This window comes from Paenibacillus sp. SEL3, from assembly GCF_054602585.1.
Window position 1 is genome coordinate 2,550,172 of sequence record NZ_CM137725.1, and the last position, 57,671, is coordinate 2,607,842.

The window sequence follows — 57,671 nt, forward strand, 5'->3', positions numbered from 1 at the left end:
AGCCACTGCGCTGAATTTTGACTTTCGCCTGACTGCCTTTAGGTCCACGGATTTTGGAAACGGCCTTGTTCAGATCCAATCCGTCCAGTGTTTCACCATTAACAGACAAAATAATATCCTTAGAGCGTAGCCCTGCCTTTTCAGCCGGCGAGCCTTTAATTGGCGTGACTACAACTACTTTTCCGTTTTCAGCCGCTACTTCAGCTCCGATCCCGGTAAAAGAGCCTTCTATAGATTGCTCGAACTGTTGTGCAGTTTCTTTACCCATATAAGAGGAATACGGGTCGCCGAGCGACTCCATCATACCATTGATGGCGCCATCCACCAGCTTGGTACGATCCACATCCTGATAATATTGTCCCTGAATCAGGTCAATCGCCGTCTCGATTTTGCGGATATCACTTCTGGAGGTAGAACTGCTACCTGTCACACTCGCCAGCAGTCCTTCGCCCAGAGCGCTGTTCCCTACTGTAGTCGTTCCAGTATAGGCAAAAGTGAGCAGACTGCCGCCAAGCAGCCCGATCACCATCAAGAGTATCGCTGTACTTTTTTTCAACATCTAATCGTCCACCGCCTTCTCGTTATCTTGTATCCTATTGCCTTACAACGCATATCCATCCACGAAGTATACGTCTAGCTTGTACGGAATATGTTAATTGTATCCTACTCCGTGTCTCAATGCACATGTTCTTCATCGGATATTAACCATTACAGCAAAGCCCTATCTACAACCGTAATGGCTATAAATAGGGCTTACCTTATTTACTATAAATAGTTCATCGGATTTACAGGTTTGTTATTTTCACGCACCTCAAAATGACAGTGAGGTCCCGTGGAATTGCCCGTCGAACCAACTTCTGCAATTTTTTGACCACGTTTCACAGTCTGCCCCGTATGAACCACCGTACCGCCATTGCGAATGTGTCCGTATAGGGTCCATAGTCCGTCTCCATGGTCAATTACAACTGTGTTTCCATAACCACTCCACCACTCGGCAACAATGACAACACCGTCTTCAGCTGCATGAATATCAGTTCCCTGCGGAGCCGCCATATCAATACCTGTGTGGCCTTTAAGCTTGCCAGTAATCGGATGTACCCGCATGCCAAAAGTAGATGAGAGTCTGTAATGAGATACAGGTAAAGCCAACGTACCTGATCCACCCGTATACGTACTGGCTGCCGCATGGCTGGAATTCGAGGCAGCGCCTGAGGAAGAAGATGCATATCGTTTGGCTTCAGCCGCACGTGCAGCCGCTCTGGCGCGTGCTGCTTTGGCAGCCTGCTCCGCTCTGAGCTTGTTCTTCTCCTGCACCAGACCCACACGTTTGTTCGCGAGGGCTACCAGCATGTCATTTTGCTCTTCGCTGATTTCATCTGACTCCGCAATATCATGATCATAATTGGAAATCAGTCTTTGCTTCTCTTTCTCCTTCGAATTCAGTTCTGCTTTGGCGCCCTGCTTGAGCGCATACAGCTTCTTGGCATTTTTATATTCCGTATCCAGCTGCTTCTTCTTACTTACGACCAGAGCCTTGTCCTTTTTATGCTCGTCCAACAGGATTTGATCCTGCTCCACGATCGTTTTCAGGGAATCTACCCGGCTAAGAAAGTCACTAAAACTGGACGAAGACATCAGCACGTCCATATATGAGACGGTTCCATCCGTATACATCAAACGCACACGAGTTTCCAGCATTTTTTCCCGTGACTGGATACGATCAATGGCCTCAGCTAAATCTTTTTTAGTCGCACGCAGATTATCTTCCGTTTGATCAATCTGAACCGCAACACGAGTCAGCTGATCACTGACACTGTTAATCTGAGCAAGCACAATTTTTAGGTTTTGCACGGTTTTATTTTTGTAATGTTGGGCATACTGTTTATCTTGAGCAGCCTTTTCCTGTTGTTGCTTGGCAGATTGGGCCTGCTTTTCCAATTTGTTCAGCTGCGAATTGATCTCACTCATGCTTTTGGCATATCCGTCAGAAGGCTGGATTAGCAATGCGGCTACCAAGGTAGCGGCCAACACAGATCCTGTTTTTTTCAACTTGCACTCCCCATCCTTTATCGCAAAATAACACCGGGCTTCCCCGTTCTATTAAATCGACCACGACGTCCATCCAGCGCTTCTTATACTTTTAAGAACTTGCGCATGGACAGGGTACTGCCAACAATTCCGACCAGCATCCCCAAAATAATCAGCAATGCACTCAACTGAATCCAAATGCCTTCAAGTGGCATAAGCTTCAACATATTCAGAGCTATATCGCCCTGAACGGCGGTCAGCAAACGCTGATATCCAGTAAATAAAATACCCACGGTAATCAGGGAACCAATGAGACCAATAAGCGCTCCTTCAATAAAAAACGGCCATCGTATAAAAAAGTTGGTCGCACCGACCAGCTTCATAATGCCAATCTCTCTTCGTCGTGCCAATATGGTCACGCGAATCGTATTCGAGATGAGGAACATGGACATGATCGCCAGTCCAGCGACGAATATAAAGCCTACATTACGAATGAGCTTCGTAATCGTAAAGAGCGTCTCTACGGTGCCTTTTCCATAACGAACCTTTAAAATCGGTTTCTCTGGATGCAACGTATTCAGCTTCTCAATCTTTTCGGCCACAAATGGAACCGTTGTTGGTTCAATAACCTCTACCACAATTTTGTCCGGCAGTGGATTGCTGTCCTTGTCAAAACCCTCCAGCAGCTCCTTGCCGCTGTCACCCAAATCTTTGCGCAGCTCTTCCAAACCCTGAGCTTTAGTCACAAAGGTCGTTTTGCTGATTTCTGGCATCGCCGCGATTTCCTTTTGCAGTGTTTCACGCATGTTTTGCTCTACATTCAGCTCCAGAAATACGTTAACCTCCACCTGACTATCTGCCTGATCAGCCAGGGAATTGACGTTGAGCACCAGCATGATAAATACGCCCAATATGAGCAGTGACACAATAATCGAGGTGACGGATGCCACGGACATCCAGCCATTGCGGAATATGTTTTTGAAACCTTCCCGCACATGACGTAAGAAGGTGTTAAAAGTCATATCCGTACTCCCCTCTTACCTGATCCCTTACGATGTTGCCATTTTCAATGGCAATCACGCGTTTACGCATAGAGTTCACGATGTCCTTATTGTGGGTCGCCATCACAATGGTCGTGCCTCGAAAATTAATTTCGTCCAGCAACTGCATGATCTCCCACGATGTTTCCGGGTCCAGATTTCCCGTAGGTTCATCGGCAATGATCACGGAAGGATTGTTTACGATGGCCCGTGCAATCGCTACACGCTGTTGCTCCCCACCGGAAAGCTGGGCAGGCTCACGATTCATTTTTGTTTTCAAGCCAACCAGTTCAAGCACTTCGGGTACCCGTTTGCGAATCAGCTTCTTGGGAGCTTCAATAACTTCCATAGCAAAAGCCACATTCTCATAAGCCGTCAAACGCGGCAAAAGCCGGAAATCCTGAAAAATGACTCCGATGTTACGACGAACGTAGGGAATTTTACGCTGCTTGAGCTTCCCGATATTAAAACCATTGACTGAAATTTGCCCCTTGGTAGGTACTTCTTCTCTATAAATAAGCTTCATAAAAGTCGATTTCCCCGCTCCAGACGGGCCGACTACGTATACAAATTCATTGCGGTCAATTCTGACCGATACTCCTTGAAGTGCGTGGGTTCCGTTAGTATAGGTCTTCCACACATCCTGCATTTCAATCACTCGATCACTTCCCGTTGCTTAATCATATTACGCATAACCTAATATCCATTCGACATATTCCATGCATTTCCTTTAAAAACTTCTCTATTTCATCATACCGTTTATCATTGTAACAAATTTGTTACCTAAATAGTACCGAAAGTTTTCTGCTTTTGGCACATATATATGAATATTATGGCACACGAGTACGCTATCAAGCTTATCAGACAGGAGACATCTGCATTATGAAAAAAATTCATTTATCTGTCATTTGGATATGGTCTGGTGTTCTGGCGCTAGCCATGTTGTGGGGAGGACTTCATCTGTACGCCGACAGACAAACACTGCCGGAGGGAGTGAGGGTCGGAGGAATTAACGTAGGAAGCATGGATCACACAGCCGCTCTTCGGCTGGTGGATAAAAAATTGGATGCATTGAAGCAACGTCCACTACTTCTGACGGACAGTGACAGCAGTGCACAGGATATAAAAATTACACTCGGGGAAGCAGGAATTCATTATAAAGCGGAGGCATTTCGGAATGCCGTGACGGCACTCAGCTCGGAGCATCTATGGACTCGTGTGCAGACGCGTTTTAGCTTCGAAAAGGAATGGTCTATCACATCTTTCCCACAGGAGGAGATATTAAGGGCCCAATTCGGAGCCGATTGGGAGGAGCAACGGTATGGCATACCTATCAATGCTGTGCGACAGATTGACGGGAATGATCAGATTCGTTATATTCCGGGGCGCTCTGCCCGACGCCTAGATTGGCCCAGATTGGACGCCGCACTAGATAAGGCGCTGCCCAAGGATTTTACCGCTTCGGAAGAGCCCGTACGAGTGGAATTACCTTTCCGTCAGCTGGAGCCGAAAATTTCAGTAGACAGTCTGCGTAACGAAGGGATTGAGCGCAAAATCGTCCAGTTCTCCACCAGTCTCGGCAGCAGCTCGGAAGGACGCGTGTACAATGTTAACTCAGCGGCAAGCACCATTGATGGTTTAATTCTCAAGCCGGGTGACATTTTTGACTATGGCCAATTGATTGCCAAGGCTGAGCGCACTCATGGCTTTCGTGAAGCTCCAGTGATCGTGAACGGTCAGTTGGAGTCCGGTATAGGCGGCGGGATTTGTCAGGTATCCAGCACGGTGTATAATGCAGCGCTGCGAGTCGGTTTGGACATTGTTGAGCGCCGCAACCATTCCTTGCCGGTCAGCTATCTGCCCAAAGGTCAGGATGCGACTTTCGCTACGGGGTCCATTAATTTCCGTTTTAAAAACAATACAGGCAAGCATTTGTTACTTCGTGCGGCTGTCCAAAACCGAACACTTATTGTTAAATTTTTTGGTACATTTCCGTCCAATGTTTCGTATGAACTGGAATCCCATACGGTTCGCGTACTTCCCATACCGGAGAAGAGGCTGCGTAATGACTCACTTTCCCCTGGCTTCTATCAAGTACTTCGGCAGGGCAAAGAAGGGTATGTGGTAGAAACATTTCGGGTAAAAAAGGTAGACGGAAAAGCCGTAGATCGCACCCGAATCAGCCGCGATACGTATCGAGCGCAGCAACGCATTATAGCTAGTTATGGCGGTGGCACATCGTCTGAGCCACAAACACGTGAACCCGAGAAGTCTATTGTCGAGGATGGTATAAGCGAATAAACGAAAAATCCCCCTTCCATTGTCGGCTGGACTTGTTCCAGACAGAATGAAAGGGGGATTTTAGCTATAAATTACTCGCTGCGTTTACCCAAAACAGAAATTTCTACAGGGTCACTTTCGTTACCGTCTGCATCTTTAGCTTTGATTACCAGTCTAACCGTTGCTTTTTGAGTAAGCACACTGATACTAAATGTGCCATCATCTTTGGCTACTGCACTACCGATAGGCAGTTCGTTGGAATAGGCGGTTACTGTGGAACCTGCTTTAGCTGTCCCCGTAATTGTACTTTCTCCGTCATACACATCGTTGACTTTCAGTACTCCCGTAGTTGCAACTGTGTCTGTAGTGCTATCTGTAGTCGTATCCGTAGTTGTGTCTGCATCTGTGTTGGTATCTATTGTTGTAGAGTTGTTCGTAGTCGTGCTATCTGTGCTGGTATTTGTGCTGCTATCTTCTGTTTCGCTGCCAGAAGTAGTCGACGTGTTACCATAAGTGGAATCTGTCACGTTGCTGTATGTGGAATCCGTTACCGTTCCACCAGGAGTCGTCGTCAGATTATCAACAGGGCTCAGGTTGTAGCCGGAAGCAGCGTCCAGAATAGCAATTGCCTCTGCACGAGTCAGCGACTTCAGTGGCTGAAATTTACCATCCGGATAACCGTTGATGATTTTTTGCTCCGCAGCTGCCGCTACACTTTTCTTTGCCCAAGATCCAATTTTGTCGGAGTCAATAAATTTAGTAACATCTGCTGCGTTACCCGCAGTGAGTCCAATAGCTTTGCCTACGATAGCCGCAGCCTCTTGACGTGTTACCTTACCATTTGGTTTGAGCTTGTTACCTGCATAGCCGCTTATGTAACCTGCATTCACGGCACTTGTCAGCTCGTTGTATGCCCAGTGAGAAGCTGGTACATCTGTGAACGTTCTGCCTCCATTACCGTTTACTTTTACACTGTCCGCATACGTTACGTCTGTCACAGCTGGAGTATCCTGCGTGAACGTACCCAAGCTGCGGTTCAGAAGAACAATAAATTCTGCACGTGTGATTGCCGCATCCGGTTTTACCGCGCCGTCCAATTGTCCTGTGGCTGACCAGCGTTGCACCTGATCTCCTGCCCAATGTCCATTTGTAGTTTGAGGAGCAGCTGCCGCTGCGCTGAATGCGCTAAGAATAAGACCTGTACTCAATACACCTGTAACTGTATTTCTTAACTTTTTTCCCATGCTATAAATTCCTCCTCTGATTGGATTCATCATTCTTTTTTAAACACTTTACCAGAAATCAAACCCAAATAACCCCCAAATTAAAAAAATCGTCCCATATAACCATACCCCCTCCTAATGTAGGATAAATAAGAAACGGGACTTAATACCTAGTCGCTCACTTGGATATGTATATTTAGACAGGCTAAGGTATACTGAATGAATACTCAGTCATATGCTGAACACCGCAATGAGGTCACAAACCCCTAGGAAAAGAGGTCTTCTTATGGCTCTTATTCAATGTCAGTTTTATTCGGAAGTTCTTGGTCTGAGCACATCCATGAATGTTATTCTTCCTCAGGCAACCCGTTCACAAATTGGACTAGAGGGCAAGCAAGGAACCGGGCCACATCCGACGCTGTATTTGCTGCATGGCCTATCGGACGATGATTCAACCTGGTTGCGTCGAACCTCCATTGAACGCTATGTGGCCTCATTGGGCCTGGCTGTCGTTATGCCCCAAGTACATCGGAGTTTCTATACGAATATGGAGCAAGGAGCGGCTTATTGGAGCTTTATCAGTGAAGAATTGCCGGCTTTGGCACGTTCATTCTTTCCTCTATCCGACAAGCGTAAGGATAATTTTGTAGCCGGACTTTCTATGGGTGGATATGGTGCTTTCAAACTGGCACTCCAGCATCCAGAGCGGTTTGCAGCCGCTGCCAGTCTTTCGGGAGTCATGGATTTACACGCATCACGCACCGATCCTATGCAAAATGCGATGAGTCCAGCGGAATGGCTTAACATTTTTGGGCCAGATGAAATACGCGGAACAGATCACGACTTGCTAGAGTTGCTACAACGTCATGCTGCCTTGGGGACCTCACTCCCCCGACTCTACCAATGCTGCGGCACAGAGGATTTCCTCTATAAGGGAAATCAGGCTTTTCGTGAAACATGTAGTACCGTCGGGGTTCCGCTGACCTACGAAGAAGGTCCTGGAGCGCATGAATGGGGATACTGGGACGCGAAAATTCAGGATGTTCTGGCATGGCTACCGCTCAAAGAGCACTAAACAGGTTAAAAAAATCCCCGTAGCTTCTCTCATCGCACCATGGCGAAGGGATAGGCTCGGGGATTTATTATATGCACATTAGGGATTTGTTGTGGTCTCCGTTGATGGAGATTCTTTAGTTAGTGACTTAGGCAGTACTTTATACAGGCGCCACTCGCCATTAAACTCACGTTCAAGCTGAACCCATGGGGCACCATGTTCATATAAGTTCGGATATACCATATTGATCTTACTCAGTGGCATGCCTGACATGATCTTAGGTACAAGGATATAATCCACATGGTGATCCTGCGGATAACTTAATGCCTTATTGAACGAATAATCGCTGGTGATCAGGAAGCGTTTAGGATGTTGGCTGTAAACAATCATGGTGTAGGCTGAAGCCGAATCGGTCATAATGGTAGACTTCGGCAGATGCTCATCCAACCAAACGGCAATCCTACGATCTGACTCCTGTCTCACATAGTTCACATTACCTGTCCGTGTGAGAAAGCTGTTCTCATCCGGTGCAATATCCGGGCGAGTCAACGCATAGGAAAGTAATCCAGCGGTAAGCAGCAGACTGACGGATACCAGGCCAAAGGCTGCCCTCCGCCATCGTCCCTGAAGCTGGCTCAACTCATAAGGCAACCAGGCTATGGTAATTGGGAATACATACATAAAATAACGAAACCATCCATACGAAGATTGCTTCATCATAAGTAAAAACTGCAATCCCGGCACTGATAGGAACAGCAGCAAAATAATCAGGGTTCCCCATCGGAACAAGCGTCCACTCAACAGACGAATGAACAGAATAGCCAACAACGGTACCGAATACCAAAGTGTTTTGGAAGCAATAAATTTCAAGGCTACCAGCGGATTGGAGAAAATCTCTACAAACTTATCATCATTCAGCAGCTCTGCCGATTGGGCCGTGTTCGAATACTCCGAATTCAGGAAGTAAAAAGCATTCCCCATAATGAGATAGTTAAAGAAAATCCATAACAGCCCGGAAAAGACCACGGGGAGCAGAAGCAGTAACCACGTTGCCTCGACCTTGTGCAGTTTTTCTCGCAAGGCCAGCTCGCGTCTGCCCATGTTTCGATGGAGAAACAAAACCGCCAAGACCACGCCACCTGCCATTGCCACGCCCAGAGGAACCGCTTCATAACGAGTCCAGAACGCCATGGCAAGCGCTAATCCAGAAACAATCAGACTTGCCGTCATGCGATCCTTGAGCCACAATGCAAACTCAATCACCGTCATCATAATGAAATATATGTATAGCGAATCACTCAGCCCATTGGCACCAAACAGTAAAATAAACGGATTCAGTGCATACAACAAAGCCAGCAGCAAGCTCATACTAGAGCTAAGCCCTGTTCTGACACCCGCCCGATATAGCAACATAGCGGTCAAAGCAGAAAAGGTAGCACTCAAAATAATAGCAGCCAATCCATAGGTGGCTAATGCCGGAAAGATTGGATACAGCAGTAGAATCACCATTTCCAGAAGACTGGGTAGTGGATTCCAGATAAATCCGATGGCGCCCAGATGCGGGTCGCGGCTGTACAGCACGTAAAATGCGTTAGCTACGCGACTGAGCGCGTCTGTGTGCATATATCCCAGAACATAGCTGAAATAGATGCCCGCAGAAAGTTCCAATGCAAGTATAAATACAAACAGACCTATAGCCATCCATCTGCTTGCAGACCATTTGCGAAAGGACATTCCTCTCGTTCCCCCTCAAACTTCTTGCGGTGATACAGCTGTAGCCCACTCACACCCTACAGCTGTATTCTTCCCTCCGCTACGATGCACTAAAATATAATAATTATTTCGATTCTTCATGCTCTATTTTGTACAGTCGCCACTGCCCGTCAAAGTCATGTACCAACGAGGCCCACGGCGCTCCCTTTTCGAATAAATCAGGATAGCTCCGGTTTACCTGATCCAGCGGTACCCCATCCACCAAGCGCGTGACCAAGACATAATCCACCTTGGAAGCAGGCAGATCTATTAAAGATTCCCCAAAATCATAATCACTCGTAATCATAAACTTCTTCGGAATTTTGCTGCTCAAAATGATCGGATAGGCGGCATAAGAATCTGTCAAAATAAGAGATGAACCATAATACTCATCCAGCCACGGCGCTATTTTCCGCTCAATAATTTGACGTTCGTAGCTTTCATTACCACTATGCGTCAAATAGCTGTGTTCATCTGCTGCAATCGCGGGGTTCGTCAGTGCGTAGGATAACAAGCCTGCTGTTACCAACATCCCTGCCGTTACCAGTGAGATTCCGATCCCCCGCATTTTCCCCTTCAACAGACTAAGCTCATACGGCAGCCAAGCAACCGTAATCGGGAATACATACATAAAATATCGGAACCAGCCAAACGAAGAATGCTTAAACATCAGTAAAAGCTGAAGCCCGGGTACCGATAAAAAGATTGCTAATAGCGTAAGCGTGCTCCAACTCCACAGACGTTTGTCCAATAGGCGTATAAGCAAAATGGAAATTAACGGAGCCGCATACCATAAGGTTCGTTGCCCGACAAACTTTAGCATCAGCACAGGGTGAGCAAACATTTCTACAAAGCGCTGATCCTCTAACAAAGCCGCTGATTGTGTGGAATTGGAATATTGCGAGCGTAAAAAGTAAAGCGGGTCGCCCATGATAATCCAGTTAAAAAAGAGCCACAGCAAACCGGAAAAGACAAGCGGCAGCAACAATAGAAGCCATGTCGCTTCTACCTTGTACAGGCGCTCTTTTAAAGACAATTGCGTTCTAACGCTCTCTCTGTTTGTACGCCACCGATGCAGAAAAAAGATCGTCAGCAATACACCCAAAGCCATCGCAACGCCAAGCGGAACCGCTTCATAGCGCACCCAAAAAGCGAGTGCAAGTGCAAAACCGGATACGATCAAATTCGCCGCCTTGCGATCCTTCAACCACATACAAAATCGACTCACTGTCAACAGGATGAAAAAGATATATGGCGAGTCACTTAAGCCGTTGAAGCCAAACAGAAACATAAATGGATTCAGTGAAAATAATAGCGCAATCAGCAAGCTGGTTGCACCGTGAAGCCCCAACTGTTTGCCCGTCGCATACAATAATGCCGCGCTCGCCCCTGCAAACAGGCTGCTCACAATCACTGCCGCCAGCCCGTGGGAAGCGAGTACTGGAAATAAAGGATAAAACAACAGCACGATCAGTTCCATCAAACTGGGCAGCGGATTCCATACAAACCCGATAGCACCCAAGTGTGGATCACGACTGTATAGCACATAAAATGCATTAGCCACTCGACTGAGCGCATCGGTATGCATATAGCCAAGATGCCATGCAAAATACACACCCACCGCCAGTTCAAGAGCAGCAATAAAAGCAAACAATGACAGCAATTTTCCGTGTTTTCTTAAAATCATGAAACCTCTTTCTGACGCTGTTGCGGAACGGAGAAGATCCAGTAGCGGTTCCAGAAATAATTATGAACAGGCACGATGATGGTAGTTAGTACTTCACCGATCAGATACGACCAACCGATCCAGTGAATGGTCACGTACATCAGGGCGGCATTTAAGAGTAAGCCACAGGTACAGACCAATAAATATTTAAGAAACTGGGTGCGGCTTCCCTCACCGGTAGGCTCGAACGTCCAGTTTCGGTTCAGCACATAGGAAACGAGCAGCGTAACCACGAATCCTATTGTAGTAGCCATTACTGCAGGTACCGTAAACAGCTCCACCAGCAGCACAAGTACACCAACATGGATACCTGTACCCAGCAGTCCTACAATACCGTATTTAATGATTGGATACTTTAGATATGAACGTCTGATCATGTTGATTAAACTCCCTGTCCACCCACAATCGGTCAGCATTCGCCCGTTTATCTGCTATCAGATAGCGAGGTCTAGCTTTGACTTCGTGATATATGGCGGCAATATATTCTCCTACTACTCCGATCGACAGCATGAGTACACTGCCGATAATCAAGAGCAGCAAAATGACAGTGGTAAAACCGGTCACAGCGTCACCCATTAATTTACGCATTAACGTCTGAATCCCCAATACGACTGAAATCAGCATAAAAATGAGGCCCATCAGACTTACAACCCGCAATGGTACTGTCGAAAACGATACGATCGCTTCTGCTGCCAGTCGAGTCAGCCCTAACGGACTCCAGCGGCTTGGACCCTCTTCGCGTGGAGCCACTCGGAATGAAATCTGGGTTTTACGGAAACCGAGCCAGGCCGTCATTCCGCGAAAAAACGGCATCCGCTCTGGCATCGCCATCCAGGCATCCACCACTCGTCGATCCAGTAGCTTATAATCGGAGGCATCCTTGAGATTAAAGCCCGTCAAGCGGTTCAAGGTCGCGTAGAACAAAGAAGCTCCAAGCTTTTTGCCCACCGACTCTTCTCCCCGGAATTCTTTCACACATTCGACCAAATCATAACCTTCATTTTGCCATAAACGCACCATTTCTCCAATCATCTCAGGAGGGTGCTGCAAATCACCGTCCATGACAATGATTGCATCGCCAGAGGCATTTTCCAGACCTGCGCACAACGCCAGTTCCTTACCGAAGTTCCGACTCAACCGGAGCGCGAGCAAAGAGGGCATTCGATGGGATAATTCAGACAATTTAAGCCACGTATCGTCCTTGGAACCATCATCTACAATGATGAGTTCATAGCGTGAGGTGACAACAGACAGTACCCCATCAATCACCTTAAGTGAACGCTCAAGATGCGAGCTTTCATTGTACATGGGAATGACGACGGATAAAAAAGGTGTTTTTGTCTCCATTCTTGCTCCTTCTTTCTTCATATTCAGGAGGACTGTGCCGGGGTATCATCCAAGTCGTGCATATCGGTCAGACCATGTGTCGTCTTTTCCCAATAGAACGGCTTGGTAATGAGCTGCCAAGCTGCTTTCACCGCAGCTATACTCATTAGTACCCAATATAACGGCGAGAGTAGCCCATATTTGACCATCGCGTATGAAAATGTTCGTTCACCGCGCTCTTCCAGTTCCCCGATGACCCAATACATTCCGGCCACGTTACTGAATACGAACAGAAAGTTACCGATATAAAATTCCGCGCTGGCCAGGTAATACACATATCCCGGGAACAGCTTGGGAATAAAGGACAATTCCCAGCCAAACCATAAAATAAGCAAGCCCCAAAAAATCGGATTCAGCAACGGCAACATTGGAGTTGCCAAAATCATCACCTGAAAGCCGAAAAAACCTTTCCAGCCCACTTCGCGCACCAGCTTCACCGGATTGCGCATATGAACCAGCCACGTCTGCATATACCCCTTGATCCAGCGTGACCGCTGACGAATCCAGTTGCCCACGCGGCTGTTAGCTTCCTCCCATGTACGGGAATCGACAATAGCAGTTTTGTAGCCGCCTTTATACAGACGTATGCCCAGATCGGCATCCTCGGTTACATTATAGGGGTCCCACGCATTAATATCTTTCAATACAGATACCCGAAAATGATTGGATGTGCCACCTAAAGGAATTGGGGTATCTAACTGCATAATACCCGGCAGCAGTAGCTCGAACCACATACTGTATTCTTGAGTGAACCAGCGGGTCAGCAAATTTTGTGTACTATTAAAGTAGTTGAGCTTCGCCTGAATACACGCATAATGCTCAGGGAGTGAATCGAACGCTGCAATGACCTTTTTAAGCTGATCAGCGTCGGGACGATCCTCAGCATCGTAAATCACGACAAACTCGCCACGTGCCCGAATAAGTCCATAATTACATGCCTTCGGCTTGGTTTTCGGCAAACCGTCTGGAACGACCAGTGTCGTGTAATAGGCCGGCAGCTTCATTTCCCGAAGTAGCTCGATCGTCTCAATGTCATCCTCTTCAATCAGCAGCCGCACGTCCAGCTTGGACTTGGGATAATCCAGCTGCTCCAAATTTCGCAACAACATCGGAAGCACGCCCGCTTCCTTATACATAGGTACAAGAATGGTATAGATCGGCAGTTTCTTTTCATCCATGGCGTCAACCTCTTCCTTCGTAAAACGAAGCTGCGCCCCACGCCGGGAACCAAGATAAATAATGCCAAATTTAAATAGCGTCATCGCAAAATAAAACAGCTGAATCATCATATTGATGATCAACACCGTTTTCCAACTGTTCCAGAAGAGACCGAGCAGTGTAATCATACCCATGGCTGCGAACACCCAAAGTTGTCCCTTTGTAAAAGTCGTCCGCGCCGAATTGTGCGGTTCTTTTTCCAACAGCCCGGTCGTGCTCTCCTGCATCATTTCTTCACCGTAGATTTTACCCCAGAGCTGCTCCATCTCTTCCTTCGTAGCAAGCACCTGCTCTACCGGCATACCCAGAATTTCCTCCAGCTTCAAGCGTCGCTCTTCTGGCAGCGGATCGCTGACCGCCACAATATATCGGTTCATATATTGATGGATAACGACCACGCCATAAGCCATTGCCACTTGCTCGGGTAGTTTGTACGCCGCATCCAGCGCGAGTTCCTCACCAATACGCCCGATCCGGTTCTGTGTAGCAATCGCGCGGTACAAATCCGCAGGTTCCAGCATTTGCAATGACAGCAAGATGTCGCCCAGCAGCCCGCCGCTCTTCGCCTGGAACTCCAGTGCGCGTTCCAGTTGTTCCGGCAATATATAACCGGAACGAACCAGCATATCGCCTAGGCGCTCCTTGGACTCGTCGCCGCCAACCTGTTCCTGTAGCTGCTCGGCTGTAATGAAGCCCATTTCTACAAGAATATCGCCCAGCCTACCACCGTAGCGCTTCTGGTTGCGGATGGCATCTGTCAGCTGATCGCGGGTGATCATCCCGTTCTCCACCAGTTGATCCCCCAGACGGGCCTTGCCGTTTCGGCCGCTCCGCGTTCCTGTTGCGGCCTCTTCGCCTTCCGTACCAGGGATACTGGAAGCAGTGACCATAGCAGCTCCTGCTGCTGTCTGTTCCTGGCCAGATGCATATTGGACTTGAGCCTCCTGCGCCTGTCCATCCTGTATCCCTTCATCCAGCAATTGTTCCACAGCTGCTGCTGTATCATTGGCGTTCCGTATAGCCTCGATACGAAGTTCTGTATCCTGAAGTCGCCGTTCCAACTCTTCGATATGAAAATCAAGCTTGTACAGCACCGGAGCCTGCTCTGCCCGCTGAGCCTCTAGCTGTTGTTGCAGTTGTTCGATTCGCTGACGCTCTTCTTTTATTCTTCTCTTGGTTTGGCGAATTGAAACTCCTCCAACCTGCCACCTAAGCTTGTCACCCATGAATTCCCGCCCTTTCAATCCAGCGCCGCTCTTCCGCAAGCGCATCTGCAAGCAGCTGCTTTAACTCCGCATCCCGCTGCTTTTTCCGTTCCAGCGCCGCGTGAAAAAGTTCCCGCTCCTCGCGCAGTAACTCCTCCGCTTGTATCCGTTCCTCATGCAATGAAGATATCAGTTGATCGGCTTCAGAAGCGCGATAACCGATCCAAGCGCTCTTTAACTGACGCGCCGTCCTTTTAGTTCTCATAATACCTCCCTGAATCATCCCGACTCTGCCTTTTGCTACGTCACTACTTTAAAGCATATACATGCCGTTCTCCCAAAACCAGGACATACCTCTATTCTCATTCAAGCCCTTCATTTACACATTTATGAAATTCACTTGACCAAAAGAGCCCCTAGTAACTTGACATTTATTTATTGAATATAGTTCTTGTCCTATTGAATTGGTAATTCAATGAAAAACTTAGTGCTATTCTACCATAATCACCGTAGACGTAGTATACAAAAATGTAAATTCTAGAAACTTTCACACTAGTGTAGTAATAGGTATTTGGAACTATGAATTAATGCCCCAAAAAGCACAAAAGACACCGCGAACGGTGCCTTAGAATCTTTGATTGCTAATTCCTTAAAATTTGATTTTACACAGTATACCGCTACTGTGCAAGAGAATAATATCTTTCTTTACTGATTAATTTTTCGGCTTGTGCCCTTCAAACCATGTTGATGTATTCGCCAGGAGCTGTTCACTGCGCCCAATGGCTGCCTGTACCTGACCGGTAGCGGTTCCACCATATACATTCCGTGCATTCACTACCGCTTCCGGTTGAAGTACCTCATAGATACGCTCATCAAACAGATCCGAAAACTGCTGAAATTCGTCCAGTGTGAGATCAAGCAAATATTTTCCATGCTGGATGCAATACAGTACGGTTTTGCCAATGACCTCATGCGCCTGACGGAACGGAAGCCCTTTGCCGACCAAGAAGTCCGCAATATCCGTTGCATTGGAGAAGTCCTGGTTGACCGCTTGACGCATGCGATCCTTGTTCACCTTCATCGTGGCGATCATCGGTGCGAACAGTTGCAAGGCTCCTTCCAGCGTGGCAACGGTATCGAACATCCCTTCCTTGTCTTCCTGCATGTCCTTGTTGTATGCCAGCGGCAAGGATTTCAATACAGTCAACAAGCCCACGAGGTTTCCATAGACACGTCCGGTTTTACCACGTACCAACTCCGGTACGTCCGGATTTTTCTTCTGCGGCATAATGCTGCTGCCTGTACAAAAAGCATCATCCAGCTCGACAAAACCAAACTCCGTGCTGCTCCATAGCACCAATTCTTCGCTCAGACGAGACAAATGCGTCATAATCAGCGAGGCGCCAGCCAGGAACTCTACGATAAAATCCCGATCGCTGACGGCATCGAGGCTATTTTCATATACGCCATCAAATCCCAGTTGCTCGGCTACAAAATGACGGTCGATCGGAAAAGTGGTCCCGGCCAAAGCACCCGCGCCAAGCGGCAACACGTTAATCCGCTTGTAGCTGTCTTTGAGTCGGTCAATATCACGCTCCAGCATAGACACATACGCCAGCAGATGATGTGCAAATAAAATAGGCTGCGCACGCTGCAAGTGTGTGTATCCAGGTACAATCGTGTCCAGATTATCCTTTGCTTGGCCGATTAATGCAGCTTGTACATCATGCAGCATACCCACCAGCGATACCACACGTCCACGCAAATACAAGTGCATATCCGTTGCTACCTGATCGTTACGGCTACGCCCAGTGTGTAGTTTACCCCCCACTGGACCAATAGCCTCGATTAGATTTTTTTCGATATTCATGTGAATATCCTCATCCGAAACGGAAAATTCAATTTCCCCACGGCGGATACGCTCCAGAACGGTGTGCAGTCCTTCCTTGATCGTGTCTGCATCCTCCTGCGGAATAATTCCACATTTTCCTAGCATGGCCACATGAGCCAAACTGCCTTGAATATCTTCTTCCGCCAACGCCTGATCAAACCCGATAGAAGCCGTATATTCCTCTACCAGCTTGTTCGTTTGCTTCGTAAACCGTCCGCCCCATAGCTTACTCATTGTATGATCCCCTCTCTGCAATACAAGCCGCCCTCGTCGTTTGGACAAGAACGGCCCGCATCCCGTACATTTTTTAGGTTACATCATTATTTATGATTTTGTGTTACACCCGCGTTAACCTTCAAACGCAGAGCATTCAAGCGGATAAAGCCTGTTGCATCGCCTTGATCGTAGGCTTGTGTCGGATCGGCTTCCATGGTCGCAATGTCCGGATTGTACAAGCTAACCGAACTTTTAACGCCTGCGCCGATAATGTTGCCTTTGTACAGCTTCACGCGCACGGTACCACTAACATTTTTCTGACTCTCATGAACCAGAGCCTGCAAAGCGACACGTTCCGGTGCGAACCAAAAACCGTTGTAAACCAAGGTAGCATAACGGGTAATCAGACTATCACGCAGATTCATAACCTCGCGATCCATCGTGATGGATTCCATTTTGCGGTGAGCTGTGAACAGGATCGTACCGCCCGGCGTCTCATAGACTCCCCGACTTTTCATACCAACAAAACGGTTTTCCACCATATCCACGCGTCCGATACCATGCTTGCCGCCGAGCTCATTCAGTTTTTCCATCACTTGCAATGGACTAAGCTGTTCTCCGTTCAAAGCGATGCAGTTACCTGCTTCAAATTCCAACTCCAAATATTCTGCTTCATCAGGAGCGTCCTCAGGCGCGTTACTGAGCAAGAACATTTCTTTATTTTCAGGAGCACTTGGATCAAACCAAGGGTCCTCCAGCACGCCGCTTTCATAGCTGATATGCAGCAGATTACGGTCCATGGAGTATGGCTTGGCTGCAGAAGCAGTTACCGGAATGTCGTGTTTTTCCGCATAGGCAATCATTTCTGCACGGCCCGGGAACTGATTGCGGAACTCTTCCAGCCGCCAAGGTGCAATCACCTTGATATCCGGCGTCAACGCCGCCGCGTTCAGCTCGAAGCGTACCTGATCGTTACCTTTGCCTGTTGCCCCGTGAGCAATGGCTGTTGCTCCCTCGGCAATCGCAATATCGACCATCCGCTTAGCGATCAATGGACGTGCAATACTCGTTCCGAGCAAATATTGTCCTTCATATAAAGCACCCGCCTGAAACATCGGATAGATAAAATCCTTGGCGAATTCATCACGCAGATCATCAATGTACACTTTGGAAGCCCCTGTAGCGAGTGCTTTTTCCTCCAAACCGTCCAATTCTTCTTTTTGACCAATATCTGCGGTGAAAGCGATGATTTCAGCATCATAAGTTTCTTTGAGCCATTTCAGAATAACCGACGTATCCAGACCGCCGGAATATGCGAGTACGATTTTTTCTTTTGCCATTGTTAAAGTCCTCCCCGAATGCTTCTAGCCTTTATCTTCTTTACCTATCAATACCTATCAATCTTATGCCATTAAAGCAACTAACAGCGCTTTTTGCGCATGCAGACGATTCTCCGCTTCATCAAAGATGACCGAATTCGGACCATCGATTACGCCTGCGCTTACTTCTTCCCCACGATGCGCAGGGAGACAATGCAGGAATAAATAATCCGGCTTTGCCAGCTTAACCAGCTCCTCATTCACCTGAAAGTCGGCAAAAGCAAGCCCCCGCTCCTTCTGCTCTTCCTCAAACCCCATGCTCGCCCACACATCTGTGTAGATCGCATCCGCATCTTGTACTGCTTCCTGCGGACTTTGGGTTATAACGATCTCACTACCTGTCTGTTTGGCAATTTCACGGGAAGCTGCGACCACACTCGGGTTAGGCTCGTATCCAGCTGGACTTGCAATGGAGACATGCACTCCGAGCTTCGCTCCACCAATCAAGAGAGAATGCGCCATATTGTTGCCGTCTCCGATATAAGCCAATTTGAGCCCTTTTAGCTTGCCCTTTTGCTCATACAAGGTTTGATAATCTGCTAGCACTTGGCACGGATGCGCCAAATCACTCAATCCATTGATCACAGGAATGGACGCATAACGTGCCAACTCTACCACATTATCGTGTCCAAAGGTACGAATCATAATGCCATCCAGATAACGTGACATGACTTGGGCCATGTCGCTAATCGGTTCGCCGCGTCCCAGTTGAATGTCATTTTTGCTGAGGAAAAGGGCATGCCCACCCAATTGATACATACCGACCTCGAAAGATACCCGTGTACGTGTAGAGGATTTTTCGAAAATCAGTCCGAGCGTTTTCCCTTTTAGCGGCTGATAGGTTTCCCCGTTTTTATGCTTACGCTTAATTTCAACAGCGAGATCAATTAAATACTGGATTTCTTCTGGCGAGTAATCGTCCAGCTCCAGGAAGTCCCGTCCTTTCAAATTCATCTGCTGCAGTGCGCCGCCCTGGCTCATGCTATCGTCTCCTTTTACACTCTAGTCTAGGATAATTTAACCTTTACACTAAGCCACATGCTCCCGAATCAATTCAGCAATCCATGTTACAGCCTGATCTATTTCGTTTTTCGTTACATACAAGTTAGGCAACAGACGAATCACGTTCGGTCCTGCTGTAATGAACAGAATGCCCTTCTTCTGTCCTGCCAAAACAAGCTCCGCTACCGGTTCTACACACTCAATGCCGACCATCAGACCTTTTCCACGAATATCCTTTACAAAAGGACTATCTCCAAGCTGCTTTTGCAGACTATGGAAAAGGTAATCTCCCATCTCAGCTGCACGTTCTGGCAGCTTGTCATCAATAATCGTTTCAATAGTAGCTTGAACCGCTGCCATAGCAAGTGGCGTACCTCCAAAGGTAGAACCATGACTGCCCGCTGTGAACGCTTCACGCAAATATCCTTTGCCTAGCATCGCACCCACAGAGAACCCACTGCCCAGTCCTTTCGCCAATGTAAAGATATCCGGCTCTATACCATAATGCTCAAAGGAAAACAGCTTGCCCGTCCGTCCCATACCTGTTTGCACTTCGTCAATGATCAGCAGCAAACCATGCTCGCGGCATAGCTTTGTGATCACATCTACGAAAGCAGGGTCTACCGGATACATGCCGCCTTCGGCTTGCACCATTTCCAGCATAATTGCCGCTGTATTCTCATTGATGGCTGCTTCGAGCGCAGCCTGATCATGAAGCGGAACGCTTTTGAATCCGGCGGGAAGCGGTAAAAAGCCTTCTTTCACTTTGTCCTGACCCGTAGCGGTCAAGGTTGCCAGCGTCCGTCCGTGAAAGGATTGCGTGAACGTAATAATTTCGTAGCGACCGGTCTGCTTTACCTTCTGGTGGTAACGACGTGCCAGCTTAATTGCAGCTTCGTTCGCTTCGGCCCCGCTGTTGCAGAAGAACACGGCATCTGCGCTGCTATGGGCTGTCAGCAAGGCAGCTGCCCGTTCCTGCCCCGGTATATGAAACAGATTGGATACATGCCACAATTCATCGATCTGTTTTTTCAATCGTTCAGCTACTGCTTGAGGCGCATGGCCCAGATTAGTAACGGCGATGCCTGACATGAAATCCAGATAACGCTTGCCCTGATCGTCCCACAGCCAGCTTCCTTGCCCTTTCACCAGTGTAAGCGGGTATCTTGCGTAGTTTGGAAAAAGAGAGCTATTTGTCTGCGTTTTTGCCGGCTCCATTTCCGCTTGCACTCCACTTCCATCCGTACTTGGCATTTCCTCGCTCACCAGCGTATTCGGTTCCTTACTCATTATGTTCACGCTCCTTTATCGTTTGGTTATATAGGTCGAGCTATATATATTACAATTACTGCATACGCACGATGCGTGTTCCAATCGATTCTCCGCCTAGCACACGACTTAGTACCTGCGGTTCGCTACCGTTCACAATGACGACTTCCTTCACTTTGCCGTGGATACAGGCAATAGCCGCTCTCACTTTCGGGATCATACCCCCATATATTTCACCTGTGCTAATCATATCCTCAATTTCCTGTACGGTGATAGAGTCCAGCACTTTCTTTTCTCCGCCATACTTCTTCAATATGCCTGGTACATCTGTAACGACGATCATCCGACTGACCCCCAGATGAGAGGCTACCGCACCCGCCGCTGTATCCGCATTAATGTTGTAACGCTGACCAGATCGATCAATCCCGATGGGGGCAATAACAGGCATATAGTCCATATTCAGGACACCTGTAATAATCGAGGCTTGAACAGATGTTACCTCTCCGACCCAACCGACCTCAGCAGCATTCGACACAGGCTTGGCTTCGATTAAATAACCATCACTACCTGACAACCCCAACGCTCGGCCCCCATGCAGTCCTATTCTACGTACAATCTGCTTGTTAATGCTACCCGCCAGTACCATCTCCACGACATCCAGCACGGGTTCGGTCGTTTTGCGTAATCCATGAATGAACTCTGTTTCGATCCCCAGCTTCGCCAAGTTGTCGGAGATCGCAGGGCCACCGCCATGTACAATGACAGGTTGAAGACCTTCCGACTGCAAACGCGCCAAATCTTCAAAAAAGGAATCAGGTAACGCAGCCAGCGTACTTCCTCCGCATTTCATCACAAAATTACGACGTGCCACTCCCGCATGATTCGCTTGATCCGCGTGTTCCACTACCGATTGCATATCATCTCTCCTTTTCTTCTCCGCATATCCGTGCAATTTTTAAATGATGCTGGACTTATATCCGCTCTTTGCTTCTATTAACTACTATCCTTATTCAATCCGTATTTTATTCGGGTATCTATGTCCGATAAGCTGCGTTAATCCGCACATAATCATAGGTTAGGTCACAGCCCCATGCTGTAGCGGTTCCGTCTCCGTGATGCAAATCAACAATAATTTGCACCGTATCTCCCCGCAAATAGGCTAGCGCCTCTTCTTCATCAAAAGCGACCGGACTTGATTGGCTTAGCACAACAATATCACCCAAGCGAATATCTACCGTTTCTGGATTAACTGGCTCTCCAGCACGCCCTACGGCCGCAATAATCCGTCCCCAATTCGCATCTGCTCCGAAGACGGCTGACTTGACCAGACTAGACCCAACCACCGTCTTGGCTATCGCTTGAGCGGACGCATCGCTTACCGCTCCGCTTACAGACACCTCTACTAGCTTCGTAGCACCCTCTCCATCGCGAGCAATTGCCTTCGCCAGTTCTCGGCAGATATAGGTGAACGCCTCGGCAAAAGCGTCCCAATCGGGATGCCCTACGTGCAGTTCACGGTTGCCAGCCAGCCCACTTGCCATAGCAATCAGCATATCGTTCGTGCTCGTATCCCCATCCACCGTAATCATATTAAAGCTGGTATCCGTTGCCTGCTTTAATAGTTGATGAAGCGCCGTCTGTCCGATTACTGCATCACAGGTCATAAAAGCGAGCATCGTTGCCATATTCGGATGTATCATGCCCGATCCCTTGGCCGCCCCGGCGATGTGCACGGTCACACCGTCCACTTCAACCGCCACACATACTTCCTTTTTAACCAAGTCCGTTGTCAGAATGGCTTGGGTAAATTGCTCTGCTCCATCGTTTGCCCCGTTCATACGGTCAGGTAAGGAGGATATACCTTCAAGCACACAATCCATTTTCAAATGCTCGCCGATCACGCCTGTCGAGGCGACGGCTACATTGCTCTCAGCAACACCCAGTTCATGAGCCGCAGCCGAACGCATAGCGTAGGCATCCTGCTCTCCTTGTTGTCCCGTGCAGGCATTGGCGTTTCCGCTGTTCACCACTACTGCCTGCAATCGACCATCTGCCAAGCTCTCGCGGGTCACCTTCAGCGGTGCAGCCTGAAACACATTGGTGGTGTACACCGCAGCAGCTGTCGCCTCTACTTCACAACGAATCGCGCCCATATCGTTGCGGTTCGAATTTTTTAGCCCGCAGTGTAATCCGCCGGCTGTAAAACCACGCGGAGTTACGATGTTACCCCCGTTTACTACTGTAAACTCTACTTTGCCCATAATTATGTGCCCTCGTTCGCAACATATTCGATGAATGACAGCTGTTTGTATTCCAAATTCCCGCTTGCTGCCGTTATCCGTATCCATGTTGCAGTTACTTGCTACTTACGGATATACCGGTATGAAGCCTAGCCCGAGGTTCTCCTCCCATCCCATCATCAAATTTAAATTCTGAATCGCCTGCCCTGCGGCACCCTTCACAACATTATCAATGACAGAAATAATCGTAAGGCGCCCGGTTCGGGCATCTGCTGCAAAACCGATGTCGCAGTAATTCGAACCCATTACTTCCTTCGTTGCTGGCCATATACTTTCGCCACGTACACGGACAAAAGGATGGCCTTTATAATAATCCCGGTATAACCCGATAAGATCTTGATCTGTATGGTCACCCTTCAGCGTGACATAAATCGTACTCATAATTCCTCGGGTCATAGGAACAAGTTGTGTTGTAAACGTAATCGTAACGTCCTCGCCCACAATATCACCCAGTACCTGTTCGATCTCAGGGATGTGCTGGTGCTTATTCACCTTATAAGCCTTAAAATTCTCGTTCATTTCCGCATAGTGCGAAACGAGGCTTGTTCCCCTACCCGAGCCGGATACACCGGATTTGGCATCCACAATCAGCGACCGATGGTCGATCCAATCCGCTTTCAGCGCAGGAATAATCCCCAGTAATGTTGCAGTCGGATAGCAGCCTGGATTTGAAATAAAAGAAACGCCCGCCAGCTTTTCTGCATACACCTCACTGAGTCCGTATACCGCTTGCTTGAGATATTCGGGGGAAGCCGCAGGCTTTTTATACCAAGCTTCATACATTTCCCCGCTTCGGAGCCTAAAGTCCCCGGAAAGATCAATGACCTTCAGTCCGACATCAAGAAGCTGCGGCACTAACTTGGTACTAACGCCCGATGGCGTAGCAGTGAAAACCAGATCGGCCTTAGCAGCAATTTCGTGGACTTCGACACCGTCCAAATCCTGCACCACAATGTCCGTCAGATGTGGAAATCCGTCACTGATTGGGACACCCGCGCTGGACGAAGAAATAACAGATACAATCTCTACTTGCGGATGATGAACCAAAAAACGAATCAGCTCCACCCCGCCATACCCGGTGGAACCGACAATTGCCACTTTTAACTTGCTGCTCACAGACCTTCCTCCATTCCGTTCGTATGAAATATGTATTATTATACGACTCTATTTATATAAATACAACACCTCATGTCATGTTATTCCCCCTAATTTAAAATATGCGCTCTTGTCTATTCTTTTGACCGACAAGCTATACGAGCTATAATAAAGTAAATAAAAAAATAGACAGCGAACTTCTTGAATACAGCTTGCCACTTTGCATAAAGAATAAGGGGGATATTCCCTTTACATGATCTCACTTATTGGAGTTCATCTCGATTGGTCATTTGCTGCACTTTATGGACTTGTTGAACATGAAGGGAGTACATGTAGCACTACATACAAGAGGAAATCACATGCGCTGCATCTAGTGAATCTGCTCAGAGGAACCGCTGAAGCGGATAATTGGGGTCGAAAATAAACCTATACGTTAGGGGTGTTACACATCGAAACATATACAGCGAATATCGTTATAGATGCAAAAGCAAAGTTAGGCGAGGGTCCCAGCTGGGATCAGCGGTTTCAACGTTTATTTTGGGTCGATATTAAAGGCTTTCAATTGCATATCTACGATCCTTCTACATGCACAGATCGTACAATAAATGTTGGTGAACATATTGGTGCAGTTGTACCTTATCTCAAAAATAAAGTGATCGTAGCGCTGATTAGCGGTCTATATTGTTTAGATATTGAGACAGGGGCCAAAGTATTAATTCATGATCCTGAGGAAGGTAGACTAGGTAATCGTTTTAATGATGGAAAATGCGATCCTGCCGGACGTTTTTTAGCAGGAACCATGAGTCTAAATGGCGAACATGCGCAAGGAGCATTGTATAGTCTGAACACAAAAGGCAAGGTCTCCTTACTGGTTGGTAAAGCTTCCATATCTAATGGATTAGCCTGGAGCGCAGATCATCGTACAATGTATTACATTGATACTCCAACATTGGAGGTCGTCTCCTTTGATTACGATGTGGTGCAAGGCACTATTAGGAATAAGCAACTGGTGGCTAGATTGGATGAAAGTGAAGGGTATCCAGATGGCATGACAATCGATGCAGAGGGCATGTTGTGGGTCGCGAGATGGGGTGGTAAACGTGTCTCCCGTATCCATCCTGCTCATGGAGAAGTAATTGCTGAGGTATCACTTCCCGTCAATTGTGTGACTTCGTGCGCTTTTGGCGGTGAACAGCTGGATGAGTTATATATTACGACTGCTCAAGATGATGATAGTGCCGATCAACCCTTAGCAGGCGGCCTATTTATGGTCAAGACAGGGGTAAAAGGAACGCCTACCTCGTATTTTAATCAAGGACAAACGGCAAATTGGCTTGAACGATTGGTAAAATGAATCTAGTAAAGCATGCTGAAGAGAGAAGAGCCTACTATATTAGTGGGCTCTCCTGCATGGATTCAGTTAAGAGCATGCCTCCAGAAGGCCCTCTTTGTTTCAGCTTTCCTTCTTAAACCCTTCACCCAATACCTCACGAGTATTACTTATTATCACAAAAGCTTCCGGGTCTACCAAGCGGACGAGCGTTTTAAGGCGAGTTACCTCGTTTTGTCCGACTACAACCATAAGCACAGGACGTTCTTCGTTCGTGTAACCGCCCCGTCCTGCCAGCTCTGTCAATCCTCGGTCCAAATCCTGCAAAATAGCCTGCGTGATCGTTTCTTTCTGATTGGATATGATGTAAGCCACTTTGGAGTAGCCCAATCCCATTTCCACGGCATCAATGACCTTACCCGTTACAAACAAGCCGATCAACGCATACAGCGCCCGTTCCGGCGAGAGGGCGAAACCAGCCAGTGTAATCACCGTGCCATCCATCAACATAACACAGAGAGAAAGACTAAAACCCGTATATTTTTGAATAATCTGCGCCAAAATAGCCAATCCACCCGTCGAGCCCCTGCCCCGAAACACGGTACCTAAACCCAATCCTACTCCGATTCCACCATATAGCGAAGCCAGCAACGGATTGGTTGTCGGAACTGCCCAATCCTTCGTAACATAAACGAATAGCGGCAGCATAATACTTCCCAGCAGAGAACGCAAACCGTATTTTTTCCCTAACAGCAGGACCCCTGCTATAAATAATGGAATATTCATTCCCCACTGCGTATAGGCTGGTTCCAGGCCAAACAGCTCCTCGCCCAAGATAGACAAGCCCGATACCCCCCCGGATGCAATCCGGTTTGGGAGCAAGAACATGTTAAAGGTCAGCGCTGTAATGAAAGAGCCGAGTATAATCAGCAAAATATCGGTCACGTTGCGTGCGGGTCCGCTGGCGGCAATCAGAGGCTTGCGTCGTCTTCGGCGAGCAGCGGGAGGATTCAATTGAGGCATCATTCGTGTTCTCCTTTAATTAAAAAATACCGTTACACAAAAATTCCTACAGTCTGCAGGCACATGGTCTGCGGACTGTAGGAAAACGTACAGGCTATTATTCTGCGTCCAGCTTAATTTGGCTGCGCAGGTAACCATCGATGAACGGATCGAGATCGCCATCCATGACAGCTCCTACATTGCCGGTTTCCACACTAGTACGATGATCCTTAACCATGCTGTATGGATGGAACACGTAGGAGCGAATTTGGCTGCCCCATGCAATATCAGACTGTTCTCCGCGGATTTCGTCCAAGTGCTGACGTTGCTCTTCAATCTTACGCTCGTAGAGCTTGGAACGGAGCATCGTCATGGCACGCTCTCGGTTCTTGATCTGGGAACGTTCATTTTGACAGGTCACGACAATACCGGAAGGTAAATGCGTAATCCGAACGGCTGAATCGGTCGTATTAATATGCTGACCGCCCGCACCACTGGCCCGGTACGTATCAATTTTAAGATCTTCCGTGCGGATCTCAACGTCCACATCATCCGCAATTTCAGGCACCACATCACAGGATACGAACGATGTATGCCGACGGCCGGAGGAATCAAATGGAGAGATACGAACAAGCCGATGCACGCCTTTCTCCGCTTTCAAATAGCCATAGGCATTATAACCTTTGATCAAAAGTGTTACACTCTTAATTCCTGCTTCATCACCCGCTAGATAATCCAGGGTCTCTACCTTAAAGCCCCGTTTTTCAGCCCAGCGAGTATACATCCGTAGCAACATTTGTCCCCAGTCTTGGGACTCCGTTCCGCCTGCTCCCGGATGCAACTCCAGGATGGCATTAAGTTTGTCATACGGCTGATTCAAAAGCAATTGCAACTCAAACTCCTGAAGCTTGCTCAGCAGAGAACTGACACTATTCTCGATTTCTCCAGCCAGTGTTTCATCGCCTTCCTCATCAGCCAGCTCAGCCATCATGCCAGCATCTTCGTATTCCTGACGAAGCTGTTCATAGCTGTCTACTGAAGACTTAACAGCGTTCATTTCTGCAATTACACCTTGGGCTTTATCATTATCATCCCAAAAGTCAGGTGCAGCCATCTTTACTTCAAAGTTTGCGATCATTTCCTGTTTGAGATCTAAGTCAAAGAGACCCCCTAAGGTTTGTTAGTTTCTTGCCTATTTCTCGCAAATCATGCTTTACACTTGGATCAATCATGCTGTCATTCTCCTTTTAATATATGGTTAGGGGAAGTAAAAGCGTTGTGAGTTACGGCTGGGTGAAGAGACGCTGCGCGAATGATTTGATCTTACGATCGCTGTTGCAGCGAGATGCCCTTGATTGGATTAACACATTCAAAGGTGGGCATCTCACTGCAAAGGCGAACGCTGACGCTTCTCCAGATTCAAATCCTTCACTTCGCTACCGACCGCCGTAAAGTCAAACGACTTATAGATAATCGGCTCAGGTATGTGAGCCGAGTCAAGAGCTGAATTAACTGACAAGCAAGCTAAGACCCGCTTGCTTGTCATAATTATAGAAATAGGGACAATCTTCTCAAGAAAAAAATATTCAAACTGATCCTCCAACAAAAACACTATAAGCTGAAAACATCAGTGCATCCCCTGTATGGCACAAAATGGCCGACGGTCAGTGGTTGAACTGCCGCCTGCCATTATATGCACTGCAGGGAATAGTGTATCTCAAGACTCTCCCTTAATTTCAATCCGTTATTTTCTACGCGGACGCGAAGGAGCGGATTTCTTTTTAGGAGCAGCTGGTTCACCACTCGTCGAGATTTTGTCTTCGTCGATGACAGCCTGACGCTCTTGATTGGATTCAATTTGTGCTTTCATGATGTATGTCGCTACTTCCTCTTGGATGCTAGCAATCATAGCATGGAACATTTCGAAGCCTTCAAATTGATACTCGCGCAGAGGATCGGTACCGCCGTAAGCACGCAAGTGAATACCTTGACGCAATTGATCCATAGCATCAATATGGTCCATCCATTTGCTATCGACCGCACGCAGTACGATAACTTTCTCGAACTCGCGTACCATATCTTCGCCAATCATTTCTTCACGGCTGTGGTATCTGTTGGTAACTTTTTCGAAGATCATATCCACGATCTCCTCTTTTTCCTTGCCCCACAGGTCGTCACGTGTAAGTGTATTTTCCTCAAGCAGGTTGTTATTCACATACTCTGCTACTTCTTCAAGTTCCCAGTTTTCAGGAATGTCATCCCCGCAATGAGCTTCCACTACACGCTCAATGACAGGCTTGATCATGTCAAACACAATTTCCTTGATGTTCTCTGATTCCAGCACCTCACGGCGTTGTTTGTAAATAATAGCACGCTGCTGGTTCATTACATCATCATACTGGAGAACGACTTTACGCTGATCAAAGTTGTTGCCTTCGACGCGTTTTTGAGCTGATTCGATAGCACGTGTAATCATGCGACTTTCGATGGGTTGGTCTTCCTCGAAGCCCAAACGCTCCATCATATTCAGTACGTTGTCCGCACCAAAACGCTTCATTAACTCATCGCCCAGCGATAAGTAAAACTGTGTGGAGCCCGGATCACCCTGACGTCCTGCACGTCCGCGAAGCTGATTATCAATACGACGGGATTCATGACGTTCTGTACCGATGATGTGCAAACCACCAAGTTCTGATACGCCTTCACCCAGTACGATGTCAGTACCACGTCCGGCCATGTTGGTAGCGATGGTAACTGCGCCTGCTTCACCTGCACGGGAAATAATCTCAGCTTCCTCAGCATGATACTTGGCGTTAAGCACTTTGTAACGAACGCCTTTGCGTTTCAGCATTTCAGAAAGAAGCTCCGAGTTTTCAATAGAAACCGTACCTACTAATATCGGCTGGTTCTTTTTGTTACGCTCCAGGATTTCATCTACCACAGCATGGAATTTGCCTTTCACGCTCTTGTACACTATGTCAGGCATATCTACACGCTGGTTAGGCTTATTCGTCGGAATTTGGAGCACTTCCAGACCATATATTTTTTTGAATTCTTCTTCTTCTGTTTTAGCTGTACCCGTCATACCCGCCAATTTGCGGTACATACGGAAATAGTTTTGGAATGTAATTGTCGCCAATGTCATGCTTTCATTTTGTACAATGATGTTTTCCTTTGCTTCAATAGCTTGGTGCAAACCATCACTGTAACGACGTCCAGCCATCAAACGACCTGTAAACTCATCGACAATTAGGACTTCACCGTCAGCCACGACATAGTCCACATCCAAACGCATAATAGCATTAGCTTTCAATGCCTGTACAATGTGGTGATTGATTGTAACACTTTCCTGATCGTACAAGTTTTCAAGACCAAAGAAATTTTCAGCTTTGGATACGCCGTTTTCGGTCAAAGCAACCGACTTCACCTTAATATCCAGCGTGTAATCTTCTTCAACATTCAGGCTCTTCACAAAACGGTCAGCCGCAAAATACAGCTCGGTCGATTTCTGAGCTTGTCCTGAAATAATCAATGGTGTACGAGCTTCATCGACGAGAATGGAATCCACTTCATCAATGATACAGAAGTACAACGGACGTTGTACCATCTGCTCTTTGTAAAGCACCATATTATCACGCAGATAATCGAATCCGAACTCGTTGTTTGTACCGTATGTGATGTCACAAGCATATGCTGCCTGCTTGGCGGCATGATCCATGTTGGCCAAATTAAGCCCTACGGACATTCCTAGGAAGTTATAAATTTGTCCCATTTCTCCGCTGTCACGTTGCGCCAAATAGTCATTGACCGTAACCACGTGCACGCCTTTGCCCAACAGAGCATTCAAATAAACCGGCAGTGTTCCTACCAGTGTTTTACCTTCACCGGTTTTCATTTCGGCAATTTTACCTTCATGCAGCGCAATACCGCCGAGCATCTGTACGTCATAATGACGTTTACCCAGCACCCGTTTGGACGCTTCGCGAACAGTAGCAAAAGCTTCTGGCAAAATTTCTTCAGCCGTAGTCCCTTGTTCGACCCGAGCTTTAAATTCCACCGTCTTCGCTTGCAACTCCTCATCCGAGAGCTTTTCGAAATCCGGCTCTATCTTATTGATCAGTTCAACCGTCTTCATTAAACGCTTGACATCACGTTCATTGGTATCTCCGAAGATTTTCTTAACAATTCCTAGCATGGTTTACCCCTTTCGCGCAAAACAATTAATAGAATCAATTTCACAATAAGAAAGGGTCCATGATGAAATTGATTCCCGATATGTTTGACAGGCCCGGCTGTACCAGCCCATCGTGCGATGTTCTTTGCATAAATTGTAACAGTTTGTAGGACATGCCGCAACACAAGCAGCCTCCAGATTTGCATCCGGTTAAAGATACCAAAACAATTGACGCACGAAATACACAACTTGATTACACTTATCCAAGTTTAAATTTCCTTACTTTCACAAAAAAACATATAAAAGAGCCTTATCCCGCCAGGTTCGCAAGGATAAGGCTCGTGTTGTTTTCATTTTCCTAATATCCATGAAGCATGCTTCAATCGAAATCGTTCTATTCATTTTAAAATGTGAAAAGTTCCTACTTCACAGGCTATTGCCGTTCGATCAGACCGTATTTACCATCATTGCGCTTGTAAACTACGTTAACTTCTTCGTTGTCAATATTGGAAAACACAAAGAAATTATGTCCAACCATGTTCATTTGAAGAATAGCTTCTTCCACATCCATAGGTTTCAATAAGAAACGCTTGGTGCGGACAACTTCCAGCTCATCCAGTTCTGCATCTTCAGCAACAGCCACGCCACCTGCCGGATCTTCCACAAAAAGGGTTTTCAAACTGCCTTCTTGACGGAATTTTCGGTTTAGCTTGGTTTTGTGCTTGCGAATTTGCCGTTCAAGCTTGTCTACCACGGCATCAATGGATGCATACATGTCATCGCTCTCGTCTTCGGCACGGAGTACAAGCCCCGGCAAAGGAATGGTTACTTCTACAGTGTGCAAATCTCTGGTTGTGCTTAACGTTACACTTCCATCAGACGTCGGGGGTGCATCGAAATACTTTTCAAGTCTGCTGAATTTCTTATCAACGTAGTCCTTCAAAGCGTCGGTAACCTCGATCTGTTGACCTCGTACTGTTAAGTTCATAGGGCACGCCTCCTTTGCCCCTTCAGTATAGCACATATGTTAACGCCAAGTAAAAAAAGAGACCAACATTTCGAAGCTATTTTACAAAATCCCTCTTTTTTCGCTAAAACGCTTCCCATAACGTCATTCTTTGAAAACAGGTATGTTTAAAATCGACTTGCATACATATGTGAATAATGAGTGCATATACGAATATTGCTCCGCTGACGTCATGACAAACAACTATTTTGGGCTTCATGCTAAGCGATTTTATCGAAAAAGGGGGTGTCCCTTTCCCGATGGACAGGTACATGGACTTGTGCGGTATGCAAGGCCTGGTTACAACCCAGACAATTTATACGAAAGGATTATTACACCCAGCCTAGCTGGCTCTTCCTATACGGAGATCTCAAGATAACAGATTTGGAAGAGATGGAAAGTAGGAAGCTAATCCATGGCTTTTATTCAGCGTTACGTAACGAACCAGACGGGGGCTGTCACCTTTATAGGGAATACACTTGGGCTGGCACGTTCTAATTCGGTAGGAGTGCCGGGAACAGCGACCAGCATTGGCGCTTTCATCACAACCAATACAGCCTCTCGCTTCGGCACGTATCCATTTGGCACGACTTCTACCTTTACCAGTAACTCATCGACAGCATTCCTTGTGCTCCCTGCGGGCAGTACAGTGCTGTATGCTGAGCTTATTTGGGGAGGAAGTTATGCCAACGGCAGCACCAATGTATTGTCCAGCGCCAGTAACCCGGTCACATTTCAGACACCTGCTTTATCTACCACGGTCAGCCCTGAATCTGCAACATCAGTCAACGTCACCAGTCTCAGTACCTATGTGAGAACAGCAAATGTCACAAATCTGGTCATTCAAGGCGGTGCAGGGGCATACACGGTCGGAAATGTGACGGGCACCATCACGGTTCCGGATTCCACCAACACCAACCATGCCGGCTGGACGCTGGCTGTGGTGTACAATAACCCATCTCTGCCCTTCCGTAACCTGTCGCTGCGTGTAGGCGGTGAGGGGGTCAGCAGTGCTACTGGCTCGGTCAACGTTGTAGTGAGTGGCTTTGCCACTCCTGTACAGGGAACTCTGCGCGGCAGGGCGCTGATTAGCGCCCAAGAGGGTGACGTGGACATCACTGGTGACCGTGCGTTGTTTGGACCTACCACATCCAGTTTGACTGCGCTGTCTGGGCCTAATAATTTTTCGACTAATTTTTTCGCTTCGCAAATAAACGGAGATGACGGTACATTGGTCACGACCGGGACCTTCGGTACAACTAATGCCGTAAATGGGACACCTGGAACGCAGGTGACCGGTGGACGGCAAGGCTGGGACATTACCAATGTCGATATTTCCTCCACGCTGCTCAACAGCCAAACGACAGGTGTCCTCCAGCTGACAACCAATGGCGACATTTACACTGTAAATGCCAATGCCATTCAAATTGATATCAATGCTCCGCTGGTGACCCTGACCAAAACTGCCAGCTCTACAGGATTGGTTATTGGCGATACAGTGACCTATACGGTTAACATTTCGAATACGGGGCTCGTCAGTGCTTCCAACACAGTACTTACCGATACCATACCAACCGGGGCTACCTTCGTACCTGGCAGTGTTGTTGTCGCGGGCACAGCCCAGCCAACGGCCAATCCCGCTACAGGTATCACAGTGGGCAGTGTAGCTCCTGCTTCCACGGTGACCATTACATTTCGTGCAACCGTCACTTCATTGCCAGCAAACACCCAGCTAGGTAATCAGGCATCCGCATCCTTTTCCTTCCAAACTGTACCTGGAGGGCCTGTCATTTCTGGCAACGTTCCGTCCAACACTGCCAGTACACCGATCTACCAGCCCGTCATCGGGATTGTTAAAAGTGCCAATACAACGGCTACTACAGTCGGAGATACGATTACGTACACGTTTCAAATATCCAACACGGGCAGCATTGCTGCAAATCTCAGCTTTTCGGAGAGTATTCCCGCCGGATCATCCTTCATACCGGGTAGTGTGACCATTGGCGGTTCCTCCGTGCCTGCTGCCAATCCCGCTACTGGTTTTTCAGTAGGAACGATTAATACAGGTGCTACTATACCCGTGACCTTCCAGACCCTGGTCAATGTGGTTCCCGCCACTGGTAATTTGACCGATCAGGCGGCTTACACGTATACCTTCACACCACCTGACGGACGTGTATTGAACGGAAGCGGGACGTCCAACACGCTCACCATTCCCGTCTCCTCACCAAATGTGACCGTGACAAAGGCCTCTTCTCTGGCGGCAGCCGCAGTCGGAGAGACTGTTCAGTTTACCCTAACCGCCACAAACAACGGAATCGCCAATGTGACCAATGTAGTCGTTACCGATCCGCTGCCAAACGGAGTTGCCTTTGTACCTGGTAGCGTCACCGTGAACGGAACTGCTTCTGCGACTGCTACACCTGTGAACGGCATTCCGATCGGTACTTTAGCTCCAGGCGCATCGGTTACGGTTGTATTTCGGGCAGCCATTAATTCTCTGCCTTCTCCTGCACAGATCAACAATCGTGCAACTTTCAGCTTCACTTCCGGGGCCTTTACCGGATCATCTTTGTCCAATCTTGTAACCATACCTGTCGTTATCGCGGCGCCGACAATTACCAAGAGCGCAAGCTCCAACCGTGCCAGCGTTGGCGGAATAATTACTTATTCATTCCTCATCGCTAATACCGGAACAGTCGTATTAAACACGACCTTAACGGAAACTGTACCGACAGGCTCCACCTTTATTCCCGGAAGCGTCATTGTCGGCGGATCCTCAGTGCCAGGCGCCAATCCTAATACGGGAATTTCAGTGGGCACCATAAACCCTGGTGCACAAATTACAGTCTCATTCCGGACGACAGTAGATTCCCTACCACCCGGGGGTGGATTAAACGATCAGGGCCTGCTCCAATATTCATATCAGTTGCAAGACGGAAGAACCCTCTCGGGCTCGCTTCTTTCCAACATTGTTTCCGTGTCGATTTCACTTCCTAACATATCCGTAACCAAGTCTGCGGGATTCACATCCGTTAGTGTTGGCGAAACGCTGACCTACAGCGTGAACGCCATTAATAACGGAATTGACCCCATCACAAACACCGTGATTACCGATTCACTCCCCGGCAGCGTGTCATTTGTACCCGGAAGCGTAACCGTCGGTGGTTCACCTGTGAGCACAGTCGATCCAAGAAGTGGCATTCCAGTCGGTACCATTGGCGCAGGCGCATCCGTGCAGGTGTCCTATGCCGTGCTAGTCAACGCCGTTCCGTCCGTACAGCCGCTGCAAAACACAGCCGGTGTCAGCTTCACCAGCGGTGCTTTTACCGGAACATCCCAGACAAATACCGTCTCTGTGCCGGTTTATCAGCCTCGTATCAGTGTGGTCAAATCTGCAAATACAACAGTAGCTACGATAGGCGACACAATTCTGTATACATTGTTGGTCGCGAACAACGGTAACTATAATGCTTCTGTAACGCTGACAGATGTTATTCCTGCCGGGTCCACATTTATAGAGAACAGCGTAGTAATCAATGGTGTTAATCAGCCTGGAGCCAGTCCAGCAGCAGGCATTTTCATCGGAACCGTGTCGCCGCAAAGCCCTATCACACTGACATTTCAAACCGTAGTAGCCTCTCTTCCAACACCATCTCAACTGACAGACCAGGCCACCGCCGCCATTTCCTTTACATTGCCTGATGGGCGGGTGCGAACAGATAGCACATCGTCCAACGTGCTATCCATTCCTGTGTCTGCGCCGAATGTGTCCATTTCGAAGACTGCAAACCGTTTCACCGCCATTCCAGGTGATTCGGTATTATACACCCTGACCGTACTTAACAACGGAATCCAGACCGTGAACAATGTGGTCGTTTCCGATCCTATCCCGGCCGGCTCTCAATTCACTGCGGGTAGCGTAACGCTGAATGGCTCCACAATAGCCAGTGGAGATCCTTCTTTAGGTATCGTAATTGGGAGCATTGCCGCTGGAGGGGGAGCTACGATCACCTTCAGGGTAACGGTATCCTCTCCATTACCAAGTCCACCGCAGCTCATCAATCAATCGCGTGTCAGCTACACGAGCGGTGCTTTTTCAGGCGTGTCAGTATCTAACCCGGTGACAGTAGCCGTCAATGCTCCAGTGCTAACTGTAAGTAAAACTGCTGACCTCCTACGGGCAACAGTTGGCGATATCGTAACGTATTCCGTGGCGGTAACCAACAATGGTAACATAGCTGCTGCTGCCACATTGACAGACAATATTCCCGCAGGCTCAGCACTAGTACCGAACAGTGTGGTCGTCAGCGGTGTTCCTATTCCTGATACCAGTCCCGAAGCAGGTCTGTCTATTGGCTCCATTGCACCTGGAGCCGTAACTCAAACAACTTTTCAGGTGGTGATTACTTCCGTGCCTTTACCTCCCCAACTCACCGACCAGGCGAATATCAGTTTTTCCTTTCAACCGCCGGATGGCCGGATTGTTAACGGCAATGTTTCGTCCAATATTGTCACAATTCCTGTATCGTCACCCAATGTGCAGGTCAGTAAAAGCACCTCGGCAACTGATGCCGTTCCTGGTGATACGATAACCTATACTATTACAGCTACCAATAGTGGCATTGAAATCATAACAGATGTTCGTGTGACCGATACCATTCCGACAGGCTCCTCTTTTGTTCCTGGCTCCGTTATCGTAAATGGAACAACGCTGCCGTCAGCCAGCCCCTTAACGGGGATTCCAATTGGCTCCATCGCTGCTGGAGCGTCAACAACCGTTACCTTTTCCGTGTCTGTCAACAGCCTGCCTGACCCACCTCAGCTGAGTGATCAGGCTACAGTTTCTTTTACCAGCGGTACACTGAACTTCACATCACTCTCCAACACCGTTGTCGTCCCTGTTTACCAGCCTATTATCAGTCTTCTTAAAACCGCAAATACGAGTCAAGCAACGGTAGGCGACACCGTAGTCTATACACTCACTGCCCAAAATACAGGTAATCTAGCAGCGACCGCCACCTTCACCGATGCCATTCCATCTGGTTCCTCCTTTATACCGAATAGCGTCACCGTGAACGGTCTGCCTGTTGCTGGAGCCAATCCCCAATCAGGGGTAATAGTCGGAAACATTGCAGCGGGGGCTTCTGTTTCTCTTACCTTTCAAGTGGTCATTAACGCTGTCCCCACTGGCCTGGGTCTGTTAAATCAAGGTTCGGCCACATTCACTTTCCAGCCACCTGACGGTCGCACATTAAACGGAAGCGTCCAATCCAATCCGGTGTTTATTCCTGTATCCAATCCAGATGTCACCGTGACCAAAACAGTCAATCAGACTTCTGTAGCCTTTGGAGACACCATTACGTACACCATTACCGCAGCAAACGGAGGCATTGAACCTGTAACAGGGACGGTCTTTATCGACCCGATAGCTGATGGCACTACTTTTATACCTAACTCCGTACAAGTCAACGGTATCACTATACCAGGAGCCAACATTGCTACAGGTGTGTCCGTAGGCACTGTTCCAGCTGGCAGCTCAGCAACGGTTACCTTCCAGGCCACAGTAACATCCTTGCCAGCATCAGGTTTGTCAACAGATCAGGCAACGGTATCCTTTAATTCCGGGGCTTTTGCAGGTCAATCCGTCTCGAATCAAGTCAGCCTGCCTGTATTACAGCCGATCTTGAATGTGACCAATACCCTCAGTGCGGATCGTGCTACCGTAGGGAATACACTTGGTTTTTTCATCACTGTAACCAATACCGGCAACGCGCCTGCAGAAACGGTCGTGCTTGATCTGTTATCCAGCTCGCTTAGCCTGAATCAAAATAGCGTATTGGTCAACGGTGCGCCCATTCCCGGAGCAGACCCTATTACAGGCATTAATATCGGTTCAATCGCCCCAGGCGCGACGGTAACCGTCTCGTTTAGCGCCGTGGTCATATCAGTACCACCTGGCTCTATACTGACCAACCAGGCCACTGTGAACTACACGTTCCAATTGCCAGATGGACGAACGTTGACTGGAAGCGGAGCAGCCCTGCCTGTATCCATTCCAGTCTCGTCACCGAATGTAACAGTCACAAAGGCAGCCGAGGTGGCTGTCGCTGTCGTGGGCGATTCTGTTCCCTATGTCATAACTGCGTTCAATAACGGACTCGATCCGGTTACTAGCGTAATCGTTACGGACACCATTCCTTTCGGAACCGCCTTTGTCCCGGGCAGCGTTACAATTAATGGTACTCCTGTTGTTACAGCCAACCCACAAAATGGCGTTCCTGTCGGAACGCTTGGAGCTGATGGCGGAGCCACGATTCGCTTTTTGCTTAACGTACAATCCCTGCCGACACCGGCGTCCATCACTAATGAAGCAACCGTCAGCTTTACTTCGGGTGCATTTAATGGATTTTCGGTATCCAATCCCGTTACCATCCCTGTGTATCAACCGATCGTCACTGTAACTAAAAGCGCGGGAGCGGGAAGAGCTACAGTTGGAGATACTGTAACCTATACATTCTCCGTTACGAACTCTGGAAACATCGGTGCAGATACCGTACTTAGTGATCCCATTCCGGCAGGGGCAGCTTTTATACCTAATAGTGTAGTGATCAATGGCACCGCCGCACCTGGTTCAGATCCAAGTGTTGGGATCCCATTGGGTATCATAGGTGCAGCTACGACCGTCACTCTGACCTTTCAGACAGTCATTACCTCACTGCCCGCATCAGGTACATTGGTCAATCAGGCGACCGCAGCTTACAGCTATCAACCACCAGATGGTCGTGTCCTGACTGGAAGTGCAGTATCTCCGTCCGTGACCGTCTCGGTCTCTTCGCCAGATGTGGACGTTATCAAAACAGCCTCCGCTACAGATGCTGTAGTCGGAGATACCATTACGTATACTGTCGTCGCTACGAATAACGGAATCAGTCCAGTCGTCAATGCCGTTGTATCTGATCAGCTGCCGCCCGGCACCAGCTTTGTTTCTGGCAGTGTAACCGTGAATGGCACATCTGTACCTACTGCATCACCAAGCTCAGGTATCCCTGTTGGCACCATTGCAGTAGGTGGCTCGGCAGCCGTTACATTCCAGGTCTCCGTCGTTAGTCTGCCGCAGCCGCCGCAAATAACTAATCAAGCAACCGTCAGCTTTACTTCGGGCGCGTTGACCTCGTCTTCGCAATCCGATCCGGTGACCTTGCCTGTTTATCAGCCAATCATCGGCCTGACCAAAACCGTCAATACCGTCAATACACAGATCGGATCGACATTGGTCTACACCTTGACGCTAACCAATACTGGAAATATCGGCGTTATACCTGTTCTGTCGGATAACATTCCTGTAGGTTCTGAATTATTGCCTAACAGCGTAGTCGTTAACGGCATCCTGGTGCCAGGAGCTTCGCCAGTTACAGGCATAACACTCGGATCACTAGCCCCATCAGGCAGTATCACAGTAAGTTTCCAAACCATCGTCTCGTCTCTGCCAGCTCCGCCTATATTGACTGACCAAGGGCAAGTGAACTTTACGTACTCACCACCAGATGGTAGGGTGCTGAGTGGCTCCGTCACATCCAATACAGTCAATGTTGCTGTGTCTGCACCTAATATTCAGGTGACGAAAACATCCAGTCTGGCAGCCGCTGTAATCGGAGATACGATCAGATATACACTGAGCATCACGAATAGCGGTGTGGATTCAGTCACAGATACTGTCGTGACCGATACAATTCCTGCAGGTACCTCCTTCGTTCCGGGCAGTGTCCTCATCGACGGAGTAGCCTTCCCTAATGTCTCTCCGATTGCTGGAATTGCCATTGGAAACGTCGCACCTGGAAATACATTCGTCGTCAGTTTCCAAACGACTGTCCAGTCTTTGCCGCAGCCACCCCTGCTCACAGATATTGCAGCCGTCACGTTTACTAGCGGAACGTTCACTGGCACTGCCTTTTCCGATCCACTCATCGTACCTGTGTTCCAACCGCTAATTGCAATTACTAAAGCATCCAGCACTCTTAACGCCTCCGTCGGCGATACACTGACGTACACGATTACGGCCGTGAATAGCGGCAATATTGCAGCAGCACTTACCATCAGCGATAACATCCCAGCCGGATCGACTTTCCTTGCCAACAGTGTCAGCATTGCTGGCAGTCCACAACCTGGATTGTCCATCGAAACGGGCGTTCCCGTTGGATCCGTGTTGCCAGGCGGAACGGTATCCGTAACGTTCCAAACCGTTATCAATACTCTGCCTAATCCACAGGTACTGGTCGATCAGGCATCAGGCTCATTCACTTTCCAACCACCAGATGGCAGAACAGTATCCGGATCTGCGGTATCCAACACAGTTAGTATCTCTGTATCCTCACCAGATGTGAGCATTGTCAAAGGAACAGCAGCTACAGACGCCATTGTCAGCGATATCATCACCTATACCTTGGCCGTTTCCAACAATGGAATCAGTACCGCCAATAATATAGTGGTTTCAGATATCATTGCAGCAGGAAGCTCCTTTGTGAATGGCAGCGTTACTGTAAATGGAATCTCCTTCCCTGATGGAAATCCCGGATTTGGTATTGCTATCGGTACACTCACTCCTGGAGCCGTTACTACCGTTACGTTCCAGGCTCGAGTCGATTTCTTGCCCACATCGGCACAATTAACCAATCAGGCATCCGTTAGCTTTACCAGCGGGGCATTTACTGGCAGTTCAACATCTAATGTGGTAACTATTCCAGTCTTCCAGCCGATCCTGACAGCAGTCAAAACAAGCAATACTAATAATGCCACCGTCGGAGACATCATCACTTATACGATTGTCGTATCCAACACGGGTAACATTGCAGCCTCAACTACGGTAAGCGACAATATTCCAGACGGCTCTGTATTCCTTCCCAACACCGTCTCGATTAATGGCATTGCAGCTCCCGGTGCAAGCCCGGTTTCCGGCATCCCGACTCCAGCCATACCACCAGGACAATCGGCAACTGTCACTTTCCAAGTGCTGGTATCTTCCATCCCTGCAACCGTACTGCTGGTTGATCAGGCCGAGGTAGACTATCGCTTTAATGCACCAAATGGGCGAGAGGCAGGCGGTTTCCGTTTATCCAACATTGTTGAGGTTGCCGTGTCACCGCTAGACATCACATTAAGTAAAAGCGTAAGCTCACCTTTCGCCACTACTGGCGAAACCTTGACGTATGAACTCGTGATCTTCAACGAGGATACAAATACCGTGCAAGATGCCCGTTTGCTGGATATTTTGCCAGAAGACATCGAGTTTATTACAGGTTCAGTTCAGATTAATGGATCTACGGTAACAGAAAGCGATCCCGGCACCGGTATACCTTTGCCACCGTTAGAAGCGAATTCCAAGACTGTCATATCCTTTGATGTCCGTATCACAGCGACAGAACAGCCAGGACCACGTACGAATCAGGCACGCCTGTTACTCTCAAATGGTGAAGAAGCGAGTGCCGTTTTGTCCAATGCTGTCACCATTGCCTTACTTCAGCCTGTAGTGAAACTGACGAAAATAGCCAGCACGGAGAGCGTACAGCCAGGTCAAAGCATCACCTATTCCATCATTGCAGAAAATACTGGGAATATTGGTGCATTTGGCTTGTTAACGGACTCACTGCCATCGGAGCTTTCTTTTGTTTCTGGCTCTGTTTCGGTTAATGGAATCCCTCAATATGGCGTCAGTCCAGGGCAAGGCATTGCCCTAGGCACTATCGCACCAGGAGAAAAGACGACTACCCTCTTCTCCGCGCTTGTCGTTCGTGCCTCCGAGTCTGGCACACTGGTGAATCAAGCTTCGCTGGCTTACTCCTACCAGCTGCCGGACGGACGAAGCACGAATCTGGTAACTGCTTCACCTTCTGTCTCGGTTAAAGTAGCCCCTACGGCTACAGGAGCCTTGTCAGCCGTGCTACGCACAACAGTGTCTACTGTCGCATTAGGCGATGCTGTGCCTTATCAGTTGACTCTTGTTAATGATGGAGGCTCGGTCATTACCGATGTAGTGTTAGCCGATTACGTACCGAATGGAACCATCATAAACCCGAGTAGCTTGAGAATTAGCGGTTCTCCACCTGCTTCTAGCAAGCCGGGTGAACCATTATTTATCGGCAGCTTGCAGGCAGGACAGACAATTGATGTATCCTACAGCGTGAACGTTCAGTCTCTGCCTCTCGGAGGACGTCTAAACAATAGCGTGCGGCTTCAATATGCTGGCAGTGACGGTGCTAACGAGGTTACCAGCAATACCGTGACTATAGCTGTTTTCGATCCACAGCTTGCCGCAAGTATCTCCACGGAAAATACGGAGGCCATCGCACGAGAAAGTCTTACCTATACGGTACTGCTCAACAACTTCGGCAACGTAACATCCGAAGTTACACTGCAAAATTTCATTCCTGCCGGGACTCTGTTGATTCCTGACAGCATACAGTTGAACGGTCAATCACTGTCGGGAGCCGATCCAACTATCGGTGTTAGCCTTGGGTATGTGGAACCTGGACAGTCGTTGACACTGACTTATCGAGTGACCGTATCGGAGACGCCTCCATCTGGCTACATCGTAAATCAAGCTGCCTTTGCCTACTCGTTTACGCTACCTGGAGGAAGAGTCGTATCAGGGACATTGACTACCAAAGCCGTTACGATCCCAGTTGTATTCCCACTGCTCGAATTAGTTAAAAAGGTGAACACCACAGATGCCTCTGTAGACGACACACTCACCTTCACCATTCAGATTACTAACATAGGGGGGATCACAGCGCAGTATCCGTTGTTCACGGACCCATTGCCGCAAGGACTGATTTATGTACCCAACAGCCTAACTATCCAAGAAAAAGCACAGCCAGGCGCTAATCCCGCCGCAGGTATCACGCTCCCGGATATTGCACCGGGGGAGACGCTCACCCTTACGCTCCAGGCGCAAATTCGTGAGGCACCAGCAGATGGAACATTCAGCAACCAAGCCACCATCGAATATACCTCACGTCGTAGTGGTGGAGAGACCATCCAGGAAACAACCCAAACCAACACCGTCGACGTGACCGTTATTGCAGCCATCCCTAAACTTACGCTTAGCTCCAGCGCTTTACGTGTCGGCCAAGAAGATACCCTGTCCTTCACCGTCCATGTGGAAAACATCGGTAATACTCCACTGGAAGAGCTTTTGCTCACTGCACCATTTGCAGCCGAAGATTTCATTTTGCTGCGAACGGTCACCGTGAATTCTGTGCCGCTTCCGCATCCTAACCTGCTCCAAGGTATTCCGTTAGGTCGGCTTGACCCAGACCACAAAGCCGTCATCGTCTTTTCTTTCGACATCGAATCTGCGCTCCGTGCGTATCTGATCGCCCAGGTCATCCTGCGCTATCAATTCCGCTATCCAGACGGAAGCGTAGAGAAACAATCTGCCTCCTCCAATACCATTTTTGTGGAGATGGCTGACTTTGATGGTTCTCTAGAGTAAAAGTTCTATTGTGTTGAGCTCCTTACCACCGGGTAAGGGGCTTTTTTATGTAATTAGAAAACATAAAAAAGCCCTGGAATAAATTCCAGGGCAGTTGCTAGCGCGTTATCCATTGCTAACCATCTTACCAATTATGTAGGTCGGCTATGCCGGGGATGATTATAATTTGGTTACGTTAGCGGCTTGTGGTCCACGTGCGCCTTCGACAATGTCGAACTCCACGTCTTGTCCTTCTTCAAGTGTTTTGAAGCCTTCTGTTTGAATTGCGGAAAAATGTACAAATACGTCGCCGCCGTCAGACGTTTCAATGAAACCATAACCTTTTTCTGCGTTAAACCATTTTACTTTACCTTGCATGCACTAACATTCCCTTCGTCATCAAATGAAGTGAGGCTCTCGCCCACATTTCCGACTATACCACCCAAAGTTATCCATTGTCAATTGGAATTGATAATGTTTTCATGTATAGTTATTCCATATATAATACAATGGGTAAATAGTCAACAACTTTGTTCATTGAAACACTAGAACTTGAACTAAAAGTAGACTTACTAATCATGTTTTAAACTACATTTTAGTGCCTGAAACAATAAATTGATAGTTTTTTTGTATAGGACCTTTCTTTTCACTTAAACTCAATTAGTGGCTTTCTAAATGTTAAAAAGCTCTCGTCCACACCATATAACGTGTTGGGCGAGAGCTATTTAAACTTATTTCCTACGATCCATCAGAAAGCTATCAGGCGTATAGTTAGATTCATAAGCATTACGTTGCGATTTGGCCATATTTCGCTGGACAAGCCAATTTTGGGCTTCCTGTTTCAGCGATTGCATGTGCTGATCAATTATTGCATCGTGGCTTAGAATAGACTCTAATTTCTGTTTTTGCTCCGCTGTCATAGGCGTATTTTTCAAGACACTCAGCAGTTTATCCACCTTCATCTGACGAACTTCGACAAAAATCTCAACTTCCTCGTAATTTGTCTCATTCAGTCGAAGTATGAATTGTTGGGTTAATTGCTCTAATTGAGATAAAGCGTCATTTATCATAGCTTACTGTTCCGTTGACAATGACATACCTGCGGTTAGCTTGTTCACTGTAACCCAAGTTTCACGTAATTCTTGCAGATAACCCAGAACTTCTTCACCTGACTCAATCTTTTTCTTGATATTGGTTTGAATTAATAAATAATTCATATACTCATATAAAGCATATAAATTTTTGGAAATATCATACGAGTAGTTTAACGTAGACATTAACTCACTAATAATACTTTGCGCTTTACCCAGGTTTATGTTTGCTTTAGCAATATCATTGGATGATATTCCATCAAGACCGGCCTTTACGAACCGAATGGCACCATCATATAACATAATAATGAGCTGCCCCGGAGTAGAGGTCTGCACCGAAGACTGTTTATATTTTTCATAAGGAGATGAGATCAAACGAATCACCCTTTTCTAAACTATTGTAAAAAGCTTGTCAAACTGGAAGACTGCGACTGATACTTGTTCATAGCCGATTCCATAGCCGAAAACTGCTTGTAATACCGTTTTTCAGCATCAGCAAGTTTTTTGGTCATCTCTGTAATATCGCTGTTATAGTTTTTAAGCTGCTTTCCCATTATACTGTCAGCCTTTAAGGTCATACTAGCATTTGTATCGAATTTTGATGTACCTGCTTTTTTTACAAACATGTTTAACGTAGTATCAAGCTTACTTCTTAATTCGCTAAAGAGAGGCTTGCTGTTTACAACATCAGACGACCCTTTGAATATATTCATAACCTTATCCGGATTTGTCGTCAAAGCAGCTTTCAGCTTCTCTTCATTAATTTGTAATTTACCATTTTCGAAATATTGACCTGTAGTAATACCAACCGAACTTAAATCGCCTAATTTACTGGAAATAACCATACGCATAGAAGACACAGCAGAACTTAAAATAGAGTCATTTTTAAGAAGACCACTTTTCGCCTTTTCTTCCCACTGCTTAATTTCATCTTCCTTCATGTCTTTCCTTTGATCGGCTGTCAGTGGAGGAAAATCGCGATACTTTTGTTCACTTAGTTTCGTATTAAATGTACTTAATAGGTCATTATAAGTATCCACAAAAGATTTAATGGTCTCCATAGCTTTTGTTGGATCTGATTGGGTTGTTATTTGGGCTGGTCCAGTGGTTCCCGTGGTCTCTAACAGAGTCAGTGACACTCCATTAACGACAAGGGAGTTGTTATCAGGATTATAAGTTTTAGAACTCAAATCCGCCGTATTCGTTACTATAACTTCCCCTTTTTCAGCCGCCTTTACATCTGTAGAACTAATTTGGAATAAATCCATGAGCGTACTGCTTTTAACCTGCTTATCAGCACCAGTTAATTTAATATTATTGCTTTCTCCATAATCTTTAGCTGTAATGGAGAACTTGCCGCTGATTTCATCAAAAGTCGCTGTTACGTTCGCCCCTTCTGAATTGATACGGGTCATCACTGTAGATATTGTATCGGTTTTCAGAAACGTGATTGTTTTGTCATTGATATTTAACTCATAAGTATCTGATGCACTACCACCTGCAATTTGCTCCAATGTGGTACTTTTGGTAGCATCTGCTGTACTGCTGCCTGCTGTACGTAGGCCTGTAGAGGTCTGCATATTGGACTTTGTTGCTAACTTGTTAACGACTACAGACATAGGTGTAGAGCTAGCATCCGCATTAGCTTCCGCTTTAATAGCCGTTGTATTACCAGTTAACGTTGCTTTCTGAGTGTTCATTTTGTCAGACTTAGTCATTAAATCGCGCAACTTATCGCTAAACTGAACGATCTTAGTATTTAATTCACGGTAACTATCACGCGTCCACTCTAATGTCTGCTTCTGCTGGTTCAGCTTATTTAATGGAGACTTCTTCGCGGTCATTAAAGAGGTAACCATACTGTCTATATCCATTCCTGAGAAACCGTTTATACGCATTTCATTTCCTCCTTATACTTTTTCATCGATAAGAATCCCTGCAATCTCCATCATCTTTGCTACTAGATCAAGGGTCTTTTCAGGAGGAATCTCTCGAATCAATTCCCCTGTGTCTTTATTGAGAACTTTGACCAATATCTGATGTGTTTTTTCATGCACACTCATTTCTAACGTAGTTGTAGGTCCCTGAAGAGCTTTGACTGCGCGGTCTATAGCACGAATAAGTTGCTCTTCTCCAAGAGGAATAGCAACCCCCTGCTGCTCTAATTTAGTTAAAGCAGACCCACTTTTTATAGCAGTTACTAATGATTCAATTGTTTTGTTACTAGTAGTAAAACCTTCACTACTTTGAGACACACCGTTTGCCTGTCCATTCATCTGATTCGTTGAAACCGAAAATTGTAGATTCATTCTTCCAACCTCCGATGGCCTATTTATTATTTTATCGGTTGTTTAGAGCATATTGTGAAGAATAAAAATAGAGTTCCGAGATACGTACCATAGAAAAACAAAGAATTTTTCCCATAACAGAAGCAAGGGATCAGAAATACAAAAGATCCTAAAATAGTTTAAGTAAAACAGTTCCTTTTTACTTAAAAAATGATTGGGTCAGAAAAACTCCACAGGAGCTACTCTCCCAATCTCCAAAAATCATCTGAATTGCACTTTTCTGTGTTCAGATAACAAAACTCCTTTTATAGACTCAACTCGGATGAGTCAACTCGATTCTTTAATATAAATTGGATATCTTCATCATTGTATACTTTTCTCCACGATTTGCTTACACTATCAAACATTTTGATGATTTTCCCTGGGTTTCCTGCTACAACACTGTAATCAGGTACATCTTTATTAATAAAAGAGTTTGCTGCCACTACGGACCCTTTACCTACTCGGACATTTCCAACAATAACGCTGTTAATCCCTAACCATGATCCCTCACCGATAGTAACTTCGTTTGTTTCGGAAGATACCCCTTGAAGCATAATAGGGATGTCAATATTTTCATATGCATGTCCACAATCCGAGATGTATACATTAGCGCCAATCAGGACATTTTGTTCGATGTGCGCTCTATTGGAAACCGAAATAGTAAAGTTTTTTCCGATCTGGCAACCATCATCAATGATAATTTGGGGGTCCTTCTTGTTTTGATTAATAGCGATATTTAGCCAACAATCTTTTCTAATCATGACATTATTACCAATATAAATTTTTTCAGCACCAACAATTTCACATCCTTCACCGACAAATACATTTTCACCCATTCCATGGAATGCAGGTATTTTTTTAAAAGGTTCTGGATTAGAGATTTTGGCATACTCTGATGATCTTTTAGGTGTTTTTCTTTTTCTTCTGCATACTGCAACTACATACATTGGCTGCGCATTCTTCACATCTTTAAACGAGATCAACTCGTGTTTTTCAGTTTGTTTGACTACTTTGTCAGGTGCAAATCCCCTATTGAGCTGACGGGCATCTCTCATAACATGATAGTAGTAACTATCATGGTCATTTATATAGCTTTGACCAAAAATATCTAATATATCATACTCGTTCATTAATTCACCGATAAATTCCGGTATGTTATATTCAAAACAGTGGTGTTGATTCATGGGTTGTTCTTCAAAATAGTTACCGGGGTTGGTAATAGAGCGATTAGGAGTGGATACTAGGAAAAGGCCATCTTCCTTAAGCAACCTGGCAGATTCCTTAATCCAATCGGCTCCATTAGCAATGTGCTCTATGGTTTCAAAAGAAACGACCATATCGAAGGTTTCATCTTTAAATGGTAATTTATTCACATTACCATGTATAAAGTTGATATTGTCAGCATGATAGGTTTTTTTTGCATTATTCACACTATCTTGATCAATGTCCACACCTATAACCATTGCTGCTCCAGCAGATTGCATCATTTTAGAACCATATCCCGTTCCACAAGCAGCATCAAGTATTATTTTATCTTTGGAATATTCACAAGCTAATTCATATCTGCGCAAATGTTCTTCAAGCACATTTTTAAAATTGTCTTTTACATCTTGATTAATGACCAAGCGTTCTCCTGTAAAGCTGATATCATTCTGTTCCATGTTCAAAATATTTTGAGAACCGCTTTTTTTCTCTACGGCAATTGCATTCGTTAATTCTTTCATTAGGGCCAAAGTGTCATCACTATTGTCCTGTATCTTTTTTGCATAGTCTAAAGCAAGGTCTATTTCACCGAAATGAGATAGAATACTACTTAAATTAAATAAAGTTTCCTTATGAAAAGGATCGATTTCAAGAGATGTTTGAAGTAAAGGTATTATATGGTCAAACATACCATTGTTGAAACCTTCAACAGCTAGATAGTTTAGAACATCTATTTTATTAGTTATTTCATTTGAGATGGTGTTGAGGACTTTTTCTAATACATCATTTTTTTGTATGCCGCTGAGTAGTTTTGCAACATTATCCTCTGTTATTAACCCATTATCAAGTTCTAACAGAGTATTAATCAATTCTTTTTGTTCAGCTAACGTCATAAGGAAACCTGCTCTCTATAAGTTTTCATGCAAAGGATAATTTATCAAACATTGATCCTTTGAAAGGAGGTTTTTAAGAACCAATCCAGATTACGATTAAATTTCAAATGCTAATTAACTGAATTAGAATAACGTAAACAAGATAACAGTAAAAATGAGCCTATAACAGTTGCTATTTCTATCTGCTATACTTCTTTTAAGACCTATACTACTGAAGTGTATCTAAAACTCTCTTGTTTCAAATAATTCAGCAAGGTTGTATTAACTTAACAAGTTCAGCGGTCTCTGGGTCGTAATCTTCTATTTGTCGAAGATAGTGCAATGATAAATTATTATCACCAGCTTTATACAATAAAAAACCTATATTGTATAAAGTTTCTTTATCAAATTTATTTAACTCATACGAGGCATAAAAAAGAGGAAAGACATGCTCAAATAATTCAGCTTTATATAGCGCAGTTCCCAATGTGTTATACATCGTTTGCTTATTTATAATCACCAACTCTTCTATCTCGTTAATGATATCTACGTAAGTTATGTTTTTTATAGTAATCATATTTATAAATTCAATTAAAAGTTCTTTCGGATAATTTTCGTTTTCCAATCTGAGAATGATTTTTTGCAACATATCCTTTTCATTGTTATTTAAGGCCTTTACAACGTATTGATACGTCTTATACTGTTCTACCGGATGGTTTCCTAATTTGCTCAAATTCTCAATATAATTTTGATCTCGATCAGACATTGGTAGCATAATGCTTTGATATTCCATATGTTCAAATCCTGCATTTGTGAACATCTTATCAATTTCATAGAGGCTAAAAAATCTAATATGAGAATGAGCAAGTAAACCATTATCTGTATAGCTCCACTGACCATTTAACATAGATCTAATAGCGCTAAAGTGCATTACGTTATAAATACTAGCTAAGATCTTCCCGTTCTGTTTTAGCTGCATTTTTAATTTTCTCAAAAACCCCCATGGATCTCTTAACTCCTCGAACGTATTTGAAAGAATAATATAGTCAAAATAATTTTCAGGATAATCCAATGCCTCTTCTACACCTGCAACCCGAACCTCTGCTATTTCACATGCAAAAGCTGCTGCAAACTCATTTGCCTCTAATCCAAATAATTCTACATTTTTAATTTTATTTTTAATTTCCAAAAGAGTTCCGCCACATCCACAATTCACTTCTAAAACCCTAATAATATGCCCTTCTTTTGGCTGTTCTATCAAACTACTTAATTCACGCCTTATGTTACTCAAATCTTCAGATTTAAAATTCCATTTTCCTTCAAACTTACACTTATTTTTTTCCAACAGCTTTGTATACGATCCATTAGCTTCTCCAAAAGATATAGAACCGTAATGGTGAATAAATACATCCTTACATAAAATTAATTTATACCCAGATTGGATAATCCTACAAGAATAATCATCATCCTCATAATTACCTGGTGAAAACATTTCGTCCAATAAACCCACTTTCTCAACCACTTCTCGTTTAATCACCATGCAGAACCCAATGAGTCTTAGCCTTTGCTCCCATTTAGTGTTATCAGGGCGGTTATACCTAGTTGCAAAAGCTAACATTTCATTTTTTGATTGATAAACAACGGGCACAGTTTGATAATTAGATGCACTATTGGTGACAGGGCCTACTGCCCCATTATCATCAGAACTGTATAAAGCATTTAGTAAAATATCTAGCCATCCTGGCGTTACCACCACATCATTATTTAAAAGAACAATATTGTTTCCTTGTGCAACCTCAATACCTTGATTGCAACCCTTTGGAAAACCTAAATTACTTTCATTACATATATCAAAAATATCATCTTGGCTTTGAATCCATTCTTTTGTCCCATCATTCGATGCATTATCGACTACAATAATTTCATAAGTACCAGAATCTGTATAATCGCGTATACTTTCTATACATTCTTTCGTATAATCTAGTTTATTATACGTTAATATTATGATACTGCTTAGCACCTTATCACTTCCTCCAAATAGAATTTATAAAATCGTATACTGTGTTCATTTGAAAGATTTATAACCGGAACAAGTATAATTGTGAATTTAAGAAGGGAAAATATCCTTCATACCTAATGGATGGTATTTTTAACGAGCAGGAGCTTATTTAGCAAGAGCAGGCGCGCAAAACGATCAAACTCCAGTTCTTCATACTTGGAACACTAAGACTTACGCGCGATCTACACCGTTTTTAACAAAACGTATACGATAAGCGCTGAGGACAATTGTCATGCTAAAGAGCCTAGACCGGACGAGTAATTCCCTACCGTTATGGTGGTCGAATCGATGAACAGCAGTTTCTGAGAAATATGGTTCCCTCTCTTCGGAATGATTAAGTGATAAAATAAAAAACCCAAAAAGAGGTTTTATATTTTATCCCCGATTTAATCAAAAAGGCTTTTTCGTTATAATTCAGGAACAGGCCTCCATGTTGCACATCTGCTTCTCTCACCAGAATTATGAAATGCTAGATTTCACTTTCCAGAAAACAATCCAACCATACATTAAATCTCTCAATAACTTTCGATTCTAGAACAGAAAGCGCTTGTGGAAAATCATTATTATATGTTATTTGAAAATCCAATAGGGCGCTCTTCAACATATTAGTATTAATTTTCAATTCCTTATTATAAAAATTCTCGCAAAGTGGGAGCATTTCTTTCTCTAGTTGATGTGCTGCCTGCACCGTATCAACGGTAAGAGTTTGAAGTGTATCTGATTTCCCCTCTGAAATATTATTGTATATATACTGAATAGCTTCTTTCATTGTTTCAGCTAGTTCTACAAGACCTTCCCTATCGTAGTTGTACTTGGAAGTTTTTTTTTCAAACATATCTTTGTCTTCTTGAGTTATTCTCTTATACCAGACAAGACTATGATTGAACCGACTATAAGATCTACCAAAAATATCATCCAAGGCTTTAATCACTCCTGTATGATAACCTTCAACACCATCTAAATGTTTATTGTCACCTTGCAAAAGATGAGGAGGAAGTTCATCTGCATAACACTCGCAATCATGCCCCATTAATAGTCCGCCCACTTTAATTTTTCTGATTCCTTTGACTATATCTTGATAAACATACTCATACGTATGGTTAGCATCCACAAAAATAATATCAAAATAATCATCCTGCAGAATGTCCATACCCACCGTTGAATCACATACAATAGGCTTTATATTATCGTAAACACCGGCATATCTCATTACACTTTTAAAATGTTCAAATGCATTTTCATAATTTGCAATATTATGGCTTGCTGTATCCGGACTACCTTGCCATGTATCCATACAGAATAGGAAATTACTATCTGAGAACGTTTTGAGACTATTGGCAAAGAAATAACTCGAACACCCGAACCAGCTTCCCACCTCTAAAGCCCTGATCCCAGAATGCTTTCCAGCCATTAATTCGCTGTATACAAGGCTTGTAAGTGCCACGATATCAATCATGGTAGTTTCGCCATAAGTATACTTTTGAATAGTTGAATAGTTTTCCAGCATATGAATGTATTCTTGTAGCAACTTTGGCGAACTTATCGTTGTAAGGTTATTATGAATTCCACCGAAATGCAGGACAGTTTCCGAAACATTATTTTGCGTATTCATTAACTTTACTTCATTATTTTGGAATGTTATTTCAATCACTAGAATTCCCCCATTAATTTAAATGTAATAAAAGATCAAGCTTCTTACATATATTAGTCCAACTGAAATTAGTCTCTGCGAAGTTTTGAATTTCATAAGTTGTCTGTTCTAGCCTCAAGTTATCGTTGCAAACCTCTAATAATATTTCAGACAGTCTATGATAATCATCTACAGGGAAAACCTCTCCTAATGTAATTTCATTAGTAATATCATAAGCAGGGTCTATTTCAGTTGAAACTATAAAACATCCATTTTGGGATGCTTCTGTAAAAACCAACGGAAATCCTTCGTACCTTGAAGTTAAACAAAAAATTTTAGCTCCTCGATATTGTTTTTCCAAAACCTTCCTATCCTCTATTGGACCGAGAAACTCTATCCTTCCTCTAAGATCTGGATTTTCAGTAAGAAACTCATGAACATATTGAATAAAATTATCTTCAACATTACCCACAAGCTTAAGTTTCCAGCCCGAAATTTCGGAAGCAACCAATTTAAACGCTTCTAAAAGTACTTCATTAGCTTTTTGATGAGTTCCTATTCTACCGACTGTTAGAATAACATTCTCTTTCTCTTCGTACTTTATCTTAGGACTTGAGTGAAAATCATAAAATCCATTTGGTATATACTCTATTTTCAAAGGCCACTTTTTATTTAAATAATAATACAGTCTCTTGCTTTCAACGCTGATTACATCACATTTTTTAAGGGTCTCAAATAGATCATTCGTTAAATCAATATTATTCATCCAATATATATTCGCGTCCAGCTTTAAATAAATTTTCCCATTTGGATTTATAGTCTTGTATTTCTCCATCCAACTAAGCGTAAACGGATAAATTCCCATTAAGAATAATATATCGATCTCTTTCGCCTTTTTTGCAAGATAATTATTACCATCAACTAAGACGTCTCCTCCATTTTCAACAGAATCAATTTTCAAGCCCTTCACTTCTGCGTCTACATAAGGGAAATCCTCAATGCCATAACACGCTATTGCAGAGTTATAATTATGATATTTATGAAGGATAAACGGTATCATCCCGAGATCTTTAGTGAGAAGAACATTTGAACATTCTGGCCATAGGGCTACCAAACGAGGTTTATTTACTAATTTGAAATTTTCCATAATAAACTCCTTATTTTGAGCATTATATTATCTATTAAAATTTTGTTTTGACCATGCACATAATGGAAATTTACGATTTATTTGACTTAGAACAGAATTCATCGCAACTTCATCATCCACTTTTTTATATAACTCGTAAGTTTTCTCATACGCCACATAATTTTCACTAACTTCAAGTAATTTAGTATAAAAAAGCTGTGCATCTTGTAAATAATTAAGAGCAAGACAAACTTCGCCTAACATATTAATAACACTTATATTCCTTGGATTTTGTTCAAACAGTTTAACTAATAGATCGATGGCTATCTCGCTAAACCCGTAGCCCACAAGGTGCTCACAGACTTTAACCTTCACACCAACACTACCTTGCCACAAATAATTCAATATCTTTTCAAATGTCTCGAATTCTTGTAATCGAATTAAATGCATCAGTGCTTTTTCTAATATGTTCTCTAAATGTTGTGTTAACTTAACATCTCCAGAAGATTCATCCATAATAATTTTGTATAGATTTTTTTGGTCCTTTTGACTTAGATTAAGTAGTGTTTTGGTCCTTCCAAATAGAGTTTCATCTTTGAGAATCAAAGATAATAATAAAAGATCCTCTCCGTTTTGCTCTTCAATATCTTCCATCTCCAACCACGAGGCTTGTGCTCCATCATAGTCTCTAGCATATTGCCGTGCAGTAGCCATTACATTATCTTGAACAGTCACGTTATACTCTGTCAGATATCTTTGTAATAGAGGATGTCTCAACTGATACATCACTTCTAAAATTTTTTCCAGCTGTCCACTATTTGATATCGGATACAACTGGTTTGTACTTACGAATACTTCTTCTAATGGAACGTTTGCTTTCTCTATGATTTTAAAATATTTCCCCATAATCGGCGCAAAGTCATTTTTAAGCTTAAAAGCTTCTAAAATATGTTCATAGCTCTTCATCAAATCATTCCGTGATTCGTACCATTCTGCGAGTCTGAAATGTGCAATGTAGCTGCCGTTGCCTTCTGAAAAAGTAATACCTTGATCGCCAATCTCAAGGCATTTATTCATCGACGTTATCGCATCCCTATAGTACCCAATTTCCATAAAATAAAGTCCCTGTAAATGAATTAATTCTACTTCATTCGGATAAACGATCACTGCTTCTTGCAGAATTTGTAGAGCCTCATTGTATCTCTTCATTTCCCCTAAACTTCGACATAAAGTCATAATTAGATCTGGCGCAATCGTTAAGTTTTTACTCATCGGGTAGGCCTTCTTTAAGAAAGGAATTGCTTTTTCATATTTACCAACCCACATATAGGTTCTTCCCATATTAAATAGGTTATACACCGTTGGATTTTCTTCAACTTCCTTCAACATAAGGGGGAGATTTCTTTTGGCTTTTTCCCTTCCCTCCATCATTTCATCCGTATAGCCAGTGTGCATAATAACAAGTTCAGCTTGTCCGCTTTTAAAATTAAGCCCTTCGTCCATAATATTCAAATGTTCGTGGAGACGGTTCTGATAATACAGATCTTTATTATTTAAAAAAATTCGGATAGCCAAGTGGTTTAGAGCACGATCAAATGACATAATATTGTGTATTTTTGTGAAATAGTAGTCTTCACCTGATGCGATTTCTTTTTGTAAATCAGCAGTTTCTTCTAAGTACTCGTCCGCGTCTAGTACTAAAATATATTCTGTAGTGGCATATTTAATGGATTCATTTCTAGCAGCTGCAAAATTATTAGACCAATCCATATGGTATACATCAGTAGTATATTCTTTAGCGATATTAACGGTTTCATCTGTTGAGCCTGTATCTACAATTATTATCTGGTTTACTTTATCCTTTACGCTATCAAGACATCTTCTAAGATACTCTTGCTCATTTTTTACAATCATACATAACGCAATGGTTTTCATCATGTATTCCTTTCATTTCGCAATTACGAATTAGTTTAGTATATATATCGGTTACTTTATAATCATAAGTTAGACTTGACTGATAAAACACGAGGATGAATATGATTCCTTATATGTAAGATATAAGCACAAAAAAACTGCTGAGAAAGATCTCAGCAGTTTTATAAGAAAAATGATTAACGAAGCAATTGAAGTACTGCTTGTGGTTGTTGATTTGCTTGAGCCAACATAGCTTGGGAAGCTTGAGCAAGGATGTTGTTTTTCGTTTGGTTCATCATTTCTTTAGCCATGTCTACGTCACGAACACGGGATTCAGCAGCGGACAGGTTCTCGGAAGTGGTTCCCAGGTTGTTAATTGTGTGCTCCAAGCGGTTTTGGTTCGCACCCAGTTTAGCACGTTCAGAAGATACCGATTTAATTGCCGCATCCAAAGTAGAAATTGCAGCGTTAGCACCAGATTGAGTTCCAATGTCAACAGCATTGATCCCTAACGATGTGGCACTCATATTACCAATAGCCAAAGAAATTGATTGGTTTGTATTAGCACCAATATGGAATACTGCACTACTGATATCGCCATTCAGCAATTTTTTAGTATTGAATTCAGTATCTGTGGAAATACGTGTTACTTCTTTAGTCAACTCATCTACTTCTTTTTGAAGCTCTTTACGATCATCATCTGTATTTGTGTCATTCGCGGATTGTACAGACAATTCACGAACACGTTGCAGAATGCTGTGTGTTTCGTTCAGTGCACCTTCAGCTGTTTGGATCAAAGAAATGCCATCTTGAGCATTTTTGGAAGCCATATCCAAACCACGAATTTGACCACGCATTTTTTCGGAAATTGCCAAACCAGCAGCATCGTCACCAGCACGGTTAATACGAAGACCAGAAGACAGCTTTTCGATTGCTTTGTTTGTGTTAGTAGTGTTCGAATTCAATTGACGGTGAGTGTTCATTGCAGCGATATTGTGATTGATAATCATTTTAAATTTCCTCCCTGAAGGTAAATGTCCCACATCCATGTGGTTTATTGGTTTTACAGCTATCCGTTGAAGTCGGCCGCCCCTCCGTAATAGCTTGTACTATATATATCGACATTCTCGTCGATCTTTTAATAGCATTTTAGGTTTTTTTTTATTTTTCGTTATTTTTATTTATCATCTTGCGCAAAGCATCCAAATTTGACTGCGTATGGGCAGCAGATTCACGATTGGACTCTTGAATGGATAAATAGATTTCTTTACGAAAGATATCCATCTGTTTGGGTGCTGAAATTCCTATACGGACAGTATCTCCCTCTACTCCGAGCACCGTCACCTCAATGTGATCCTGAATGATAATAGACTCGCCTTTCTTACGCGAAAGTACCAGCATGATTATTCACCTTCCTTTGAACGGATGGTTTCGTCTTCCATAGTGGGTTGCAGTGAATGCTTGGTCGAATACGGAGACTGGTGCAAAACAACCTGCTTGGCTTTCCTATTATCAGGATTGAATACCAAAGGTGCCAATAGATTGATCGTTGAGTTCTCTACCTGCTCATGTAATGTTAATATGCTGCGAACGACTAAATTAGATTCAATCTCCAGTTCTTCCGTTTCACTATCAGGGAGTTCGAACTCGTATTCAGGATGAAAAATAAATGGGTCCACTAAGACAAAAGATAGTTCCTTCTGCTGAAGGGACTGGAGATAGTAAAAGGGAGCCTCATCATGATCAAGCAACACAAATTCGGTCGTCTCCTCAAATCCCGGAATTCCCTTTTCAAAACGATATACTTCTTTTTCATTTACTTCAATGTCACCCCAAATAGATGTGGATATAATCACTAATATTCCTCCAATATTTAATCAGATATATACATTTTATTATAAAAAAAAGGCTATAGATGGCTTGAATAACCTCTATAACCTTAACTTATTTTACATCGCGACATCAATTTCAGGTGGAATATAGGCCACTGATGGATACTGCTGCATATAAATCTCCAGTTTCCCCCGAGTATACTCAATTTCTGGACGATTAACGGTCACATGCATTTCCGATACAGCAGGCGTAAAGGCAATATCAGGTGCACGCGTTTCAACATGAATATCAACATTATCCATAGATGCTGGACCCCTAAATTCAGGAAGCACATGCGTTTCAGTATCCTCTCCAAAAACATTGGCTATAGTATTCCCAGGAATGTGAATATCCGCCATCCGATTACCTTGCTCCACTTTATGTGCAAGAGCTTGTAAAAATATCTGTGGCACCCCTGAATAGATTCGATTATTCATCTCAAGGTAATTGCCACCGTTATAGGCAGAGAAGGCTGCACTTTGATCTATGGTCAGCTGTGGCTTATACTGATGAATTTCCAGTTGAGCA

Annotated in this window: 41 protein-coding genes (2 of these 41 only partly in view); 4 read left to right on the forward strand and 37 right to left on the reverse strand. The window is 45.0% G+C overall.

Annotation, left to right across the window (positions count from 1 at the left end; translation table 11 throughout):
- The 4 genes from ACYCS5_RS11885 to ftsE form a co-directional block, all read right to left on the reverse strand.
- Positions 1-559 carry the beginning of a S41 family peptidase gene (locus tag ACYCS5_RS11885; RefSeq protein ID WP_459761098.1) on the reverse strand. It extends 908 nt beyond the left edge of the window, so only the first 559 of its 1,467 coding nucleotides appear in the window; its start codon is at positions 557-559; its stop codon lies beyond the left edge, outside the window.
- 206 nt (positions 560-765) lie between these two features.
- Complete coding sequence (locus ACYCS5_RS11890) at positions 766-2,049, reverse strand: M23 family metallopeptidase (protein ID WP_029514550.1); 1,284 nt, start codon at positions 2,047-2,049, stop codon at positions 766-768.
- An 83-nt stretch (positions 2,050-2,132) separates the two neighbouring features.
- Positions 2,133-3,050, reverse strand: a complete 918-nt coding sequence (gene ftsX / locus ACYCS5_RS11895; protein WP_013312238.1) for a permease-like cell division protein FtsX — start codon at positions 3,048-3,050, stop codon at positions 2,133-2,135.
- Complete coding sequence (ftsE, locus tag ACYCS5_RS11900) at positions 3,040-3,726, reverse strand: cell division ATP-binding protein FtsE (protein ID WP_023990620.1); 687 nt, start codon at positions 3,724-3,726, stop codon at positions 3,040-3,042. The genes ftsX and ftsE overlap by 11 nt, the downstream gene beginning before the upstream one ends.
- A gap of 224 nt (positions 3,727-3,950) precedes the next feature.
- Here ftsE and ACYCS5_RS11905 point away from each other — a divergent pair, with 224 nt between their 5' ends.
- Positions 3,951-5,369 carry a VanW family protein gene (locus ACYCS5_RS11905; protein ID WP_459761099.1) on the forward strand — a complete coding sequence of 473 codons (1,419 nt, stop codon included), beginning with the start codon at positions 3,951-3,953 and terminating at the stop codon, positions 5,367-5,369.
- Positions 5,370-5,440: 71 nt separating this feature from the next.
- Here the strand turns inward: ACYCS5_RS11905 and ACYCS5_RS11910 are convergent, their stop codons facing one another.
- A complete protein-coding gene (locus ACYCS5_RS11910) occupies positions 5,441-6,592 on the reverse strand; it encodes an S-layer homology domain-containing protein (RefSeq protein WP_340933362.1) in 1,152 nt (383 codons plus the stop codon).
- A 265-nt stretch (positions 6,593-6,857) separates the two neighbouring features.
- Between ACYCS5_RS11910 and ACYCS5_RS11915 the strand changes: the two genes are divergently transcribed.
- The gene (locus ACYCS5_RS11915) at positions 6,858-7,646 is read left to right on the forward strand and encodes an alpha/beta hydrolase (protein WP_459761100.1); all 789 of its coding nucleotides are present in this window, start codon (positions 6,858-6,860) and stop codon (positions 7,644-7,646) included.
- 78 nt (positions 7,647-7,724) lie between these two features.
- On the opposite strand, the gene ACYCS5_RS11920 is transcribed toward ACYCS5_RS11915, so the two are convergent.
- The 13 genes from ACYCS5_RS11920 to argC all read right to left on the reverse strand — a co-directional run bounded on the left by ACYCS5_RS11920 (position 7,725) and on the right by argC (position 24,085).
- Entirely contained in the window at positions 7,725-9,359 is a 1,635-nt protein-coding gene (locus ACYCS5_RS11920) for a glycosyltransferase family 39 protein (RefSeq protein WP_069010684.1), read from the reverse strand.
- A 103-nt stretch (positions 9,360-9,462) separates the two neighbouring features.
- Positions 9,463-11,064, reverse strand: a complete 1,602-nt coding sequence (locus ACYCS5_RS11925) for an ArnT family glycosyltransferase (RefSeq protein ID WP_069010683.1) — start codon at positions 11,062-11,064, stop codon at positions 9,463-9,465.
- Positions 11,061-11,480 carry a GtrA family protein gene (locus ACYCS5_RS11930; RefSeq protein ID WP_029514556.1) on the reverse strand — a complete coding sequence of 140 codons (420 nt, stop codon included), beginning with the start codon at positions 11,478-11,480 and terminating at the stop codon, positions 11,061-11,063. Before ACYCS5_RS11930 ends, ACYCS5_RS11925 begins: the two co-directional genes overlap by 4 nt.
- The gene (locus ACYCS5_RS11935) at positions 11,443-12,450 is read right to left on the reverse strand and encodes a glycosyltransferase family 2 protein (RefSeq protein WP_029514557.1); all 1,008 of its coding nucleotides are present in this window, start codon (positions 12,448-12,450) and stop codon (positions 11,443-11,445) included. The genes ACYCS5_RS11930 and ACYCS5_RS11935 overlap by 38 nt, the downstream gene beginning before the upstream one ends.
- A gap of 23 nt (positions 12,451-12,473) precedes the next feature.
- Complete coding sequence (locus ACYCS5_RS11940) at positions 12,474-14,933, reverse strand: glycosyltransferase family 2 protein (protein WP_069010682.1); 2,460 nt, start codon at positions 14,931-14,933, stop codon at positions 12,474-12,476.
- A complete protein-coding gene (locus ACYCS5_RS11945) occupies positions 14,926-15,177 on the reverse strand; it encodes a hypothetical protein (RefSeq protein WP_029514559.1) in 252 nt (83 codons plus the stop codon). Before ACYCS5_RS11945 ends, ACYCS5_RS11940 begins: the two co-directional genes overlap by 8 nt.
- A 447-nt stretch (positions 15,178-15,624) precedes the next feature.
- The gene (argH, locus tag ACYCS5_RS11950; RefSeq protein ID WP_013312248.1) at positions 15,625-17,037 is read right to left on the reverse strand and encodes an argininosuccinate lyase; all 1,413 of its coding nucleotides are present in this window, start codon (positions 17,035-17,037) and stop codon (positions 15,625-15,627) included.
- Positions 17,038-17,123: 86 nt separating this feature from the next.
- A complete protein-coding gene (locus ACYCS5_RS11955) occupies positions 17,124-18,359 on the reverse strand; it encodes an argininosuccinate synthase (RefSeq protein ID WP_459761101.1) in 1,236 nt (411 codons plus the stop codon).
- Positions 18,360-18,422: 63 nt separating this feature from the next.
- On the reverse strand, positions 18,423-19,379 hold the full coding sequence (argF, locus tag ACYCS5_RS11960; RefSeq protein ID WP_459761102.1) for an ornithine carbamoyltransferase: 957 nt from the start codon (positions 19,377-19,379) through the stop codon (positions 18,423-18,425).
- 48 nt (positions 19,380-19,427) lie between these two features.
- Complete coding sequence (locus tag ACYCS5_RS11965) at positions 19,428-20,690, reverse strand: acetylornithine transaminase (RefSeq protein ID WP_029514563.1); 1,263 nt, start codon at positions 20,688-20,690, stop codon at positions 19,428-19,430.
- A gap of 55 nt (positions 20,691-20,745) precedes the next feature.
- Positions 20,746-21,585, reverse strand: a complete 840-nt coding sequence (gene argB, locus ACYCS5_RS11970; RefSeq protein ID WP_459761103.1) for an acetylglutamate kinase — start codon at positions 21,583-21,585, stop codon at positions 20,746-20,748.
- Between the two features lie 118 nt (positions 21,586-21,703).
- Complete coding sequence (gene argJ, locus ACYCS5_RS11975) at positions 21,704-22,930, reverse strand: bifunctional glutamate N-acetyltransferase/amino-acid acetyltransferase ArgJ (RefSeq protein WP_459761104.1); 1,227 nt, start codon at positions 22,928-22,930, stop codon at positions 21,704-21,706.
- 105 nt (positions 22,931-23,035) lie between these two features.
- Positions 23,036-24,085 carry an N-acetyl-gamma-glutamyl-phosphate reductase gene (argC, locus tag ACYCS5_RS11980; RefSeq protein WP_459761105.1) on the reverse strand — a complete coding sequence of 350 codons (1,050 nt, stop codon included), beginning with the start codon at positions 24,083-24,085 and terminating at the stop codon, positions 23,036-23,038.
- A gap of 418 nt (positions 24,086-24,503) precedes the next feature.
- Between argC and ACYCS5_RS11985 the strand changes: the two genes are divergently transcribed.
- The gene (locus ACYCS5_RS11985; protein WP_165146250.1) at positions 24,504-25,418 is read left to right on the forward strand and encodes an SMP-30/gluconolactonase/LRE family protein; all 915 of its coding nucleotides are present in this window, start codon (positions 24,504-24,506) and stop codon (positions 25,416-25,418) included.
- A 99-nt stretch (positions 25,419-25,517) separates the two neighbouring features.
- Here ACYCS5_RS11985 and ACYCS5_RS11990 read toward each other — a convergent pair whose 3' ends face one another.
- The 5 genes from ACYCS5_RS11990 to hpf form a co-directional block, all read right to left on the reverse strand.
- Complete coding sequence (locus tag ACYCS5_RS11990; protein ID WP_029514568.1) at positions 25,518-26,417, reverse strand: YitT family protein; 900 nt, start codon at positions 26,415-26,417, stop codon at positions 25,518-25,520.
- A 97-nt stretch (positions 26,418-26,514) separates the two neighbouring features.
- Positions 26,515-27,628, reverse strand: a protein-coding gene (prfB, locus tag ACYCS5_RS11995) for a peptide chain release factor 2 (protein WP_141695457.1) whose coding sequence is annotated in 2 segments (ribosomal slippage) — positions 26,515-27,555 and positions 27,557-27,628 — 1,113 coding nt in all. Because the reading frame shifts where the segments join, the coding sequence is not laid out codon by codon here.
- 152 nt (positions 27,629-27,780) lie between these two features.
- The gene (locus ACYCS5_RS12000) at positions 27,781-28,002 is read right to left on the reverse strand and encodes a hypothetical protein (protein ID WP_208332588.1); all 222 of its coding nucleotides are present in this window, start codon (positions 28,000-28,002) and stop codon (positions 27,781-27,783) included.
- A gap of 138 nt (positions 28,003-28,140) precedes the next feature.
- Positions 28,141-30,591: a preprotein translocase subunit SecA gene (secA, locus tag ACYCS5_RS12005; RefSeq protein ID WP_459761106.1), complete on the reverse strand. Its 2,451-nt coding sequence runs from the start codon at positions 30,589-30,591 to the stop codon at positions 28,141-28,143.
- Positions 30,592-31,003: 412 nt separating this feature from the next.
- Entirely contained in the window at positions 31,004-31,558 is a 555-nt protein-coding gene (gene hpf, locus ACYCS5_RS12010; RefSeq protein ID WP_029514571.1) for a ribosome hibernation-promoting factor, HPF/YfiA family, read from the reverse strand.
- 433 nt (positions 31,559-31,991) lie between these two features.
- On the opposite strand from hpf, the gene ACYCS5_RS12015 reads away from it, so the two are divergent.
- Positions 31,992-43,067, forward strand: coding sequence for a DUF7507 domain-containing protein (locus ACYCS5_RS12015; RefSeq protein ID WP_459761107.1), 11,076 nt, complete (start codon positions 31,992-31,994; stop codon positions 43,065-43,067).
- Positions 43,068-43,226: 159 nt separating this feature from the next.
- On the opposite strand, the gene ACYCS5_RS12020 is transcribed toward ACYCS5_RS12015, so the two are convergent.
- The 14 genes from ACYCS5_RS12020 to ACYCS5_RS12085 all read right to left on the reverse strand — a co-directional run.
- Complete coding sequence (locus ACYCS5_RS12020; RefSeq protein WP_013312263.1) at positions 43,227-43,424, reverse strand: cold shock domain-containing protein; 198 nt, start codon at positions 43,422-43,424, stop codon at positions 43,227-43,229.
- A gap of 353 nt (positions 43,425-43,777) precedes the next feature.
- The gene (locus ACYCS5_RS12025) at positions 43,778-44,116 is read right to left on the reverse strand and encodes a hypothetical protein (RefSeq protein WP_418026696.1); all 339 of its coding nucleotides are present in this window, start codon (positions 44,114-44,116) and stop codon (positions 43,778-43,780) included.
- A gap of 3 nt (positions 44,117-44,119) precedes the next feature.
- Entirely contained in the window at positions 44,120-44,512 is a 393-nt protein-coding gene (fliS, locus tag ACYCS5_RS12030) for a flagellar export chaperone FliS (protein WP_250251348.1), read from the reverse strand.
- Between the two features lie 20 nt (positions 44,513-44,532).
- On the reverse strand, positions 44,533-46,035 hold the full coding sequence (gene fliD, locus ACYCS5_RS12035; protein WP_459761108.1) for a flagellar filament capping protein FliD: 1,503 nt from the start codon (positions 46,033-46,035) through the stop codon (positions 44,533-44,535).
- 12 nt (positions 46,036-46,047) lie between these two features.
- Complete coding sequence (locus tag ACYCS5_RS12040; protein WP_459761109.1) at positions 46,048-46,446, reverse strand: flagellar protein FlaG; 399 nt, start codon at positions 46,444-46,446, stop codon at positions 46,048-46,050.
- A gap of 284 nt (positions 46,447-46,730) precedes the next feature.
- The gene (locus ACYCS5_RS12045; protein ID WP_459761110.1) at positions 46,731-48,563 is read right to left on the reverse strand and encodes a methyltransferase domain-containing protein; all 1,833 of its coding nucleotides are present in this window, start codon (positions 48,561-48,563) and stop codon (positions 46,731-46,733) included.
- A gap of 247 nt (positions 48,564-48,810) precedes the next feature.
- Entirely contained in the window at positions 48,811-50,562 is a 1,752-nt protein-coding gene (locus tag ACYCS5_RS12050) for a glycosyltransferase (protein ID WP_459761111.1), read from the reverse strand.
- A gap of 508 nt (positions 50,563-51,070) precedes the next feature.
- The gene (locus ACYCS5_RS12055; protein WP_459761112.1) at positions 51,071-52,252 is read right to left on the reverse strand and encodes a class I SAM-dependent methyltransferase; all 1,182 of its coding nucleotides are present in this window, start codon (positions 52,250-52,252) and stop codon (positions 51,071-51,073) included.
- A gap of 13 nt (positions 52,253-52,265) precedes the next feature.
- Positions 52,266-53,378, reverse strand: a complete 1,113-nt coding sequence (locus ACYCS5_RS12060; RefSeq protein ID WP_459761113.1) for a glycosyltransferase family 4 protein — start codon at positions 53,376-53,378, stop codon at positions 52,266-52,268.
- 27 nt (positions 53,379-53,405) lie between these two features.
- Positions 53,406-55,295, reverse strand: a complete 1,890-nt coding sequence (locus tag ACYCS5_RS12065) for a tetratricopeptide repeat-containing glycosyltransferase family 2 protein (RefSeq protein ID WP_459761114.1) — start codon at positions 55,293-55,295, stop codon at positions 53,406-53,408.
- A 173-nt stretch (positions 55,296-55,468) separates the two neighbouring features.
- On the reverse strand, positions 55,469-56,281 hold the full coding sequence (locus tag ACYCS5_RS12070) for a flagellin N-terminal helical domain-containing protein (RefSeq protein WP_459761115.1): 813 nt from the start codon (positions 56,279-56,281) through the stop codon (positions 55,469-55,471).
- A 151-nt stretch (positions 56,282-56,432) separates the two neighbouring features.
- Positions 56,433-56,672 (reverse strand): carbon storage regulator CsrA, encoded by a 240-nt coding sequence (csrA, locus tag ACYCS5_RS12075; protein WP_029514583.1) that lies wholly within the window; start codon positions 56,670-56,672, stop codon positions 56,433-56,435.
- A 2-nt stretch (positions 56,673-56,674) separates the two neighbouring features.
- Positions 56,675-57,127, reverse strand: a complete 453-nt coding sequence (fliW, locus tag ACYCS5_RS12080; protein WP_459761116.1) for a flagellar assembly protein FliW — start codon at positions 57,125-57,127, stop codon at positions 56,675-56,677.
- A 93-nt stretch (positions 57,128-57,220) separates the two neighbouring features.
- A protein-coding gene (locus ACYCS5_RS12085) for a DUF6470 family protein (RefSeq protein WP_029514585.1) crosses the window boundary here: on the reverse strand, positions 57,221-57,671 show its 3' portion. 119 nt of this gene lie beyond the right edge of the window; only the last 451 of its 570 coding nucleotides appear in the window; the start codon falls outside the window, past its right edge — the gene reads right to left on this strand; the stop codon is at positions 57,221-57,223.

Bases quoted from the DNA above. Each gene is read 5' to 3' on its own strand.
- ACYCS5_RS12045 (WP_459761110.1), bottom strand. From the start codon at position 48,563: ATGACGTTAGCTGAACAAAAAGAATTGATTAATACTCTGTTAGAACTT.
- ACYCS5_RS11925 (WP_069010683.1), bottom strand. From the start codon at position 11,064: ATGATTTTAAGAAAACACGGAAAATTGCTGTCATTGTTTGCTTTTATT.
- ACYCS5_RS12020 (WP_013312263.1), bottom strand. From the start codon at position 43,424: ATGCAAGGTAAAGTAAAATGGTTTAACGCAGAAAAAGGTTATGGTTTC.
- fliD (WP_459761108.1), bottom strand. From the start codon at position 46,035: ATGCGTATAAACGGTTTCTCAGGAATGGATATAGACAGTATGGTTACC.
- secA (WP_459761106.1), bottom strand. From the start codon at position 30,591: ATGCTAGGAATTGTTAAGAAAATCTTCGGAGATACCAATGAACGTGAT.
- ACYCS5_RS11935 (WP_029514557.1), bottom strand. From the start codon at position 12,450: ATGGAGACAAAAACACCTTTTTTATCCGTCGTCATTCCCATGTACAAT.
- ACYCS5_RS12070 (WP_459761115.1), bottom strand. From the start codon at position 56,281: ATGATTATCAATCACAATATCGCTGCAATGAACACTCACCGTCAATTG.
- ACYCS5_RS11905 (WP_459761099.1), top strand. From the start codon at position 3,951: ATGAAAAAAATTCATTTATCTGTCATTTGGATATGGTCTGGTGTTCTG.
- ACYCS5_RS11945 (WP_029514559.1), bottom strand. From the start codon at position 15,177: ATGAGAACTAAAAGGACGGCGCGTCAGTTAAAGAGCGCTTGGATCGGT.
- ACYCS5_RS11940 (WP_069010682.1), bottom strand. From the start codon at position 14,933: ATGGGTGACAAGCTTAGGTGGCAGGTTGGAGGAGTTTCAATTCGCCAA.
- ACYCS5_RS11915 (WP_459761100.1), top strand. From the start codon at position 6,858: ATGGCTCTTATTCAATGTCAGTTTTATTCGGAAGTTCTTGGTCTGAGC.
- argB (WP_459761103.1), bottom strand. From the start codon at position 21,585: ATGCAATCGGTAGTGGAACACGCGGATCAAGCGAATCATGCGGGAGTG.
- argJ (WP_459761104.1), bottom strand. From the start codon at position 22,930: ATGGGCAAAGTAGAGTTTACAGTAGTAAACGGGGGTAACATCGTAACT.
- ACYCS5_RS12060 (WP_459761113.1), bottom strand. From the start codon at position 53,378: ATGGAAAATTTCAAATTAGTAAATAAACCTCGTTTGGTAGCCCTATGG.
- ACYCS5_RS12025 (WP_418026696.1), bottom strand. From the start codon at position 44,116: ATGATAAATGACGCTTTATCTCAATTAGAGCAATTAACCCAACAATTC.
- ACYCS5_RS11930 (WP_029514556.1), bottom strand. From the start codon at position 11,480: ATGATCAGACGTTCATATCTAAAGTATCCAATCATTAAATACGGTATT.
- argF (WP_459761102.1), bottom strand. From the start codon at position 19,379: ATGAGCCAGGGCGGCGCACTGCAGCAGATGAATTTGAAAGGACGGGAC.
- ACYCS5_RS12015 (WP_459761107.1), top strand. From the start codon at position 31,992: ATGGCTTTTATTCAGCGTTACGTAACGAACCAGACGGGGGCTGTCACC.
- argH (WP_013312248.1), bottom strand. From the start codon at position 17,037: ATGAGTAAGCTATGGGGCGGACGGTTTACGAAGCAAACGAACAAGCTG.
- ACYCS5_RS12065 (WP_459761114.1), bottom strand. From the start codon at position 55,295: ATGATGAAAACCATTGCGTTATGTATGATTGTAAAAAATGAGCAAGAG.
- hpf (WP_029514571.1), bottom strand. From the start codon at position 31,558: ATGAACTTAACAGTACGAGGTCAACAGATCGAGGTTACCGACGCTTTG.
- ACYCS5_RS11965 (WP_029514563.1), bottom strand. From the start codon at position 20,690: ATGAGTAAGGAACCGAATACGCTGGTGAGCGAGGAAATGCCAAGTACG.
- ACYCS5_RS12040 (WP_459761109.1), bottom strand. From the start codon at position 46,446: ATGAATCTACAATTTTCGGTTTCAACGAATCAGATGAATGGACAGGCA.
- ACYCS5_RS11910 (WP_340933362.1), bottom strand. From the start codon at position 6,592: ATGGGAAAAAAGTTAAGAAATACAGTTACAGGTGTATTGAGTACAGGT.
- ACYCS5_RS11990 (WP_029514568.1), bottom strand. From the start codon at position 26,417: ATGCCTCAATTGAATCCTCCCGCTGCTCGCCGAAGACGACGCAAGCCT.
- ACYCS5_RS11955 (WP_459761101.1), bottom strand. From the start codon at position 18,359: ATGGCAAAAGAAAAAATCGTACTCGCATATTCCGGCGGTCTGGATACG.
- ftsX (WP_013312238.1), bottom strand. From the start codon at position 3,050: ATGACTTTTAACACCTTCTTACGTCATGTGCGGGAAGGTTTCAAAAAC.
- csrA (WP_029514583.1), bottom strand. From the start codon at position 56,672: ATGCTGGTACTTTCGCGTAAGAAAGGCGAGTCTATTATCATTCAGGAT.
- ACYCS5_RS11920 (WP_069010684.1), bottom strand. From the start codon at position 9,359: ATGTCCTTTCGCAAATGGTCTGCAAGCAGATGGATGGCTATAGGTCTG.